Here is a 57,671-nt window from a genome sequence, read left to right on the forward strand (position 1 = left end):
ATTTAATTATTTTAGAACAAATACTTAAGCAGAGTTCTTTGTGGGCTGATAGTACGCCCAGTGTGCAGGCTATGGCTAGCAGCGCCCCTTTTGCCTGCGACACCATGGCATTTGAGCAGTGGTTACAGTTTATTTTTATACCAAAAATGAGTGAACTTATTGAGTTTCAACATCCGTTACCGGCCAATATGGCCATTGCGCCTATGGCTGAACATGTGTGGCAAGGTATGACTGATTATGCGGAGCTGATACGCCATTTACGCGACTTTGATACTTTACTCAGCCAACAATAACCCATTGAATTGTTTAATCCTCATAAGTTAAGTGATACCCATAATGAATGCTAAAGATAACGATGTGATATCTGTTACTGATAACGACGAATGCTATGACCCTGAGTTTATTGAGGATACAGCGCCTTTAATGAGCACTGATGTTGCAACAGAGGCAGATGAACAACCTCCATTAATTGAAATATTATATGAAGATGACCACATTGTGGCGATTCACAAACCTTCAGGATTGTTGGTTCATCGCAGTTATTTGGCGCGTAAAGAACGCTTTTTTGCAATGCAAATGACACGGGATCTTGTCGGTTGTCACGTCTTTCCTGTACACCGTTTAGACCGGCCTACATCGGGAGTGTTGTTGTTCGCTAAATCCAGTGATGTAGCACGCCAGTTGTGCGAACAGTTTGCCGATCACAGCATTAAGAAACAATATTTGGCTATTGTGCGCGGTAATATGCATGAGTCTGGCACCTTAGATTACCCTTTAAAGCAAGAGTTTGACGATATTGGCGACAAGCACGTTGATCCTAACAAAGCCGCACAAGATGCGGTCACAGATTATCAGCCACTATTAAACACTGACATCCCATTTAGTTCAGGTCGATACCCAAGTAGTCGATATGCATTAGTGCGTTTAAGTCCTCATACAGGGCGAAAGCATCAATTACGACGTCATATGGCGCACCTTCGTCATCCAATCGTAGGCGATACTACCCATGGTGATGGTAAACAAAATAAATTTTTTAGAGAGCACTTTAACATCAACCGCTTATGGTTAATTGCCAAAAGTTTGCAATTTGAGCATCCGGTGACGCAACAAGCGATGCATATTGAAACTGAATTAGAAGCAGAATGGTTGACTGTGTTTGACGCATTTGGCTGGGATGATGATCAATTATCATCAATGCCGAGTATGTTACTGAGTTAAGGCAAATCAATAACGGACAATATTAAGCTGTAATGGCAAGCCTGTATTATTCCATGTGATCATATAGGGCCTTTTTAAGCTTTTCGAACTCTGCAATGGGGGGTAAAAGCTCGTGGTCTTGCTGCTCGGCATGAAAATAATAATTACGGCGTATGTGCGCGAATTTATGTTGGAGTTTGAGTTTTCGCTTTCTGCTGACTTGTCGCATACTACTGCTTCCGTAATGTCTTTACTTAGAGCACATATCAATCATTGCTCTGTATATATTTTACATACGTTATAAAAGGCACTTGCGAGAAGCTAAACGAATAAAGTAAGTTATTCATACTCAACGCATTTTATATCGAATTTTATTTAAGGGAATAGTATACCATGAAAAAGGTCAATATTGTTTTTGGTACTGTTTATGGTAGTGCCCAATATACCGCTGAAACCATTGAAAAGGCCATTGCAAAATTAGGATTTACCACTAAACTTCTGCAACCTAATGCGTTATCGGGGTTTGTGCCGCCACAAGATGAATTGTTAATCGTAGTATGCTCTACCACAGGACAGGGTGACATTCCTGAAGATATTGCACCGTGGTTTAACGAACTCAAATCGAATGCGCCTTATTTACCTGCGTTACAGTACAGCTTGATTGGTTTGGGGGATTCTAGTTATGACACTTTCTGTGGCGCTATCAAACAGTTTGATGAACTGTTAGCTGAGCTTGGTGCCAAACCGCTGACCGAGACACTGGAAATAGATGCTTGCGAAACAATGGAACCTGAAGTTGAAGCTGAAACATGGATAAGCACTTGGCAACACGCCGCCACATTGGCCAGCGAAGCATAAGTTTTTTTTCGCAACAATGGTTTAAATTTGCCCAGCGCTTAAGCCAAGCGCTGCTAATTCCTATTGCGATATTACCCGCTGCAGGGGTTATGCTCGGCCTGACTGTCAATCCGTTACCTTTTATCCCTAATGAACTCAATATTGTACTGTCGGCCGTAGGCAATTTGGTTTTTACCATGATGCCTTTACTGTTTAGTGTGGCGGTGGCCATTGGTTTTTGTCGTGATCAAGGGATTGCTGCGTTTTCTGCCGTATTTGGTTTTGGTGTTTTTTTATCAACCATGGGGGCGCTGACTGACATTTACGGTTTAGTATCAAGACCACTGTGGGGAATGCAGACTATTGATACCGGTATTGCCGGTGGCATGCTCGTCGGTGCGATTACCTGCCTTGCAGTAAAGATTAGCTACCATGTCAAATTGCCCGCAATTTTTTCATTTTTTGAAGGTAGACGAAGCGCGCCTATTATCGTCATTCCATTGTCGATGATATTGGCCTATGTGCTCAGCCATGTCTGGCCCCCCTTATCATTAGTGATTGAGCACTTATCTGATTGGTCTGTATATCAAGACCCCGCAATTGCATTTGGTGTTTATGGTACCGTCGAGCGTCTCTTAATTCCATTAGGACTTCATCATATTTGGAATGCACCATTTTACCTTGAAGTCGGTCAATACATTAACCAAGGTACAGTCGTGAGAGGTGAGGTTGCCCGTTATCTGGCTGGTGACCCACTAGCGGGTAATTTAGCCGGTGGTTATTTGATTAAAATGTGGGGCTTACCCGCCGCGGCAATGGCTATTTGGCGCTGTGCAGACAAGTCAGAACGTAACCGAGTTGCGGGTATTATGTTGTCTGCTGCCACGGCAAGTTGGCTTACAGGGGTAACTGAGCCGATTGAATTTGCTTTTATGTTTATCGCGCCATTACTTTTTTTTGTGCACGCCTTATTAACTGGTGTGGCTTACAGTGTGTGTATTTTATTGGAGGTACACCACAGCATCGTGTTCTCCCACGGTTTAGTGGACTTTAGTTTGCTCTTTTCTCGCTCAGCTAATACTTATTGGATTTGGCTACTTGGACCGATTACCGCCATTATTTACTATGCTTTATTTCGCGTCAGCATTTTAGCCTTTAACTTGAAAACACCTGGAAGATTAGAGCAAACCGACCAAGAGTCAGCACCTAAAGAAAGCTTACTCGCGATGATTTCAGCGCTCGGTGGTCGCGACAACATTGTCGAAATTAACGCCTGTTTAACGCGTTTGCGCATTAGTGTGAATCAAGCAAATTTAATCGATAAAGCACGGTTAATGCGTCTCGGTGCCAAAGGGGTCGTCGTGATGGGCAAAGGTGTACAGGTGGTTTATGGCACTAAGGCTGAATCACTACGTAAATTATTGCAAAAATATTTAGATTCACGACGCTAAACCGAGTTACGTCTAATTAGGGCTTGTTGACCATTTTTACGGCGTTATCGACTTCTTATGGAGAATAACGACACTTCAAAGTCTCTTCCGCGCAGTTGTAAATGTGAGTAATGACCAACAATTTGCTGCCAAAACTACCTTGAAAGATCAACAGGCCCTAACAAATTGATCATTATTTTTTAGCAATCGATGCACAAAACAAATTAATTTGTGTTTATGAGCATTTATCATCAAAAAAACTCCCCTAAGAGCCGTTTTCAGTGGCAAACTGGCAAAACGATTGGTATTGGGCCATTTAACAGGAGTCGTAAGCGTGAGTCATCAGTCAAGTAACAGCAGTCCAACGGAATTACAGCGCAAAGTATTAATTACTGATTGTGCCGATGCGAAAGGATTAATCGCAAAAATTACCAGTGTGTGTTTTGCTAATCATCTTAATATTATTAAAAACACCGAATTTGTGGATCATGCTCAAGGCCGCTTCTTTATGCGAGCAGAACTTGAAGGGCAGTTTGATGATGAACGCCTGTTGAACGAGTTGCGTGAAGTGCTTCCTGCACAAAACCACATGAAACTTGTTGATATGTGCACCAAACGCATTGTGATTATGGTGACCAAAGAAGCTCATTGTTTGGGCGATATTTTAATGAAATCGTATTATGGTGGGTTAGATGTTGAGATTGCCGCAGTCGTCGGCAATTACGATGTATTGCAGCCATTAACTGAAAAGTTTGATATCCCATTTCATTATGTCAGTCATGAAGGGTTAAATCGTCAAGAGCATGAACAAGCTATGCTTAAAGTGATCCAGCCATATGATCCCGATTTTGTGGTATTGGCCAAATACATGCGGGTTCTCACACCAGAGTTTGTTTCAGCATTTGCGGATAAAATCATCAATATTCATCATTCATTCTTACCAGCATTTATTGGTGCATCGCCATATAAGCAAGCGTGGGATCGTGGCGTTAAAATTATTGGAGCTACAGCCCACTTTGTTAATAATCATCTCGACGAAGGACCGATTATTAAGCAAGATGTGATTTCAGTGGATCACAGTTATAGTGCTGAAGAACTCGCCCACAATGGCCGTGATGTCGAAAAAAGTGTACTGAGTAAGGCATTACAATTAGTGTTAAATGAACAAGTTGTCGTTTACGGTAACAAAACGGTGGTGTTTTAATCGTTATGTAGTGAGTAACGTAAACTCAGTTTATGGACATTTGAGTTTAAGTTATGCCGTATTATGGCCGATATAAATATTGTGTTATTGTTAATGACAGTTGTGAGACGTTAATTCGTGGTATTGGGGTAAGCTACTCACACTAGCTTACCTATGACTCGACAATAACGTGTTCGGTCAGAGAATCAAACATAAGCAATTTGATTAACCCCACCAGAGGGTATTGTTCAAGTATGGTTTTATGCCGCATAACGACAACGTGTATAACCTACTTGAATTGCTCAAAATGAATTAGATACTCAATTTAAATGGTGCACAACAAAATCTCAATGGATTGTCTTCACTAGGTTATTTATGTTTTAGCTCATTTACGGTGAGTAAATGTTAATTTTCTATAGGGTTGTTGATGCTACAAAAAGCTGATTTTTTCTTAAAACCATCTGAAGTGCCCAAAAGTGCAAAGCTAAGTTGGGGCATTGTAAACAACCGGCTTGAATTGATTAAGCTAAGCGAGCCCTTGTATACCCTAGTTAAAAAGCCAATTTCAGCTATTTTAAAACAACCATTATCAAATGCATTTCCCACATTAAAACTCGACGACATCGATTTTTCGCTTCGCGATAGCTCTCATGTGATTAACTTTGTTGATGACAAAGGCCATGCATTACAAGCACGGTTTACTCCATTAACTGAGAGTGTTGAACATTGGTGCCTTAGTGTTATCGAGATCGAACTCGATAAAGCTTGGTTAAATGAACTTCATCCTGATTATCATCAAGCTATCCAGTCCAGTGATGAGTGGTTAGATCAAATAGAACAGGTCATCAATGCCAGTGGCGACTTAGTGTTTGTCACCGCAATTAACCAAGGGTTATCGTTAACTCATTCGAAAGTCGGTTATGTTCATATTTTTAATGAAAAATCGAATCAAATTGTTCAAACCGCTTGGAACAAAGAAGTCGGCGATTACTTTTCTATTCCGAAAAAGCAAACTTATAAAGCCGATTCGGGAATTTGGGCGGAAACGATTAAAACCCGTAAAGCGGTTATTCATAATGATTTGACTACTGTGATTGAAGGTAAAAGTCAAAAAGATGGCTACTTTGCCTTTGAAAACCATTTATGTATTCCTATTCATTACCGTAAAAAATTAGTGGGTATTATTGGTGTCGGTAATCGGGATAAGCCTTATACGCAAGTAGATGCTAAATCGTTAAGTATTTTTGCCACCATTTTATGGCATAGCGTTGAGCTGCCAAGAACCATGAAAGCGGTGTCACATCAGTCTGGCATTATCAAGGCGCAGAAAGAGAAAATGACCTTAATATTGGTCCAATTGATTGGGGCAATATCTGAAGCGCTAGAGTTAAAAGATGCCTATACCGCAGGACATCAAAAGTCTGTGGCGCAGTTAAGCTATTTAATGGGTGAGAAAATGGGGTTGTCACCTGAACGCTTAGAAGGGCTTAAATTAGGCGCGTTAATCCACGATATTGGTAAACTGGCTTTGCCGAGTCAAATTTTGGCTAAACCTTCACGGTTAACCGATGCCGAATTTGAATTAGTGAAACAACACCCTGAACAAGGAGCAATGATTGTCGATGAGGTAGAGTTTCCTTGGCCAATTAAACAAATGATTTTACAGCATCATGAACGTCTAGATGGCTCGGGTTACCCTAAAGGGCTTAAAGGTAAAGACATCATATTAGAGGCTAGAATCATTGCGGTTGCAGATATTGCAGACTCTATTTTAAGTCATCGTCCATACCGTCCATCATTGGGGATGGATGTGTTAACCGATGAGTTAATGAAAGGCCGAGGGATACGTTTTGATGCCGATGTGGTTGATACCTGTTTAGAGATTTTGGCTGTTGAAGATTTTAAAGAAGAAGAATATGTTTCGAGCTTGCCATTGATTCCAGTGGTATTTTTAGAGGAGTACCATACCTTAGAGCACGCTGAAGCCATGATTAAAAAGGCTAAATTGGACGTTGCCGTGGTATTATCTGAGCAAGAACGTAAACCCATAGGGATTATTGATACCCAAACCTTAGCATTTTGGCACAGCCCATTTATTGATACCGCAGCAGAGCGAGCGGTCGATAGAAGTTTATTAAATAAACGTGCGCACCAAATAATGACCCATAAAATGAATTTAATTAACGGTCACACTATTTTAAATGATGCCAAAATCGCCCTAGAGAAAACCAACGCTAATTACTTACTGGTTCAAAATGACAAAGAACAAGTGTTGGGTATGTTAACTTGGAAATTATTGGCCAATGCAATTTTAAAGAAATAACCTCACTAACCATCACATCAGGTTAACTAAAAAAGGCGCTTATCAGCGCCTTTTTTAGTTAATGAATACATTGCTTACAACGATTAATCAACAATGCGCAGTAACTCATTAATACCCACTTTACCGCGAGTTTTAGCGTCTACTTTCTTAACGATAATGGCAGCATACAAGCTGTATTTACCACAAGCAGAAGGCAAGTTACCAGACACAACAACAGAGCCAGCAGGTACACGTCCGTAATGAACTTCACCGGTTTCACGGTCAAAAATACGTGTGCTTTGGCCAATGTAAACGCCCATTGAGATCACGCTGCCTTCTTCAACAACAACGCCTTCAACGATTTCGCTGCGCGCGCCAATGAAGCAGTTGTCTTCAATAATGGTAGGGCCGGCTTGTAATGGCTCTAATACGCCACCAATACCCACGCCTCCAGATAGATGAACGTTTTTGCCAATCTGCGCACATGAGCCAACAGTCGCCCATGTGTCAACCATGGTGCCTTCATCAACATAAGCACCTAAGTTTACGTAAGATGGCATTAATACAGTGTTTTTACCGATAAATGAGCCTTTACGAACTGTCGCTGGTGGCACGACACGAATGCCTTCCGCTTTAAAGCGTGCTTCGTCATAGTCGGCAAATTTTTGCGGTACTTTGTCGAAGTATTTAGTATCGCCACCGTCAATCACGCCATTGTCGAAAATACGGAATGACAGTAGCACTGCTTTTTTAAGCCATTGGTGAACATGCCATTCACCGTCAATTTTTTCAGCAACGCGTGCTTCGCCTTTGTCTAACATGTTGATGACAGTTTCAACATCAGCACGGACACTCGCATCGACACTTGTTGGTGAAATGTCTTGGCGTGTTTCGAATGCTGCTTCAATGCGTTGGCGTAAAGCCTCCATCGTTTTCTCCTGGTCGGTAATGATTAGCTCAAAATTAGCATAAACATTGTGTTTAAAAAATTAATTAGATGATTTCAGCGCCAATATTAAGGCTTCTGATAATTGTTGCTGTTGCGACTCATCTAGCGCGGCGCCACTATGGGTTTGCAAGATAAAGAAATCTTCTGCCCGTTCGCCAATAGTGGTGATTTTGGCCGCTAATAATGTCACTCCGCAACGATAAAATGTGTCACCGACTTTAGCCAGTAACCCGGGTGTATCTAAAGTGATTAATTCCATCATACTTGTACCATGACGGGCACTGGGTAAGAAACTCACGTGAGTGGCAACATTAAAAGGTTTCATGATCCGCGCCAGTTTTCTGAACTTAGGCAGCTTTGGATTTTCACTCGCTAAGGCTTTTTCGAGCGCTTTACGAACACTTTGAATGCGCGACAACTGAATAATCGGCTCACCATCTTGTTCTAATATGACAAAAGTATCGAGTGCATAGTTATCTTTTGAGGTCATGATGTTGGCATCATGAACATTGATGTTTTTATTGTCGAGTACGGTCATTACCGTGGCAAACAGTTTGGGTTTATCTTTGCTGTAAATAAACAGCTCGGTGCCGCCCCGGGTGGTGTGCTTAGACATTAACACTAATGGTTCGTCACGGTTGTGCTTTAAAATGGCTTCGGCATGCCAGGCGACTTGGTTTGGCTGATGACGTAAAAAGTAATCCGTTTTAAAGCGTGACCATAGGGCGTCCATGTCTTTTTCTTTTAAGCCACGACGGATCAGTTCTTTTTTGGCCTTAGCTTGGATCTCGCTTACGCGCGCTTTCACGTCGACCGGTTTTTCTTTACCTCGGGCCAATACGCGCTGTGTCGAGAAATACAAATCGCGCAGTAGTGAGGCTTTCCAGTTGTTCCAGGTTTTTTCATTGGTGGCGCAAATATCGGCAACGGTAAGGCAATACAAATAGCTTAAATGAATCGTATCGTGGACCTTATCGGCAAACTCAGCCACTACATCAGGATCTGAAATATCGCGACGTTGGGCGGTAACAGACATCACTAAATGATTTTCAACTAACCATGCAACAAGGCGTCCGTCATGATCGTTCATGCCATGCAATTTACAAAAGTCGATGGCATCTTTTGAACCAAGCTTACTGTGATCGCCGCCACGACCTTTTGCAATATCATGAAATATTGCGCCGAGTACCAATAAACCTTTTTTAGGTAGCTGGTTGATTAATATCGCCCCAAGAGGGAACTCGTCTTTTTGTTCCGCTTGAGAAAAACGTTCAATATTAAGTAGTAATCTGTGGGTGTGTTCATCAACGGTATAGGCATGGAATAGGTCAAACTGCATTTGGCCTTCGATTTTACGCCATGCGGGTAAATACGACGATAAAATACCGTGTTTATGCATAAATGATAACGCTTCAATGCCTCTGGGATGCTTTAAAATTTCCATCAGCACTTTGCGACAGGCCGGGTTATCTTGCAAGGGTGCGGTTAACCCACGGCGAGCGTTTCGCAGTAAACGTAAGGTTGGGGCGTAAATATCTTGAATGTTAGAGTTTTTCGCTATCATTAAAAATAAACGTAAAATCTCTTCATTAGCGCGAGTAAATAACTCATCGTCTAATACTTCAATGTAACGACCACGGCGTTGAAATTGCTCGTTGATTGGCTGAATTTCTAATGCTTGCGTGTGCCCAAGTGTGGCACGTTTAAATAATTGCAATAGCATTTGATTAAGCTCCATCACTCGGCGTACCGTGCGATAGTAGCGTTTCATCATTTGCTCAACCGCGAGCTGTGTCGCGTCTTCATAGCCAAGTAAACTGGCTATTTGACGTTGTAAATCGAACAGTAGCCGGTTTTCATTGCGATTAGCGGTGATGTGCAGCGCAAAACGGATTTCCCACAAAAAGTTTTGGCACTCTAGTAGCTCTTCAAGCTCTGCAGGCGCTAGAAAGTCATGCTCGACCAGTTCTTCTAAGGTGGCGGCATCAAAGTGGCGCATGGCGACCCAAGCAATGGTTTGAATGTCGCGCAGGCCACCAGGGCACGTTTTAATGTTAGGTTCTAAATCAAAGGCACTGGCTTTGCTGTGGCGAGATATTTGTTCATCTCTTTTGGCATTGTAAAACTCATAAGAAGGCCAAAAGCCTTGTTGACGAATGTTGTCATAGAGTAAATCGAACAACTTTTCGCTACCACTTAATAGCCTAGCTTCAATTAAGTTAGTGGCAATGGTGATGTCAGCTTTGCCTTGCTCAATGGTTTGGCTTAGCGTACGAACACTGTGGCCAATTTCAAGTCCGGTGTCCCAAAGATAAGTAATAAACTGACTTAATTGGCTTTCTAACTCGGCAGATAACGGTTCATCGTTGACTAAAAACAATAAATCGATATCTGAATGAGGATGCAATTCTCCGCGACCGTAACCGCCAACCGCAATCAAAGCAAGCTCACCACTATTTAAGGCGAATGCTTGCCATGCTTGGGTTAATAAAGAATCAACAAATTGACTGCGATGCTTAACAATATCAGCAATAGCATGTTTTGCTGTGTATTGCTCAACTAAGCGCTGGTTTAAGTCAATTAATGCGTTTTTGGCGGCCAGCGCAGTTTTCATTGATATCCTTACTTTTTCGATTAGTGATTAATGATACGAGGGAAGTCTTCTTCTTCGCGTAAAGTTAATACTTCTACACCGGTTTCGGTAACCAGTAATGTATGCTCCCACTGAGCAGAATTTTTACCATCAGATGTGGTGACGGTCCAATTATCGGTTTTATCTAAAACCGTAGTGTGGCGCCCAGCGTTAATCATTGGCTCAATAGTAAAACACATGCCAGGTTTAAGCACGGTTTTGTCATTGTTTTTGTAGTGTACAACTTGCGGCTCTTCATGAAAGCCTGCACCAATACCGTGACCACAATAATCTTGTACGATGGAATACTTATCAAGCCCTGTTTTGCTCGCTTTGATGAATTTTTCGATGGTCGTACCTATTTCGCCTAATTTTAAACCAGGACGAACCTTGCGAATGGCCAAATATAAACTTTCTTGGGCTATTCTACTTAAGCGTTTGTCTTTTGCAGATACTTCACCGATTAAAAACATTTTAGAAGTATCACCATGATAACCGTCTAAAATAACAGTAATATCAAGGTTGACCATATCGCCTTCTTTCAAAACGTATCCAGATGGAATGCCATGGCACACGACTTCATTGACAGAGGTGCAAATTGATTTTGGAAAGCCATGGTAATTGAGTGGTGCTGAAATTGCGCCTTGCTCTTCGGTGTATTTTGCACAAATGTCGTTTAGCTCGTCTGTGGTCGCGCCAGCTTTCACAAAAGGGGCAACCATTTCTAATACCTGCGCGGCTAATTTGCCCGCGGCACGCATTTTTGTTATTTCGTCTGCATTTTTAATCACAATACTCATGAAAACTCTCTATCATTTGACGGTCAAAATTGGCTGGTTTTACCCAAGGATTTTACGGCAAAAATTTGTAATTAGCTGCCGATTATGGTATAAAGCGCGCCGTTGTGTATAAGATCGTTGTTGTACGGTTCGAGTAAGCTCGATGTATTTGAAAGTAATTAAACGCTTATTTATAGGCATTTTAAACAAATCATCACAAAGAGTTCGGCAAACCGTAAAATATGGCGGCTATTATACATGGCAATTAACTTAAATACTAAATCACACACGTATCGACACATTTTTCGGGGTGCTTTTTTATTATCAAGGTAATAAAAGGGTCGAAAACATGGGATGCGTGGAGGTCTAACCCCTTACATTAAGGTATATACAATGACTACTGTTTCAATGCGCGACATGCTACAAGCTGGTGTTCACTTCGGTCACCAAACACGTTACTGGAACCCAAAGATGAAGCCTTTCATCTTCGGCGCTCGTAACGGTGTACACATCATCAACCTTGAGCACACTGTACCAATGTTCAACGAAGCGTTAGCTTTCATTAGCAACGTTGCTTCTAAGAAAGGTAAAGTATTATTCGTAGGTACTAAGCGCGCTGCTGGCGAAGCGATCAAAGAAGCTGCAATTTCTTGTGACCAGTACTATGTTGATCACCGCTGGTTAGGCGGTATGTTAACAAACTGGAAAACTGTTCGTCAGTCAATCAAGCGTCTTAAAGAGCTAGAAAGCCAGTCTGTAGACGGTACTTTCGACAAGCTGACTAAGAAAGAAGCGCTAATGCGTTCACGCGAATTAGACAAGTTAGAAAAGTCTTTAGGCGGAATTAAAAACATGGGCGGTTTACCTGACGTATTATTCGTTATTGGTGCTGACCATGAGCATATCGCTATTAAAGAAGCAAACAACCTAGGTATCCCAGTTGTTGCAGTTGTTGATACTAACTCTGCGCCAGACGGTGTTAACTACATCGTTCCTGGTAACGACGACGCGATGCGTGCTATTCGTTTGTACACTTCATCTGTTGCTGCTGCTGCCAACTCTGGCCGTGGTCAAGATTTAGCTGTTCAAGCTGAGCAAGACGGTTTCGTAGAAGCTGTTTAATAAGGCGTGGTGGTTTCCATCTCCCTTATTTGCCAATAAATAATTGGTGAACAGGGGCCTTTTGGCCCCTGTTTTATAAATGCATAATTAGACGAATTAAATTAGAGGATTTAACAATGGCAATTACTGCTGCCCAAGTTAAAGAACTTCGTGACCGCACTGGCGCTGGCATGATGGACTGTAAGAATGCACTGACTGAAACTAACGGTGACATCGAATTAGCAATTGATAACATGCGTAAAAGTGGCGCTGCAAAAGCTGCTAAAAAAGCAGGTAACATCGCTGCTGACGGTACAATTCTTATCAAGAATGGCGACGGTTTCGCTGCGCTTTTAGAAGTTAACTGCCAAACTGACTTCGTGGCTAAAGATTCAAACTTCCTAGGTTTCGCAAACGCAGTGTTAGATGTTGCTGCTGCATCTAAAGTGACCATCGAAGAACTTAAAGCACAGTTTGAAGAAACACGTGTTGCCTTAGTTGCTAAAATCGGTGAAAACATCAACGTTCGTCGCGTTGAATACATCGATGGTGCAAACCTATCTTCTTACCGTCACGGCGACCGTATTGGTGTTGTTGTTACTGGTGAAGCTGATGAAGAAACGTTGAAGCATATCGCGATGCACGTTGCTGCTTCTAAGCCTGAATTCGTTAATCCTGAAGATGTACCTGCAGAACTTGTTGAAAGAGAACAAGCTCTACAAGTAGAGATCGCAATGAACGAAGGTAAGCCACAAGAAATCGCTGAGAAGATGGTTATTGGCCGTATGAAGAAGTTCACTGGTGAGATCTCTCTTACTGGTCAAGCTTACATCATGGAACCTAAGAAAACTGTTGGCGAAGTACTTAAAGAGAAAAAAGCAACAGTGACTAACTTCATTCGTTTAGAAGTTGGTGAAGGTATCGAGAAGAAAGAAGAAGATTTTGCTGCTGAAGTAGCTGCTCAAATCGCTGCAACTAAAAAAGCGTAATCGCTTTTTCTCTAAGTACCCTAAGACCGCAGCTACCGCTGCGGTCTTGTTATAATCAGGACGAAAACTATGAGCACCAATCCAAAACCAGCATTTAGACGTATTCTGCTTAAATTAAGCGGTGAAGCATTAATGGGTGAAGAAGGCTTCGGCATTGACCCAAAAGTACTTGATCGTATGGCACAAGAAGTAAAAGAACTTGTTGAACTCGGCATTCAAGTTGGTGTGGTCATTGGTGGTGGTAATCTGTTTCGTGGTGAAGGCTTAGCAAAAGCTGGCATGAATCGCGTGGTGGGTGATCACATGGGTATGTTGGCAACGGTAATGAATGGCTTAGCCATGCGTGATGCCTTGCACCGTGCATATGTTAATGCCCGTCTAATGTCAGCCATTCCGTTAAAAGGCGTGTGTGATGACTACAACTGGGCTGAAGCGATTAGCTTATTAAAATCAGGCCGTGTAGTGATTTTTGCTGCTGGCACTGGTAATCCTTTTTGCACGACCGATTCTGCAGCGTGTTTACGCGGAATTGAAATTGAAGCTGAAGTGGTACTCAAAGGAACAAAAGTAGATGGTGTATACTCTGCAGATCCGATGAAAAACCCTGAAGCGGTTAAATATGATACGTTAAGCTATGCCGAAGTCCTTGAATCAGAATTAAAAGTAATGGACCTTGCAGCATTTACCATGGCGCGTGATCATGATATGCCAATTTTAGTGTTCAATATGAACAAGCCTGGCGCACTTCGCCGCGTGATTATGGGTGAAGACGAAGGTACTGTAATTAGCAGTAAACAACCTGCCTAATCACAGAAGTAAAAAATAGTTATACCAAATAATATTTATTCTTATCAAAGTGTAAATTAACTGTTTGAGCTGTTTTATTGCTTGTGTCATTCTTAGACCAAAGCTCAAGCACACATGAATTTGTGACAAAAAGGAAATTATTGTGATTGATACTATTATGTTAGATGCGCAAGAGCGTATGGGTAAATGCGTTGATGCGACTAAAAATCAAATGGCTAAAGTGCGCACAGGTCGCGCGCACCCAAGTTTACTCGATTCTATTCAGGTTTCTTACTACGGCTCTATGGCGCCTCTTAAGCAAGTCGCTAACGTGGGTGTTGAAGACTCTCGTACATTAACCGTTACTGTGTTTGACCGCACTATGGTTCAAGCGGTAGAAAAAGCCATCATGAGTTCAGATTTAGGCTTAAACCCTATGTCTGCCGGTGCAACGCTACGTATTCCATTACCAGCATTGACTGAAGAACGTCGTAAAGATTTTATCAAAGTGGTTAAGAACGAAGCTGAAAACGGTCGAGTTGCTATCCGTAACGTACGCCGCGACGCGATCAGTGAAGTGAAGAAGCTTGAAAAAGCCAAAGAGTGTACTGAAGACGACGTACGTCGTAGCGAAGAAGAAGTGCAAAAACACACTGATTCTTACATCAAAAATATCGATACAATTTTAGCGGCGAAAGAAAAAGAGTTGATGGAAGTATAATCTCTCGACATAGACGCTAGAGTTAACACGCCGTGTAAGGGTATACTACACGGCGTTTGTTTTTATAAAGGATTGCCGTAGATGTCATCTACAGTTGAGTTTGATTCAGATCCAAATGCGGATTCGGAGTTAGTCGCTTCGCAATTGCTGCCGGGACAATTATCTGATGTTGTAAAACAATCTCTACCTAAGCATGTTGCGATTATTATGGATGGTAATGGCCGCTGGGCCCAACAGCAGGGCAAAGCCCGAGTGTTTGGTCATAAAGCCGGTGTTAAAGCGGTGCGTCGTGCCGTGAGCACCGCTAGCCAGTTAGGGATTAAATCATTAACGCTATTTGCGTTTTCGAGTGAAAACTGGCGCCGACCAGATAAAGAAGTCAGCTTATTAATGGAGCTGTTTTTTACGGTATTACAGCGCGAATTGAAATTACTTGATAAGAACCAAGTAAAACTCAATATTATTGGCGATATCAGCCGTTTTTCCCCGCGTTTGCAAAAGCAAATTGCCACGGCTCAAGAGAAAACGGCGGCTAATACCGGATTGATATTAAATGTTGCCGCTAACTACGGTGGACGTTGGGACATTCTACAAGCGGCACAAAAATTAGCCGAAAAAGTCGTAACTGGTGAAATCAGCAGCAGTCAGATGACTGAAGATGCACTAAATGAACATTTATGCATGCAAAATCAGAGTGAAGTTGATTTAATGATCCGTACCGGCGGTGATTACCGCATTAGTAACTTTGTTTTGTGGCAGGCCGCCTATGCCGAATTGGTGTTTACTGACACCCTGTGGCCTGACTTTGATGAACAAGCATTTCGCGATGCTCTTGTCATTTTTGCTAGTCGGCAGCGCCGTTTTGGTTTGACTGGAAGTCAAATTGAAGAAATACGCGCAATATAAAATTTAAGAGGATTAGTTTTTGCTAAAACAACGAATAATAACAGCATTGTGGTTAATCCCAATTGTACTCGGGGCGATATTTTTATTACCAGCAAATTACTTTGCATGGATTTTAGTGCCAGTGTTTTTAATTGCAGCGAAAGAGTGGGGCAGTTTTATTGACCCTCAATGCAATGCGACTCAATGGTCTTTTACGGCAACATTAGGTTTTTTGCTTATAGCGCTAAATCTAACCGTGCCAGTAGATGTGTTGTGGTTTAAAGGCCAATTACATCCAATGTACCTCGCCATTATCACCATTGGTGTGTTTTGGTGGTTAGTCAGTTCGGTACTGGTGTTTAGCTTTCCTAAAAGTGCCAAGTTTTGGCAAGCCAGCCCCATGCTTAAATCAATGTTTGGCCAACTCACTTTAGTACCATGTTTCGCCTCATTAATTGCACTTAAATCGTTAAGCAGCAATGTTGATCCATACTATGGTGGCGCCCTAGTCTTTTTAGTGATGTTAGTGGTATGGGCTACCGATACAGGAGCCTACTTTGCTGGGCGAACGTTAGGTAAACACAAATTGATGCCTAGCGTTAGTCCTGCTAAAACTTTAGAAGGTTTAGCGGGGGGGTTGATGACTACTATGGTTGTGGTTGCGGGCGTTATGTATGTTGCGCCTGAACAGGAACTTGGTTTGCTGGTTGCAGTGACGTTGATAACCGCATTAGCTTCTGCATTTGGTGACTTATCTGAAAGTATGTTTAAACGTGCTGCCAACATCAAAGATTCTGGCACAATTTTACCCGGCCATGGTGGTATTTTAGATCGCATCGATAGCTTAACCGCAGCCTTTCCGGTGTTTACCTTTATCTACATTGCAATGTGGATGTAATGCCAATGCAAAATATGGTGATTTTAGGAGCAACAGGCTCCATAGGGGCAAGTACGCTCAATGTGATAGAGAGTAACCCTAGTGAATTTAACGTCTACGGGTTAGTGGCCAATGCCAGTGTCGATAAGATGCTGGCACTGTGTTTACAACATCAACCACAATATGCGCATATGGTGGATGAACACGCCGCTGTGCAGCTTAAAGCACAACTCCCCGTCGATTGCGTTACCGAGGTCACAACAGGTGCACAGGCGCTAAATGCGCTTGTTACAGATAGTTGCACAGATACTGTCATGGCCGCCATTGTTGGCGCTGCTGGGTTAGTCCCTACGTTTGATGCTGTAAAAGCAGGTAAACGTGTGCTGCTAGCTAACAAAGAAGCGTTAGTGATGTCTGGCGAATTGTTTATGAATACCGCTAAAGCCTCAGGTGCAACCGTATTACCTGTAGACAGTGAACATAATGCGATTTTTCAATGTTTACCCACGCAAGTTCAGGGGCAACTCGGTTATTGTAACCTTGGCCAACATGGTATTTCACATATCTTGTTAACCGGTTCTGGTGGCCCGTTTTTACACAGTGACCTAAGCGCGTTAAGTGCCATGACACCGGCTCAAGCTTGTAATCATCCTAATTGGTCTATGGGGCCCAAAATTTCGATCGATTCAGCCACCATGATGAATAAAGGTTTAGAGTTTATTGAGGCTCGTTGGCTGTTTAATACTCAAAAAGAGCAGTTAAAAGTGGTTATTCATCCGCAAAGTGTGATTCATTCCATGGTGCAATATCGAGATGGGTCGGTTATCGCGCAAATGGGTAACCCAGATATGCGCACACCAATTGCTCATTGTATGAGCTATCCGCAAAGAATTCACGCTGGTGTTGAACCTTTAGACTTTTTCAAAGTCGGACAATTAAGCTTTTGTGAACCTGATTTTAGTCGGTTTCCATGTTTGCAATTAGCGATGCAAGCTTGCGAACAAGGTCAAGAAGCCACGACAGTGTTGAACGCAGCCAATGAAATCGCTGTTGATGCATTTTTAAAAGGTCAGGTCCGCTTTACTGACATTGCTGATGTAAACCGTCGCTGTTTAGATTCAGTACAACAAACTCGTTTAGCCAGTATTGAAGATATTTTACAGCTCGATGAGCAAGCACGCGTTACCGCGAAGTCAGTAATTAAAACACTTAATTAATTTAGGGAAATAATGATAGATTTTTTTTGGAGCCTTGGTTCATTTATCGTTGCATTGGGTATTTTGATTACTGCCCATGAATACGGCCATTTTTGGGTGGCTCGCCGTTGTGGCGTTAAAGTGGAGCGTTTCTCTATTGGTTTTGGTAAAGCCATTTGGCGTAAAGTAGGCCAAGACGGCACCGAATATGTGGTGGCGATGATCCCGTTGGGCGGTTACGTCAAAATGCTCGATGAGCGGGTTGAAGATGTTCCAGCTGAACTTGTCGACCAAGCCTTTAACCGTAAAACGGTGTGGCAACGTATTGCGATTGTCTCAGCGGGCCCCATTGCTAACTTTATTTTTGCCATTGTTGCTTTGTACATTATGTACATGATTGGCACTCCGTCACTCAAACCGGTTATTGATAGTACTAAGTTAGACAGTCCTGCAGGCATCATCAATGTGGTTGAACCGCAACAGATTATTGCGGTGTCAGGACAAAACGTTCGCACTTGGGAAGAGGTTAACCTAGCGTTAGTCAGCCACATTGGTGACACGAGTCTGGAGTTAACCATTGCCCCGTTGCCAACGTTGTCGGGTATGGATATGCCCACAAAGACGGTCACTTTAGATATTAGTAATTGGGTGTTTGACCCAGAAAAGACTTCACCGATTACGTCCTTAGGACTAGGCATTTTTCGCCCGGGTATCGATCCGACCATTGCTGTTGTTAGTGCTGACAGTGCTGCAGAGCAAGCGGGTTTACAGGTAGGCGACACCTTAACCAGTATTAACGGTAATCCTTACAGTGATTGGAATGCTTTTGTTGATGTGGTACAAACATCAGCCAATAAAATAATCAATATGACATTGATACGTGATGGTCAAGTTATCCATGTCGATGTGACGCCTAAAGCACAACAAAACGCAGATGGGAAAACCATCGGTATTGTTGGCATAAGCCCGACTCAAGCACCCTGGCCAGATAATATGCGCTTTGAACTTGAGTATGGCATAGTAGATTCGCTCATCGCAGCAGCAGACAAAACGTGGCAACTTGTTGTCGTCAGCTTCAAGATGATTGGAAAGTTATTTACCGGCGATGTGTCGGTGAAAAACCTAAGTGGTCCTATCTCGATTGCACAAGGCGCAGGCGCCAGTGCAAGTTATGGGTTAGTGTACTTTCTTGGGTTTATCGCGCTCATCAGCGTTAACTTAGGCATCATTAATTTAATGCCTTTGCCAGTGCTCGATGGTGGACACTTGCTGTATTACTTTGTAGAAGTGATTACTGGTAAGCCTGTACCGGAAAAGGTGCAGGAAATAGGTTTCAGGTTTGGCGCAGCGATGCTGCTAATGTTGATGGGCGTAGCCTTATTCAACGATTTTGCCCGACTCTGAGCAAGGACAGACAAATAATTAGAAGTGCTCTATGAGATTGAATAAAATTTTTGCCTCGATGTTATTCGTCGGCGCGTCTTTTTCAGGGAATGGTTGGGCAGAGTCTTTCCAACCTTTTGAAGTGACCGACATTCAAGTAGAAGGTTTGCAACGAGTTGCTCTCGGTGCAGCGCTATTAAGTTTGCCTGTGAAAGTAGGTGACACGATAGATGAAGTTAAATTACAGCAAGCCATTAAGAGCCTGTATGGTTCGACCAACTTTGAAAACATCAGCATTAGCCATGAAGATGGCATTCTGTATGTCAGTGTCAAAGAACGTCCGACCATCAGCATTATTTCATTTGAAGGCAACAAAGACATCAAAGACGAACAGTTACAAGAAAGTCTTGATGGTTCTGGTGTTAAATCAGGTGAGTCATTAGACAGAACCATGTTGTCAGGCATTGAAAAAGGCCTGCAAGATTTCTATTACGGCGTGGGCAAGTATGGCGCTAAAGTTGAAGCGCAAATCATTAACTTACCGCGTAACAGAGTTGAACTTAAATTTAAGTTTACTGAAGGTCTAGCAGCCGAAATTCGTCAAATTAACGTTGTCGGTAACACCGTGTTTTCTGACTCAGAGCTGATTAGCATGCTCGAGCTTAAAGACTTTGTTGCCTGGTGGGATTTATTCGGTGAGCGCCGCTATCAAAAGCAAAAGCTTCAAGCCGATTTAGAAACCATTAAGACCTATTATCATAATCAAGGCTATATTCGTTTTGAAGTCACCTCTACGCAGGTTGCGATGACCCCAGACCGTAAAGGTTTGTACATCACAATTAACGTTAATGAAGGCGATAAGTATAAGGTTAAAGACGTTAACTTAGTAGGCGACCTCATGGGGCGTGAAGAGTTAATGAGATCGATTTTACCAATCAAACCCGGCAATATGTACAACGGTGCAGATGTGACATTCACCGAAGAAATGTACAGTAAATATCTCGGTCGTTTTGGTTATGCTTACCCAGAAGTCAAAACCTATCCAGAAATTGATGATGAAAACAAAGAAGTTGTCCTCAACATCAATGTGAATCCTGGTAAACGTGTTTATGTTCGCTCGATTAACTTTACCGGTAATGCCGTGACCAAAGATGAAGTCATGCGTCGTGAACTTCGTCAAATGGAAGGCGCTTGGTTAAACTCAGCACAAATTGAACAGTCTAAAACGCGTCTTAACCGTTTAGGTTACTTTGAAACCGTTGAAACTGAAACAATTCAAGTGCCAGGTAGTGATGATCTTGTCGACGTCGCCGTAACCGTAAAAGAGCAACCGTCGGGTTCGTTCAATGCCGGTGTGGGTTACGGTACTGAGTCAGGTGTTAGCTTACAATTTGGTATCGAACAGAATAACTTCCTGGGTACCGGTAACCAAGCAGGTGTGAGCATTAACACCAACAAGTATTCAAAAAGTGCGACCTTGTCTTATACCGATCCCTATTTTACGAAAGACGGTGTCAGTTTAGGCGGAAGCGTTTATTGGAACGAGTTTGATGCTAACGAAGCAAACCTTGAGCGTTATAAGAATAAATCTTATGGTGTTGCGCTTTCTTCAGGCTTCCCCGTAAACGAATCTAACCGTTTAAACGGTGGTATTGGTTATCGTCATAACACGATTTCTGAAATCTCATCTTATGAACAGGCAACCCGTTTTTACAATATTTACCGTGAGAATGATTCGGTTGATTCTGATTTAAGCTTTGATAACTTCGAGCTAAGTGGTGGTTGGTATCGTAGTACGCTTAACCGCGGTACATTCCCAACAGATGGTTCGTCTCAACGTTTTAGCGGTAAAGTGACAGTACCGGGCTCAGACTTACAGTATTTCAAAACTGACTTTGAAACTAACTTCTATTTCCCGATGACTCGTCAACACGGATTTGTTTTGTTAGCGCGAGCGCATTTAGGTTACGCTAATGGCTATGGTAGTTTTAACGACAATGACCAGATTTTACCGTTTTGGGAGAACTACTACTCAGGCGGATCAAGTTCATTGCGTGGCTTCTCATCTAACTCAGTTGGTCCACGTTCATTTTATCTCTACCGTGGCAGTGAACCTTGTTCGCCAGATCCGTCAGCGGATGGCTGTAGCTTAGCTGGTGACCCAGACTCTGTTTATGTGAGTGAGGGTAACTCTATTGGTGGTAACGCAATTGCGACGGCCAGCATAGAGATGATTGTTCCAACACCATTCTTAGATGAGGCTTATACCAATTCGGTACGTACCAGTTTCTTCGTTGACGCCGGTAACGTGTGGGATACAGAATTTGATTATGATGGTTATCGTTATCTACCTGCTGATCAATTCTCTCAGCTTAGTGATTATAGCGACCCTGAACGTATTCGGGCATCATGGGGTATGAGCGTACAGTGGTTGTCGCCTATGGGCCCAATGGTATTCAGTTTAGCTTGGCCGATTAAAGAGTACGAAGACGATGAAACAGAGATTTTCTCGTTCAATATTGGCAAAACGTTCTAAAACAAATACACTCGGCAAGTTTTGCTGATAACAACAAGTTTAAAAGGAGTCTACTTTGAAAAAGATGGTAAATCGCGCATTAGTAACGTTGGCATTTCTTGCGACACCAATGCTAGCACACGCTGAAAAAATCGCCGTGGTTGACATGGGTGAAGTATTTGAGCAGTTGCCACAGCGCGAGCAAATTTCTAAATCATTAAAAGCCGAATTTGGTGATCGTGTTGCTGAAGTCCAAAAAATGCAGGAAGAAATGCGTACATTGGTTGAAAAACAACAGCGTGACGGCGCATTAATGAGCGAAACACAAAAAACTGAATTAGTACGTAAAATGGAATCATTAAAGTCTGATTTCCAATTAAAAGGCAAAGCACTTGATGAAGACATGCGTCGCCGTCAAGGTGAAGAGCAAAACAAACTATTAGTTCAGGTTCAAAAAGCGATTAATACCATTGCTGGTAAAGAAGATTACGACCTAGTGTTACAACGTGGTGCGGTTATTTTTGTTAAGCCAGAAGCTGACATTAGCGGCAAAGTGGTTGAAGCCTTAAGCAAAGGCAAATAAGTAATATGCAAAAAGTGACTTTAAAAGAGCTTGGCCAGCTATTAAACGCAACGATTAAAGGTGATGCAACACTAGAAATTTCCAGTGTTGCAACACTTGAAGATGCGGTACAAGGTCAACTCTCTTTTTTAGCCAATGGTAAATACCGTGCACAGCTTGAGGCGTCTCAAGCTAGCGCGGTATTGCTGAGCGAAAAAGAAGCTGAGTTTTACCAAGGCAATGCATTAATTGTTGCCGACCCTTATGTGGGGTTTGCCCGTGTGGCACAACTGCTCGATACCACACCTAAACAAGCGTTAGGTATTCATCCGTCTGCACATATAGATCCTTCAGCCATTATTGGTGAAGGTGTTGCTATTGGCGCGAACGCGGTGATTGAAGCGGGTGTCATTTTAGGCGAAAACGTTCAAGTTGGTCCCGGTTGTGTTATTGGCCAAGACACTATTATTGGTTCTGGCTCGCGACTTTGGGCTAACGTAACGATTTATCATGATGTTCATTTGGGGCAAGACTGTCTTGTTCAGTCTGGTACCGTAATTGGTTCTGATGGCTTTGGTTATGCCAATGATCGCGGTAATTGGATTAAAATCCCCCAAACCGGCGGTGTTAGGATTGGTAATCATGTCGAAATTGGTGCGTGCACAAGTATCGACAGAGGGGCGTTGTCACATACTGAAATTCATGACGGTGTCATTATCGATAATCAGATTCAAATTGCCCATAATGTGATCATTGGTCAAAACAGTGCGATTGCTGGCGGTACAGTTATTGCGGGCAGTTCGACCATTGGTAAGTATTGTATTATTGGTGGTGACTGTGCAATCTCTGGGCATTTATCCATTGCTGATGGTGTTCATGTCTCTGGTGGGACCAATGTAACGAGTGTTATTCGTGACAAAGGCGTGTATTCTTCTGCTACTATTGCAATGGAAAACAAACTTTGGCGTCGTAACACTGTGCGTTTCCGTCAATTAGATGAATTATTTAGCCGAGTTAAACAGCTCGAAATAAGTGCCAAGGGCGACGAATAACCTATTATTCTGCCTTGATTAAGGAATGTAGTGTGTCAAACCAACTAAACACCATGGATATTAAAGAGATCCTTAAATATCTACCTCATAGATATCCATTTTTGTTAATCGATCGTGTGCTTGATTTCACCAAAGGTGTGCAATTACATGCGATAAAAAACGTCACAATTAATGAGCCATTTTTTCAAGGCCATTTTCCTGTACAGCCGGTCATGCCGGGAGTATTGATTTTAGAAGCAATGGCACAAGCTACAGGTTTACTTGCGTTTAAAACCATGAGCTCAGAGCCTTCTCCTGACGTATTGTATTATTTTGCGGGTATCGATAAAGCGCGTTTTAAACGGGTTGTTGAACCAGGCGATCAAATACATTTCCACGTCAAAATGATTAAAGAGCGCCGTGGCATTGGTGTATTTATTGGTGAAGCCTTAGTTGACGGAGAACTGGTTTGTTCTGCTGAAATTATGTGCGCACGTAGAGAGATTACAAAGTGATAGATAAATTAGCATTTGTTCACCCAACAGCCAAAATCGGACAAAATGTAACGATAGGCCCTTGGACCTACATTGGCGAAAACGTTGAAATTGGCGACGACACATGGATAAGCTCTCATGTCGTTGTTAAAGGCCCAACTGTCATTGGTAAAGGCAACCGTATATTTCAATTTGCCTCAGTCGGTGAAGAGTGCCAAGACAAAAAGTATGCTGGCGAACAAACACGCTTAATTATCGGTGATAACAATATCATTCGTGAGTCTGTGACTATCCACCGCGGTACCACACAAGACAACAATGAAACCCGTATAGGGTCAAACTGTTTATTTATGGCTTATGTTCATATCGCACATGATTGCGTTGTGGGAAATAATGTCATAATGGCTAACAATGCCTCAATTGCTGGCCATGTACATGTAGGTGATTGGGTTATTCTTGGCGGTATGACGGGCGTGCATCAGTTTGTGCGTATCGGTAATCACGCTTTCACAGCGGGGGCGTCTCTTATATTACAAGATGTGCCACCATTTGTGATGGCAGCCGGCTCACCTGCCGCTCCACGTGGATTAAACCTTGAGGGCTTAAAACGTCGTGGCTTTAGTAAAGAAAGCCAACGCGCCATTTTAAATGCCTATAAGGCAGTGTTCCGTAAGAGCTTAACCATTGAAGAAGCTAACGCCGAAGTCAGTGACATGGCCGAAAAAGATGAAAATGTAAAAGCCTTTATGGCATTTATTAATCATCCAGGTCGCGGCATTATTCGATAGAAGACACGATGACTCAACGTTCTCAAAAAGTCTTTGCCATTGTCGCCGGAGAAATCTCCGGCGATATTTTAGGTGCAGGCTTAGTTAAATCACTTAAAAAACGCCATCCTGATGCTCGTTTCATCGGCATAGGTGGTCCGCGCATGCAAGCGCTTGGATTTGAAAGTTTATTTTCAATGGAAGAGTTAGCAGTAATGGGCTTAGTGGAAGTGTTATCGCGCTTACCACGATTGCTTCATATCCGCTCAAGTTTAATTAACCAAATTACCGCACTATCACCAGATTGTTTTATTGGTATTGATGCGCCTGATTTTAATATCGGCCTTGAACTTAAGTTAAAAGCTAAAGGCATTAAAACGGTGCATTATGTTAGCCCTTCAGTGTGGGCATGGCGCCCGAAACGCATCTTTAAAATAGCTAAAGCCACCAACATGGTGTTGTCTTTATTGCCGTTCGAAAAAGCGTTTTACGATAAACATCAAGTCCCTTGCACATTTGTTGGCCATACCTTGGCAGATGACATTCCGATGCACAGTGATAAATTAGCCGCTCGTGCAGAGTTAGGTCTCGACCCAACTGCAGAATACCTTGCTGTATTGCCTGGTTCTCGTGGTGGTGAACTAGCCCAGCTTGCCGAACCTTTTATTAAAGCTGCTGTGTTGGTGAAACAAGCCTATCCAGATATTAAGTTAGTGACGCCTCTGGTGAATGAGGCGCGTAAACAGCAATTTACTGAAGCTTTAAAACAATATGCTCCAGATTTAGAAATTCATCTCATTGATGGTCACTCCCGTGAAGTGATGGCTGCAGCAGACTGTATTTTATTAGCGTCTGGTACCGCGACTTTAGAAGCAATGTTGGTTAAGCGTCCTATGGTGGTTTCTTACCGTGTAAGCCCGATCACTTATGCCATTGCCATTCGGATGATGAATATCAGCAATTATTCTTTACCTAATCTATTGGCAAACGAAACAATTGTACCTGAGTTGATGCAAGCGAATTGCCAACCACAATTAATTGCAGATGCGGTAATTGATCAGCTTAATAAAGATTTTGCACCGTTAAATGCCCGTTTTGAACAATTGCATCAATTGCTTAAATGTAATGCCAGCGAACGTGCAGCTGATGCCGTAGATGCTTTATTGACAACAGGCCCTTCAACATGACCAACCATGATTCAGTCCCTGTTGTGATAAAAAACATCACTCCAGAGCAAGTTGCCCTGATATCACAAGGTGTGGTTGCGGGGGTTGATGAGGTTGGCCGAGGTCCACTAGTGGGCGACGTGGTGACCGCAGCTGTGATTTTAGATCCTAATAAACCTATTGCGGGTTTAAATGACTCTAAAAAGCTCAGTGAAAAACGCCGTAATGCCTTATACCAAGATATTATGGTCAATGCTCTGAGTGTGAGTGTTGGCCGCGCTAGCCCTACAGAAATTGATGAGCTTAATATTTTGCATGCCACCATGTTAGCCATGCAACGTGCGGTTGCCGGGTTAAGTATTCAGCCACAACGCGTGCTAGTCGACGGTAATCGTGTACCTGACTTTGGTATTGCTAGCCATGCGGTTATCAAAGGTGATGGATTAGTGGCTGCCATCAGCGCTGCCTCAATTATTGCCAAAGTGACTCGAGATGCAGAAATGGATACGCTCGATCAGCAGTATCCTCAATATGGCTTTGCCCAACACAAAGGTTATCCGACTAAAGCCCATTTTGAAGCCTTAGCATTGCACGGCGTATTGCCACAACATCGTAAAAGCTTTAAACCTGTGGCTGAGTGTATTTTACTGCAGAATAAATCCTGATATTAAAGACAATAACCTAGTTTTCATTGGCGAAACTAGGTTAGTTTGATAGTCTAAACTCCGCTTTTTCATGTTATTACATTCATCTTTTTTCGAAGAATAATTAATCTATGTCCGATCCTCGTTTTGTTCATTTGCGCGTTCACAGTGATTTTTCGATGTCCGACGGCGTCGCAAAAGTTAAGCCCATTATTGCAGCGGCTGAAAGCCTTGATATGGCAGCGATAGCGTTAACTGATCAAAACAACTTTTGCGGCCTTGTAAAGTTTTATGGTGGATGCCATGGCGCAGGCATCAAGCCCATAGTCGGTGCTGACTTTTGGGTGCAAACCCCAGGGTTTGACAAAGAATTTTGCGCGTTAACCATTATTGCGATGGACAATGAAGGTTATCAAAATCTCACCCAATTAATCAGTGAAGCCTATTTGCGTGGGCAAATCGATGGCAGGGTGGTGATTGATCAAGATTGGCTGGTTAAATTTAACCGTGGGCTGATTATTTTATCGGGTGCCAAAGAAGGCGATGTGGGTAAAGCGTTATTAAAAGGCAACCAAAACCAGGTTGACGCTTTAGTGAGTTTTTACCAGCAACACTTTAACGACCGCTACTATTTAGAATTAATCCGAACCGGGCGGGCCGATGAAGAACGTTACCTGCACATGGCGGTTGAGCTTGCATCAAGCCGAGGTTTGCCGGTTGTTGCCACTAACCAAGTGGTGTTTTTAAAACAAGATGACTTTGAAGCCCATGAAATCCGCGTGGCGATCCATGATGGTTTTACCCTTGTAGATCCTCGTCGGCCTAAAACCTACAGCGACCAACAATATCTTCGCAGTCAGGAAGAAATGTGCGAGTTGTTTAGTGATATCCCTTCGGCGATACAAAATACCGTTGAAATCGCTAAACGTTGTAACGTCACCATTCGATTACATGAGTACTTTTTACCAAACTTCCCCACCGGTGACTTATCGATTGAAGACTTTCTTGTTGAAGTGTCGCGTAAAGGTTTAGAAGAACGTCTTGAGTTTTTGTTTCCTGATGAACAAGTTCGCGCTGATAAACGTGGCGAGTATGATGAGCGTCTTGAAATTGAACTCAAAGTGATTAACCAGATGGGGTTTCCTGGTTACTTCCTCATCGTAATGGAATTTATTCAGTGGGGTAAAGATAACGGTATTCCGGTTGGGCCAGGTCGTGGTTCTGGCGCTGGGTCATTGGTTGCTTATGCGCTTAAAATTACTGATTTAGATCCTCTCGAATACGATTTACTCTTCGAACGATTCTTAAACCCTGAACGTGTCTCGATGCCCGACTTTGACGTCGATTTTTGTATGGACCGTCGTGACGAGGTGATTGATCACGTTGCTGATCTCTATGGCCGTGAAGCGGTATCACAGATTATTACCTTCGGCACCATGGCGGCAAAAGCGGTAGTGCGTGATGTTGGTCGAGTATTAGGCCATCCATACGGTTTTGTTGAACGCTTAACAAAAATGATCCCGGCAGAACCAGGAATGACTTTAGCCAAGGCTTTTGAGGTTGAGCCATCGTTACCTGAAGCCTATGCTGCCGACGAAGACGTAAAAGAACTTATTGATATGTGTCGCCGCTTAGAAGGGGTGACACGTAACGCGGGTAAACATGCCGGCGGTGTGGTGATTGCCCCCACACGTATCACTGACTTTGCGCCATTATATTGTGATGCAGAAGGCTTAAACCCCGTTACCCAGTTCGACAAAAACGATGTTGAAACCGCGGGTTTAGTTAAGTTCGACTTTTTAGGTTTACGGACGTTGACCATTATTGACTGGGCGCTGCAGATGATAAATCCGCGCTTAGCCAAAGAGGGTAAAGAGCCGGTGCGAATTGAGGCGATTCGTCTTGATGATCCTGCCTGTTTTAGATTGTTGCAACGTTACGAAACTACCGCGGTTTTCCAGCTCGAATCTCGCGGTATGAAAGACCTCATTAAACGCCTGCAACCCGATTGTTTTGAAGACATGATTGCACTGGTTGCACTGTTTCGCCCAGGCCCTTTGCAATCAGGCATGGTTGATAACTTTATTGAACGTAAACATGGCCGTGAAGAGGTGTCGTACCCAGACTCTGAATATCAACACGAATCATTGAAAGAGTTATTGTCTCCAACCTACGGCATCATTTTATACCAAGAACAGGTTATGCAGATTGCTCAGGTGTTGTCAGGTTATACCCTTGGTGGTGCTGACATGTTGCGCCGTGCAATGGGTAAGAAAAAGCCAGAAGAAATGGCCAAGCAGCGCAGTATCTTTAAAGAAGGGGCTGTTAATAACGGCATCGACGGCGAATTGTCGATGAAAATCTTCGACTTGGTAGAAAAGTTCGCCGGTTACGGTTTTAACAAATCGCATTCGGCCGCTTATGCTTTAGTGTCGTACCAAACATTGTGGCTTAAAACTCACTATCCGGCGCAATTTATGGCGGCAGTTATGTCTGCCGACATGGATAACACCGACAAAATCGTTACCTTGGTTGACGAGTGCGAACGTATGGGGTTACCGCTTATTCCGCCCGATGTGAATAAAGGCTTATTTAAGTTTACCGTTGATGACGACCTTAATATTGTTTACGGCATTGGCGCCATTAAAGGTGTGGGTGAAGGCCCTGTCGATTCGATTTTAGAAGCTCGCAAAGATGGACCGTTTATCGATTTATTTGATTTCTGTGCCCGCGTTGATTTAAAAAAGCTCAATAAACGCGTCATCGAAAAACTCATTTTAGCAGGGGCATTAGACACGCTAGGTCCACATCGCGCCTCAATGATGGCAACATTACCCGAAGCCATCAGCGCCGCAGCACAGCATGCCAAGGCAGAAGCCATTGGCCAGCATGATATGTTTGGTTTACTCAATAGCGAACCAGAAGACAGTAAACAAAATTTTGTACAGTGTACGCCATGGCCAGACAAAATTTGGTTAGAAGGCGAGCGTGAAACCCTAGGGCTGTATTTGACTGGGCATCCCATAAATCAGTATTTAAAAGAACTCAAGCAATACACCAACGGCCGTTTAAAAGACATTCACCCAACCGAGCGTGGCAAAACCGTTAAGGCGGCAGGGCTGGTTGTCGCAACCCGAGTAATGATCACTAAACGCGGCTCAAAAATGGGGTTAGTTACCCTTGACGACAAAAGCGCCCGATTAGAGATCATGCTATTTACCGAGCCGTTTGAAAAGTTTGGTCATTTGCTTGAAAAAGACCGCATTTTAATTTGCGAAGGTGATGTCAGCTTTGATGACTTTTCTGGCGGCAACCGCATGAATGCCCGTAATGTGATTGATATAGGTGAGGCCCGAAGCCACTTTGCCAAAGCAGTTGAAATTAATGTACAAGGCAACGATATTAACCCTGAGTGGTTAGATACATTTGAGCAAACCCTCACGCCATGGCGTAATGGCGCGGTGCCAGTGGTGATTAATTATATCAAGCCAGAGGCGAGCGGGAAGATTACTTTAGGTGATGAATGGCGGGTAAACCCAAGTGATGAATTAATGCTATCGCTTGAACGATTACTCGGTTCACATAACGTCAAAATTACCTTTAATTAGGCAAATATCATGACTCATGCCACGCTGCCGTCTGACAATATCACAATCGCACAACTGTTAACCTTAATAGAGAACAGTGTCCTGCCTTTGTACCAACAAGGCGTGCAACTCAATGCCCATGCACCTAAGTTAGTGCTGGCTTACAGTGGCGGTGTCGACTCAGAAGTCTTAGCGTTTGGGTTAAGTGCCTTTGCCCAAAAACATCCACACATTGCATGTTTGCTTATTCACGTGCATCACGGTTTAAGCCCTAATGCCAATGTGTGGGTTGAGCACTGTATTAGCCGTGCTACTCATTACCAACTGCCGGTACAAATAGAGCGGGTTAAGGTAGAAAAAGGCCCAAGGGAAAGCTTAGAAGCTAAAGCCCGTGATGCGCGCTATGAGGCGTTTGATCGTTACCTTAATCCAGCTGATATTTTACTTACCGCTCATCATCAAGATGATCAACTCGAAACCCTATTGCTGGCCTTAAAGCGTGGCCAGGGGCCAAAAGGGTTAGGGGCAATGGCACCACTGCAAGTGTATAAGCAGTCATGGCTGCTAAGGCCACTATTAACGATTAGTCGGCAGCAAATTGAGCAATTTGCAGCTCAATATCGGTTAAATCACATCGAAGATGAAAGCAACCAAGACGACAGTTACGACCGCAATTTTCTGCGATTAGAGATTATTCCACGGTTAAAGCAACGTTGGCCAAGTATTGCCAGCACAGCGGCAAGAAGCGCCGCTTTATGCGCCGAGCAGCAACAAGTGATTGATGATGAAGTCAGTATTCGCTTACCCCATTGGTTAGCTTTACCAGGCAATACAGCGGGATTAATCACAGAGCCAACTGGGTTTAAACTGGCGCAGTTGAGTCAAATAAGCCCAGCTTGGCAAGCATTGCTGTTTCGAGGTTATTTACAACATTGCGGTGTGAGTTTGCCATCGCAATCGCAATTGCAGCAAATATTGACACAACTGCTTGAGGCAAAAGAGGATGCCAAGGTGGCAATACAATGGGGCGATTATCAAGTTAAACGTTTTGCCAATGTCGCTTATGCCTTGACCAATCTAGCATTAGCCCCAGTAGAGGCAGGGCGTTTGCAAAGTGATATTCGGGCGGTATTAGCAGGCGAGCTTAATCAAGCCTCGGGCAACATAGGGCAACAGAGTTTTAGTGTACAAATACAGACGCAAGAGCTCACGCAGCAAGATGGCTCTGCAGTCATACCGCGACTGGCCTTGCCTTTAGAGCAACTGGTGACGGTAAAATTTGGTGCAGCAGGCTCAATTAAATGTCAGCCACAGTTTGCAACATCGCAGCGCAGCAAACCACGTGAGCTTAAAAAGCTCTGGCAGGAGTGTCAGGTCCCGCCTTGGCGTCGCCAGCAAATACCATTAATTTTTTACGGTGATGTGTTAGTTGCCGCCATTGGATTATGGATAGACAAACGTTACCTGGCAGCGCCAGGCCAACCCGGCCTTAGTGTGCCACTTTTAACTTTCGGTGAAGCGCACTAAAGGTGCAAGGTAATAACAAGTTATAAAACGCTTAGGTGCTACGCCACTTTGCGACTAGAGACGATAAAAGCGGTAGCACTGTTTATTACTTCAGACTATATTGGTGAGTCTAGCCTTTATTGCTCAAAGCGTTCTAGCAGGATGAAGTCCGCGCTAATGCCGGGCCATTGCTACAATCATTTTCTTAATATTTAACAAAGGATGTTGTCTGTGAATACCTTTCGTTTATTAGCTGTATTGGGTGCGTTTTTAGTACCAAGCGTTAACGCCACGCCATTTCAATTTGATGAAAAAACCTACCGTCACGATGTAGAAACCCTCGCCAGTGATGAATTTGAAGGTCGTGGGCCTTTGTCTAAGGGCGAGACACTGACCGTTGAATATTTAGAAAAAGCATACAAAGCAATAGGGCTAAAACCGGGCTTTGGTGACAGCTATCGTCAAGCCGTGCCTATGGCTAAAATTACGGCCGATCAAACCATGCAGCTAACCATTGCTGATGTGGTGCTTAAAAATGGTCCAGATTTTACTGCCCGCACCGAACAAATTCAGCCTCAAGTGTCATTAGACAACAGCGACGTTGTGTTTGTGGGTTACGGTATTAATGCCCCAGAATATCAATGGAACGATTACGCCAATGTTGATGTCACAGGCAAAACTGTTATTGTGTTAGTTAACGACCCAGGCTTTGCCACACAAGACCCAAACGTGTTTAAGGGTAATGCCATGACCTATTATGGCCGCTGGACCTACAAATACGAAGAAGCTGCAAGGCAGGGCGCCAAAGCCGTGTTTATTGTGCACGAAACCGCGCCAGCGGCTTATGGCTGGAACGTGGTTGAAAACAGCAATACCAATACCAAATACACCTTAGTGGATAACCACAAAAACCAATCGCACATCGGGGTTATGGGCTGGGTTTCGCACCCTAGTGCACAAAAAATCTTTAGCGCAGCAGGCCTTGATTACGACACGTTGAAACTCAGCGCCGCAAAGCCTGGTTTTAAAGCGATACCTCTTAAACTTAACGCCAATTTAACCCTCAAAAATCAAATCGAATTGGCGACCTCTTATAACGTTGCCGGCATTTTACCCGGCAGTTCACAAGCCGATGAATGGCTCGTCATGCACGCTCATTGGGATCATTTAGGCAAAACCATAGAAGACGGTAAAACGGTTATTTTAAACGGTGCAGTGGATAATGCTTCTGGCGTGGCTGGTGTATTACAGCTTGCACGTCATTTTACCGACCAAGCCAGCGCGCCCAAACGCTCAATTTTATTTTCAACGTTCACAGCAGAAGAAACCGGATTGATTGGCGCGCAATACTTTGCTGAAAATCCACCGGTACCAACTAAACAGTTGGTGTCATTTCTTAATATCGATGGTATGAACGTTGGCAATGGCGTGGATTACATTTTGCGATATGGTCAAGGCGTGTCTGAACTTGAAAATTATTTAGATGCCGCCGCCAAAGCACAAGGCCGTGTGGTTAAAGCAGACCCTCGTCCACAAAACGGCCTAATGTTCCGCTCAGACCATTTTGCGCTTGCGCAGCAAGGGGTCCCTGGATTGTTGTTTATGAGCTTAGGCGACACAGACCCTGATTATATTGCTCATAAATATCATCAGGGCGCAGACGATTATGACGCCAGTTGGCATTTAGGCGGCGTAAAGCAGGATCTTACTTTAATCAGTGACATTATTGAAAAGCTTGCCAACAACAACGACTGGCCAAAATGGCTTGAAGAATCAGACTTTAAAAAGCGTCGAGCGCAAGATGGTAAGTAGTGTTAGCTAGTTGGATAAAGAGAGGAGGCGACAGCCTCCTTTTTTATTAAAAGCGGCGTACGGTTTGCGGCCACCACGACGTTAGTGGCTATTTTTCAAATCATGGGGGGCATTGTTTTCTCTTATTCAAGTGAGTCATAAGCAGCTTAACTTCTTGTGGCGTCATAACTACAGGTAGTTTTGTTTGTTTTTTACTGCGGGCAAAATTTAAGTTTAACGAAAGCTCTTTTTTATTATGTGCTTGTATAGAAATGACAAGGAATTGAGTGCCGTGGCTTGCGTTCGTGGTGCAACGTCTTGTTTTAACACTAAGTACTCTAGATAGCGTTCGACTTCATTGTCTCCCATTGAGGCGGGGTGGCGCTTATCATGAAAATGGATATAAGATGCAATCCATTTTAGGTACGTATCCACGGTACGTAATGAGTACTGACGTACCAACATATAATCAGCGATATAATTTAAAAATGGAGAGCGCGTTTTCATGTCATCACCAACACAAGTAACTGTATAAGTATGGCGCTGTTCCATTTCTGTGTTGTTATTGGATATAGCACCTCCCAATTTGGGTAACGTTAAAAACGAAAATATCGTTCGATTTGATTGATTTGGTCGGTTGTGTTAATGTGTGTGTAATCAAGATGAGGGTCTTTAGATGTTTACACTAAATGCAAACGAAGCAAAAACTAATTTCGGTAAGATGCTTTTGAAAGTTCAATCGGAACCTATTGAAATTAAAAAGAACGGCAACCCTGTCGCAGTGATTGTCTCCAGTGAAGAATACAACCGTTTTGAAGAATTGAAAATGGAGCTTGTTCGATCACGCTTTGAAAATATTGATGAAGATGACCTTATGGACGGGAATGACTTTTTGGATGAGTTAGATTCTGGAAAGTATGATTAATGAAGAATACTCCATTCTTACTTAGAGGTCATGCAAGAAAAGATTTAGAGTCTATTCGCAAGTACACAATCAAAAAGTGGGGAAATCCACAATGGTTAAAATATAAAGAGATCTTGCGAAAAAGAATGCAAGCTTTAGCCAATAATCCAAATCTGGGATTGTCCATTGATGAGGTTTCTAGAGATGGTTATAGATTTCCAGATGGTAAGCATGTTTTCTATTATTTAAAGAGAGAAAATGATGTTGTTTTTGTTGGATTTTTATCTAATAAAATGGCTCCTGAAAAACACCTTGAAAGAATTAAAAATATAGATTCAGAGTTAAATTTATGAAGTTGACTAATGAAGATCGTCATTTTTTGATAACGAGGATTTTAAATGGAGCTGCAATATCATCTATTGCAGCAGAATTAAAATGCCCCAAAAGTACAGCATCAAAGGTCTTTGAAACTGCGGTTACTCGTATCTTCAGACATGTTAGGCATTCAAAAAATTACTCGATTGAACAAGCAAGACAAGATAAAGAGCTTATAGAGCAACACCTTGAAGATTATCTAAATGGCTCATGGTTTACTGAATATAAGGGACTAGAGTCATCGGCTAGCATTTATAATCTTAATATTAAATCTAATATAGCCAACCCTCTTGTCTCTAAAAACATATCAACGATAGAGCAGTTGATAAATTATCCTAAATGTAAGCTTTTGAATATAGACGGCATAGGTAAAAGAGCTATTGAGAAAATAGAAATGGCATTGAAAGAACAGGGTTTTTCACTCAATATGTGACCATTACAGTCGATGTAATATCAATATCGATCAAAATGCTTTACAACGCCAAAATCACCCAGCTTTCATCATCTTTTGATTGTATTCATTAATGCGCGCCAATAAGGTGTGATTCTTTATAAAATCAAGAAAAACTAACTATTCCACCCATACTTCTAATCCTAAGTGATTTTTGCCCAAAATCCGCTGCTGTTTAGCTTATAAATGATCAGATAGCCCTGAACTTGAGGCCGTTGAAGAAAATGACGTGAGCTAGCCAAGGATGGCGAGCTAGCTTTAGAGGGGAAGGGACGCCCCATCTGAAGCGTTAGCATTTTCATTCTTTACCATAAAGAGGTGGCCGAAGCAGACTTCAAATGCGGTCAAAAGCTGGATCTGACCACGTCGCGAAATTATCGCAGCTATCGTTTAATAACAAGAATGATAATTTTGATATGGCGGCTGGGCCAATTCTTTTATAAAGAGTAAAGAGGGAACAGCCGTTGGTTTCCTTTTGGTCTGGTGTGGGCGAAGCGCCACGACGTTAGTGGCCGCTGGCCATAAAAAGCTTAACCATCTTAAGCCAAAGATGATTTTACCACTAAACAAGAAACTTGTTTCTGTTTACCATACTGCATGACCTGTGCAAGTTCTGCCTGGCTGATGGGTACGTAAGCGGCGTTTATCGCATCTTTTTGCGCCTCAACAAACGGGTCGTGGATAAACATAAATTGCTCGTTGTAACCGCTTAAAACCACCCAATGTGGGCCTTTTTCTCCATTAAAACGATAGGTGCTGATCATCAACAGCACCACACATCCTTGGTCTATCCATTGTTTTAACTGAATGATTGTGGGCGAAGCGTTATGCACCACAATGTGTTGTGAAGCCAACTGCTGGCAAAAATCATTGTGTACTAGGGTGATAACGGCTTTTTTGTTTTTATCGCGCACGCTATCAATAAATGGTACCGACGAAGATTGACTGTAAATGGCAATCTGTAAGCCTCGCTTGATAGCCGCCAAGGCTAAGCCATGCACGCTGCAACCGCCATGGCCGCTGGTCATAAATATGGTAGTGGCTTCGCGCCAAATACTTAACTCATCCACTCGACTGGGGTTATATTGTGGTTTTACCGCACTCATCGCCATCATTAAACATGCTGCGCCGCAGGTAAACGGCGTGGTTTGTACATACAAGGGCATTTTTATCACTTTGCTTGGCCCCGGCGGGTCTAGGCGTTTATGCATTCGCACGCCATCGGCCAGGTCATCGTAATAATGCACTAAGGTTTTAAGCACCTTATAACCCATTTTTAAATAAAGATTTTTTGCGGCGATATTGTCGTTTCTCACTTCGAGGCGTAATGTAATAAAGCCACGTTCGACAACTGTTTGCTCGCAGCGCTTAACAAGCTCAAAAGCGATATTGCGGCCTCTAAACTCAGTCGCAACGGCAATTGAGTACAGCCTAGCGAGGCGAGTGCCACGATGAAACAGCACCAATGCATAAGCGGCAATGATGCCATCGACCTCGGCGACTAATAAATAATCTAATGGCGAGTTGATAAAACGTTTCATTTGTCGAGGGCTAATTTTATCGCCGTTAAAGGCATTATTTTCAATGCTATTGAGTAGGGGTAAGTCGGTGAGGTTAGCTTGGCGCAGCAGCATGAGTCGGCTCGAAATGGCAAACAACTAGTGGGTTAATTTACGCGCTAAACCGCATAAGAGGCAATAGATATTTATGGCTCAGTTTTTAATTGTCACCGACGATGTCAATGATTGGCGTCCTTATTTGCCTAGTGATCATATGGTCACGGTTCATGATTATTTAGAGATGGGGGCATTTGCAGATCAAAGCGCGATGCAAGTGATTAACCTATGTCGTAGTTACGATTATTTGAGCACAGGGTATTATTGCTCGCTCATGGCGGAGGCGCGTGGCCATCGTGTTATTCCGAGAGTCATGACCATTAATGATTTATCTCAAGACCGTTTTTTTAGCCTGCCACAAGCGGGGTTAGATAAATTGCCCGACAGCGTTACCGATATTTCGATGAAGGTGTTTTTTGGTTATTGTGATAACCCGTCACTTGATAAAATTGCCCGCAAAATTTTTGAACGTTTTACCGTGCCGGTATTGCAAGTGAATTTGTTAAAAATATCTGGTCGTTGGCAAGTCGACGTTATCGAGCCTGCTGCATTTCAAGATTTAACTGACCCTGAGCAAGACTTATTTGCTCAATACCTTGAGGTATTTTCGCAAAAAGTGTGGCGATTACCTAAACCATCAAAACGCTACCGTTATGAAATCGCAATGCTGGTGGACGAGCATGAAAAAATGCCGCCGTCAGATAAGTCTGCACTTAAATTATTCACTAAAGCAGCCAATCGTATTGGTATGGATTTAGTGCAAATAGGCAAACACGATCTAGCGCGCTTGAGTGAGTTTGACGGCTTGTTTATTCGCTCAACCACTAACATTAGTAACTTTACTTATCGATTTGCCAAAGCGGCTGAGCAGCTTGGTTTAATTGTGATGGACGACCCCGAATCCATTATGAAATGCACCAACAAAGTGTTTTTAACTGAGCTGCTAAATAAGCATAAAGTGCCAGTACCTAAAAGTGTGATTTTTAAAGCGTCGGATAAAAACTGGGCTGACGATGTGATTAATGCTATAGGTTTACCCATAGTGCTAAAAGTACCCGACGGGGCGTTTTCACTGGGGGTGGTGAAAGTTAAAGACCGCCAAACCTTGCTTGAGCAAGCTGAAAAAATCTTTGCTCACAGCGCGCTCATTTTAGCGCAGGCCTTTATGCCAACCGATTATGATTGGCGCATTGGCGTGTTAAATCGCCAACCAATCTATGCTTGTCGTTATTTTATGAGCCGTGGTCATTGGCAGATTTATCAACACCATCAAAGTGGTCGAGTGAGTAGTGGCGACTTTGATTGTATCGATTTAAAAATGGTACCGCATAATATTGTCGATGCAGCGGTTAAGGCGTCAAACTTGATTGGCACTGGGCTTTATGGCGTTGATTTAAAAGAAATCGATGGCAAAGCTTATGTGATAGAGGTAAATGATAACCCAAGTATTGACCATGGGGTAGAAGACCTCTTTTTAGGTGACTTGGTGTATGACCGTGTGATGACCGAGTTTTTAAGGCGAATTCAGCTTCGCGGTATGTAATAAACTAATGACTAATATGCCCTTATCTATGCAGATTAAGGGCGACATAATCAATTAGTTGCTTGCTCAAACGCAATACAGTACAGCGGATCGTTTAGCTATCTCCACTAATGCGATAGCAATTACGTCCATCGGCTTTGGCGGTATACATGGCTTTGTCTGCTCGGTCATACAAATTATCAGCATCTTGCGGAGGAATTGACTCAGCAACCCCTAAGCTACATTGAATGTCATACTCAATGAGCTCAGCATGTTTTGGCATCATATCTATAATCCGCTGACAGACAATTTTTGCCGCTTCAGCATCACCTTGAGTAATAATGACAAACTCGTCGCCGCCCAGTCTAAAAGCCTGGTCGGTATTACGAATCGCTTCGTTAATTAACTCAGCAAAGCCGACTAAAACAAAATCACCCGCTTTATGACCGTAGCAATCGTTAAGTTGTTTAAACTTATCTAAATCAATCACTATTAACGATACCTGACCTTGAAAACGATTGGCACGAGCTAAGGCTGTTTCAATTGCTTGGCGATAGTAATAACGGTTGCCTAGCCCTGTTAATGCATCAAACATAGCTTGGTTAGACATGCTTTGGTATTTAAGTGCATTATTAAGTGGCTGAATAAGCATGCTTTCTAGTCGTGCTAATATACTAGCTTGAGCCGGTCTAAGCGGCGCCGCTAACTGATAGGTCACGACAAATAGGTCTTGTTTGTCTACAATAGTGCGTTGCAGTTCAATACCGTAATGACGTCCCCAGACAAACTTTTGTTTGTCCAAAGTCAACTGCATTCCTTTAATCGGCAAATGTTGTCCTAGAATTTTGCCGAAACAGGCAAAAACTGTCCTAGGATCTAAACTTCCATGTAGTTGTTGAATTACGTGAATAAGGTCAAGTTCTAAGTCCATATTCAAGTAAGCGTCTGAACGGTACCAGTAGTCTTCAGGATACAGCTCTGATGTAGATGCGAAATCCATAGTATTTACCCCAGTACGTTACAACTAATTACTTTGTTTTAGCAATAATCGTGCCCATGAAAAAAATTCTATAATTATTAGTTGTTTGATGATTTACTGTAGAGATTAAATATGCGTAAATTCCCTTTCGACATTTTTTTGACAAGGAGCCCATACCGTAATGGAACACAGCATTTTTATTCATATTCTCTCAATGCTTGTGATTGCAATTGTGGCGATTGCATTATTACGACGTATGGGGTTGCCTGCCATATTGGCCTACTTGTTAACAGGCGTCGTTAGCGGCCCGAGTGGTTTTCATTGGTTTACCCAGTTGCAAATGCAGTCAGTTGCCGAGCTTGGGGTGGTGCTATTGATGTTTACTCTAGGCCTTGAGTTTTCGGTCCCGAGGCTATGGGCCATGCGCCGCACCGTGTTTGGCTTAGGGAGTGCGCAAATGATTGTGACCGCACTGGTGGCGGGTGGCATTGCCATGTTAGTTGGGCAAAACTTAGTGGCCGCTGTCGTTATTGGTTCGGCGATAGCATTGTCGTCAACCGCCATTGTGCTCAAACTGCTTAATGAACAAAACTGGTTACGCAGACGCCACGGTGAGTTATCTGTCAGTGTGTTGTTATTTCAAGATTTAGCCGTAGTGCCTTTACTCATATTAATGCCGTTACTTGCCAATGATGGCACCCAAATGAGCTTTAATGCCATTGCTTGGGGGTTGCTCACCGGCATTTTAGCGTTTTTAGGGTTAATGTCGTTTGGTAAATGGATTTTGCCGCGTATTTTCGATGAAGTCGCGCGATCGCGTTCAAACGAGTTATTCGTATTGTCTACTTTGGTGGTGGCGTTAGTCACTGGTGCATTTACCCAGTGGCTAGGGTTATCTATGGCATTGGGAGCATTTATTGCCGGTATGTTGTTAGGTGAGAGCCAATATCGTAGACAGTTAGAGGCCGATATTAGGCCGTTTCGTGATTTACTCATGGGGTTGTTTTTTATCTCGATAGGCATGTTGCTCGACTTTAACTTAGTGATGCAATATTGGTGGCAAGTGATACTGATCCTAGTGAGTGTGGTGTTGGCTAAAGCGATGATTATATACGGCTTACTGAAATTGGTGGGTGAGAATGGCAAAATCGCATTAAGTACCGCTATCAGCTTAGCTCAAGTGGGTGAGTTCAGTTTTGTATTATTAGCACTGGCGGTGAACTATCAATTACTCGAAACAGAAGTCAGCACGGTACTCGTGGCCGTTGCGGTGATTTCAATGTCGATAGCGCCGTGGCTTATTCGTCATAGTATTGATATTGCTAAAAAGCTCACGGGAGGCCATAAAAAGCCACAAAATGAACCATTAGAGGTTAATTTACCCATCAATGATGAGAGCGATTTCGTGCTGATTTTAGGCTACGGCCGGGTGGGGCAAACGATAGCCCGCTTTTTAAAAACTGAAGCCGTACCCTACATTGTGATGGACCTAGACCCAACGCGTGTGACAGAGGCTAGAGCGGCGGGAGAAAATATTTACTTTGGCGACGCTTGTCGTATGGCGTTATTAAAGAAAATGGGGATTCGACAGGCTAGCCTTGTGGTGGTGACTTTTTGCGAGCCAAGGCAGTCTGAAGAGTGTTTAGCCGTGGCTCGAAAACTGGCCCCAGAGGTTAAAATTTTAGTGCGCACTCGCGATGATGCTAATTTACATGAGCTTAAAGAGGCAGGAGCAACGCAAGTGATCCCTGAGTCACTTGAAGGGAGCTTGATGTTAGTGTCGCAAGTGCTGTTTAAATGCGGTGTGCCGTTAACTCGGATTATTAAGCGCTTAGAGTCTGAGCGCCGTAACCATTACCAATATTTGCACGGCTTTTTTTCTGGTACTGAAACCGATTTTACCCTCGATTTATTACATGCGGTGTCGTTAGCCAATGGCGCCAGTGCGGTAGGTAAAACGGTTGCCGATATACCGTGGCAAACCTTAGATGTTGAGTTAAGAGCCGTGCGCCGACGTGGTGAAGAAATGGACCCACCGCCTGCAGACTGGATTTTAAGGCGTAATGATATTTTGATGTTAGTGGGTAAACCGCGCAGCATTGAAAAAGCCGAAGAGTATTTATTGCAAGGCTAAATCCATTGAACCAAAACACCATCAATAACGTACGGTGTTTTAAATCCATTTATTGTTGGTTGGCGTTATTGAGTCTCATTCGTTTATGGATATGACTAAACGTCACGTAGATGTTTCACGCTCATACAACCATATATTGATTACTAAGCCGTGGATCTACTCATTGATACCCTATATTGAACTTGGTTTTACTTTTTTTGTCCTACTGTGGAGATTTCTCTATTTATCCAGAGTTCAAGTTATTTACTCAGAGTTGTCTTTTTAGCCATCTGATATCGTTAGTTTTTATTTTTTGAGTATGTTATGTACCGCGAGAGGGTCAAGAATGGTGTTGCTGAGTTGGTTGCTATTAACTGCGATTTCGTTGGGATTTTTTGTTTATCGATTAAATAGGGTGACTCAATATATTTGCCATTATATTAAGGACAATTATCCAAAGGTGTATGATGAGTGTCAGCGCGTTGGCAGTAAAATGGGACAAGCACAAAAAGGCACCGAAGTGATGTTGATGGAATCGTTTAATACCGGTGATATTTCTCATCTTAACGATGCGACTTTACACAATTATCGGCAACAGCTAAGCCGTTTAAAAGCAGGGCTGGTGTGTTCGCCTTGGTTACTCATGTTATTAATCAATCTGTTGTGTGAATATTGGTAACTCACAAGGACGCATGAATACCCATTGGCTTTTTACCAAACAATGTATCAACATCATCTGCTTTTATCGAAATAGGCCGCGCTTTTTGTTTTCACGCCCAGAGTAAACTTTTCATTAACCCCCTACGTACTAAGTGAATAATCAACCTCAACTCTGGATAGTAAATGCATTTCAAACAGCTCTTTGCACCGATAACGACTCGCTATTGACGCGCAGATTTGCCTAAGGCCTGTTGATCTTTGCTGGTTGAATTGGGTTCGAGTTAAAAACGTGTTAATCGAGGCGAATGGATTGATGCCTAGTTATCTAAGCAACTCTTTATTCGCAAAGCATCATTCAACAAAGAGTAAAATGTTTTAAGCCGAACCTTTCAGGCAGCGTTTGTTGCAAAAACAACCTTGAAAGTTCAACAGACCCTAGATATTGTCTGCTTTCTTCCATAGAATGGTAAGTTAACTTTTTATCAGCAGTGATAATTTATCTGCTGGTTTTTTATTAGGTATATTGATGTCGGCGAAACTGTTTAATCTTCCCATTAAGCTTTCATTAGAGATGATTGCGAAACTGTTTTCGGCCACGCAAATTCAAAAAGCACAAAACTACTTGATCCAGGGTCGAGTACTTGAAGTGACTGCCAGCAGTAATAATCATGATATCGAAGCTTATGTCGAAGGCTCTGCAGATGAGCCTTACCGTCAAGAAATCACCCTCGTTAATGTCAACCACAAAATTGTTATGCGCTCGCATTGCACTTGCCCTGTTCGCAGTAATTGTAAACATGTTGCCGCGGCCATGCTGGCGCTGGTAGACAAAAAGCCAGTAGAAGAACAGCGTATATATCAGTGGTTACGCCAGCTTGACGAACAAAAAACGGTCAGTGAATATGACGATGATCAAGAAGAGAAAGATCGCGTTATCTATGTATTATCTAATGACCCCAATGGTATTTTTGTCGAATTCAAACGCAGTAAACTCAATAAAAAAGGTCAATATAATAAAGGCAGCAAGCTAGCGTTAACTGATATTCGTTACAGTATGCCCTGGTGGATTGACCCTGAAGATAAACAAATCATTAGCTTGTTATTGTCGTCAAATAACCACGGCTCAAAAATTTATATCGACGGTGAAATATCCTATTTAGCGTTAACCAAAATGCTCGCTGAGCAAGTGTGCTTTTGGGAAGAAAATCGCACCCCGCTCACCTGGGCTAAATCAATCGCGCCAGAGTTTATTTGGTGTGAACTCGATAAAAAACACACGCAAATGCAAATGCGCATGCCCGGCCTTGAAAACTGGGAATTTATTGCCACAGAGCCACCATTGTATGCTGAGCTCGATTATTTACGCCTAGGCAAAATCGACACCGATTTATCGGCCAAAAAGCTAGGTTTATTGCAACATATGCCGCCTGTACCTCTGGCGCAGGTTGACCAAATTAGCCACAAAATGCTGCAACACTTTTCACCCAAAACGGTACCAGTGCCAAGTGAAATTGATTTTTGCGAAATCAACGACCCACTCAAAACCAAATTGGTTTTTACTCGCGAAATTTATGCCAATAATCCCGTATTACAGCCGGTTATCCGAGTAGAGCAACATTATGGCGATGTCAGTTTTAATGCCTCACTTAAACCTGAACGCATCAGTTTGGTCAAAAAAGGCAGTGTTCAATATCAAGTGCATCGTCAAGTAGAACAAGAATTAGCCAATTTACAAGCCTTGACGGAAGCTGGCTTAGTGAGTTTTATTCCCAGTGAATATGCCAATCAGCCTGAGTATTATTTAAGCGTGGGCTTGTTGCCAGAATCTATTTTTGAATGGTCTGATTTAACTGAAAATGGCCTAGAGGCATTAACTGCATTAGGTGTAGACATTGAGTTTGAAGATGACTTTGACTTAAAAATTGTCGATGCGCAGCTAGATGTAGATTTGGTTGACGATGATGAATCAGGCTGGTTTTCGCTGTCGTTGAGCGCCGATATTGAAGGTCAAAATGTCCCCTTATTAGCACTGGTAGCCCGTTGGTTACAACAAAATGGTGAACCCGCCGACGAAGACGAATTGATTTTACCCGGGCCAAATGGCGGCTTTATTAAAATTAAAGCCAAAACCATTAAGCCATTGATTTCTATTATTCAAGAATTGTTTAACCGTCATTCGGGCGAGCAGCTGACAATACCGCGTAACCGTGCTCACATTCTTAATGACTTGTCTGCCAGCGATGTGCGTTTACTTAATGGCGAACGGGTGCGCAATCTGGCAGCAAAATTAGCTGAATTTAAAGGTGTCACGGCAGTTGATTTACCCACCGGCTTACATGCCACATTGCGTGATTATCAAAAACAAGGTTTTGATTGGCTGTGCTTTTTAAAAGAGTATCAACTGGGCGGTATTTTGGCCGATGATATGGGCCTTGGTAAAACCATTCAAACTTTGGCTTTTTTACTAAAAGCCAAGCAAGAGGCCACACAGCATCGCACCAGCTTAATTGTATGCCCAACCAGTTTGGTAGGTAATTGGCTTAAAGAAGCCAACAAGTTTGCCCCGTCACTGAATGTGGTGGTGATTCATGGTAATAAACGTCAGCCATTGTTAGAGCAAATCGATGATTTTGATGTGGTGGTGACAACCTACCCGTTAATGCTGCGCGATGAAGCGATTTACAGTGATTATGTATTTGATCATATCATCTTGGATGAAGCTCAGCAGATCAAAAATGCCCAAGCTAAAGTGACCCAAGTGATTAAAACCTTAAAGGGTAAATTCCGCTTATGTTTGTCAGGCACGCCGCTGGAAAACCATTTAGGCGAGCTTAAATCATTGATGGACTTTTGCTTGCCGGGCTTATTAGGTCAGCACACTTACTTTAATAAAGAGTTTCGTGGGCCGATTGAAAAGCAAGCGGATGTAGAAAAGTCAGTATTGCTCAGTAAGCGAATTTCGCCGTTTATGCTGCGGCGCACCAAAAAAGAAGTGGTGTCTGAGCTGCCTGAAAAAACTGAGATTATCCAAACACTTGAGCTTGAGAAAGATCAGCGTAATTTGTATGAGTCTATCCGCTTAGTGATGGAGAAAAAACTTCGTGAATTATTTGCCAAAAAAGGGGTGTCGAGCAGCCATATTGAGTTTTTAGATGCATTGCTAAAATTACGTCAGGCCTGTTGCGATCCACGCCTTGTTAAACTTGAGCAAGCTCAACATGTGAAAGACAACGCCAAGCTCACCTGGTTAATTCAAAACCTGCCAGAAATGATTGAAGAGGGCCGTAAAATCCTTATTTTCAGTCAGTTCACCGGTATGCTGGCGTTGATTGAAGATGAACTTAAAACCCTGGGTATTCGCTACAGTAAATTAACCGGCCAAACACTCGACCGCCAACCCCAGATAGATGCTTTTCAAGAAGGCGATAACTCGGTGTTTTTAATCAGCTTAAAAGCCGGTGGTACAGGGCTTAATTTAACTGCGGCTGATACGGTTATTCACTTTGACCCCTGGTGGAATCCTGCCGCTGAACGTCAGGCAACCGATCGGGCTCACCGTATTGGTCAGCTTAATCCGGTATTTGTGTATAAGTTAATTGCCCAGGGCACGGTTGAAGAGAAAATTCAAGAAATGCAGCAGCATAAACAAGGTTTGGCCGACAGCATTTTATCCGATGGCACTCAAGGGCCGTGGCAAGGTAACGCCGAAGATTTACTGGCGCTGTTGAGTTAAGACTGAGTCGTTAAGTGTTGATCATTTTGAGTAAACGCGAGCTAATTTGAGGTTACAGCATTGCCATCAATGTACTATAAACGTGGTTCTGGTGCACCAAGGTCAAGACGTGGCAATCGTGCAACGCCTGCATTGCATATGGACTATTTTGAGCAAGTGTTTGCTGAGCTGCACCGTCACCCAGAAAAAATCGCTATTGTGAGACACAACATCGCAGAATTTCAAGCGCAGCCTTTTTTGAAAAAGGGCTAATACCATTGTGCATTAATAAGTGACCACTCAGAATGCGTCCAGCGGTTTTTGATTAAGGCGTCGCTATGCAGTAATGGCTGTTCCCTTTCAAATAGCGAGAACGCAGAACAAAAGCCGCTGGGGCATTCCTTTCAGGCGAGTTTTAAAAGGGCTTACACTGCGTTGCATTACTTCGAAAGAGAATCACTATTCATTCAGTCATGCGCCTTGTCTAAGCCCTTTTAAACTCTCGCTGAGTGCATCATTTATTAACGCACAATGGTATGGCATACCGCCATTGATAGATTGCTACTGGTGTTTGAAGACAATGATGACATTGAATTGCTCTATAGGCAGGTCATGAGCGACGATATCGGTCAGCGGGTAAGACGCTACCCGCTGATTTTTAAAGGCATTATTTCACCCGCTAGCAAAACAGCAGATGAGCTATAACGAGCTTTGCATTACTCTGTGAGCAAATTCCGCTGGGCCGGCTAAAATCGCCCGGCCTACCGCCACTAAATCCACTTGCTTGGTGGCTAAAATGGTTTCGATGTAATCTACGCTTTCAATACCGCCAACACCTATAACCGCCGCAGTGGTTTTGCCGGTTAACGGCGCGGCATCTTCAACTAAAAAGCCTTCGCCGCGTTTATCTTTAGGGCGATTCCAGCCGCCAATACCGGACGATACATTGAGTATTTCAACGCCCGCAGCCACTAACCATTGGCTTATTTGTGCCATGTCTGCATGAGATAACCCGCCCGGGTAGCCATCTTGCCCCGGAATACGGGTCATTACCGCTAATCTCGGTGCCAGTTGTTTAATGTGAGTCACAATTTCAATTAATATTCTGGCGCGGTTTTCAAGCTTACCGCCGTAAATGTCTTCACGTTGGTTGGTTAATGGCGATAACCACTGATTAATGCCGTAACCGTGAGCACAATGGATTTCAACTAAATCAAAACCAGCTTTGTCTGCACGTATAGCCGCTGCCACAAAATCTTGTTGCCACTGTTTAATATCGTCCATTGTCATGGCCCGTGGGGTGGGTAATACACGGTCGTATGCGGGCACCGTAATGCCAGAGGGCCCCATGATATCACTGCTAATGCCTGCGCTGTCTTTGCCACCGCAATGGGTAATTTGTAATCCTGTTTTAACGCCAGCATTATGCAGTGTTGTGGCTATCTGGGTTAATCCTGGTAAACATGCGTCATCGTGGGCACCGAGCTGGTTAGCTTCACTGCGCCCTGCCAAATTAACATGGCTGTATTCAACCATCACAAGGCCCGCACCTGATTGAGCAAGATGATGATAATGCGCAATGGTGGTGGGCGTAGCTAAGCCATTTTCGTCCGCGGTTTGTGATGCCATGGGCGGTACCACTAAACGGTTTTTAAGGGTTAATCCGCTGGTTAAGGTTAATGGAGTAAAGCGCAGTGCAGTCATTGAAAATCCTATAGGGTAATGGCAACCAAGATACCTGCTAGCAGCATGATACAGCCAGCAGTACGATTAATCATAATGGCAGCTTTAGTTGAGCTAAACACTCTCTTGGCACTCGATGCCAAGTATGCATAAACAAGGTTTGCTGAACCAAAAGCACCAGTGGCGATGGTTAAAATAATGATGACATCCAAGAAGCTGACTTGAGTCATAGGTACAAATGCCGGGAAAAAGCTCACATAAAAAATCAGCGCTTTAGGGTTTCCTAACGTGATTACGATGCCAGTGAAAACATTTTTAGTAAAACTGGCTTTGGCCGTATCCACAAGTTGGATGCCATGTGCTGTTGCGCGCAACATACTTAAACCAAGCCAACACAAATACAACGCGCTGGCGTATTTAATCAGTTCAAATGCTGGTCCCATTGCCTGAGCGATGGCAGCTAAACCAAACAAGGCTAATAAAATATACAAAAAGTCGCCAAGCAATACGCCAAGTGTTAACGCTGCGCCATGCATAAAGCCATTTGAGAATGATCGTGACACCACCGCAAATACCGCAGGCCCAGGGACAATAGCCAAAATAACCATGGTAAAAAATAACGCGATAATCTGTTGGTAAGCCATGAATTGTCGTTAAATACGGTGTAGGAACATTCGGGCGATTATATCGTAAGTTGATACAGAAAATGGCGCGATAAACTATCAATTGTGTAATCCATTATGTCTAAAAATAAGAGTGTCTAAAAATAAAAGCGTCTGAAAATAAGAGTGTCAGAAAATAACAGGGGAGATGTGCTACATTGTGTGTTAATTCAAGCCGATAGCCATTTTTGCAAGGAATGTTGTGCAGTTTATTTTATTAACCCATCCAAGAGAGCGGCTTCGTGCCACCAATACCGGCCAATTAGTGTTACAAGCATTAGGTGAACGCGCTCAAGTGATTGAATGGCATCGCAAACAGCCAGATGCGGCATTACTTGCAGCAATTGAGGCTGGACGTGTGGGGGTGGTGTTCCCAACCGATGAACCGCTAAATCTGACTGTCGACTCTGCTGGAGATTTACAAGCGTCCACACAAGAGTGTGCGCCGCCTTTTGACTATTTACTGTTGATTGACGCCACCTGGCAAGAAGCCCGTAAAATGTATAATCAAAGCCCATATCTTAAAAGCTTAGTGAAAGTGGGATTACAGCCAACACATGCCTCTATTTATCCCTTAAGGCGAAATCAACTTGAGGGCGGGTTATGCACCGCAGAGTGCGTGGCGTTATTGCTTGAAAAAGCCGGAGAGCTTGAATTAGCGCAGCAATTAATTGAAAGCTTAATGGTGTTTATCAAGCGCTAGTTTACCCTTTATGAACTGCCTTCTCAGCGCGGCGTGATTTACTGAAAATCGATAAATATATTGGCGGTAAGGCGACCGGTTTGTGGGTTGGCATCGATGTCGGTTTTTGAATCCACTAGGGTTGAGTGCAGCAAGTTGCCGGGGTAAATCACTACACGATTTGGCCGATATTCTACTTGGTGAAACAGAGTGTAATGTTTATTGCTGGCAACACAATAGCGCGGACTTGTTTGGGTTATGTGATCCACAAAAGGTTGGGCCTGGGTAAAATATGAGTCAATGTTGTCGTTATTAATCCGCTCAAAACCGCTGCTATTGTGCCTAAAAAAACCTGTGTTGCCATGGGGGCCGTCATTAAGGTAATGCAATATGGCAAAATAATACGGGTTAGGTGTGTCAAAGTGTGGCAAACATTGCAGAGGTACTAGGTCTTTTTCCTGAGTATCAATGAGCGAAAATACCCCTTGTTGCGGTTTTAAACGCCGAGTTGTTGGTATGCGATACACGTCGTAAATAAGCTGAAATACTGCGTTAAGCACATCGATAATATACTGCCTTGGCAAAGCGGTGCGCTGACCGGGATAAAATGAGCTTTTATCCCTTATAAATTGGCTGTCATTAATGCCGATATCAATTAGCTCAGAAACATCACCGGCAAAGTTATCAATGATGATAACCGGTGTTTGTTGTTGGCCAATCAACTGCACCTTGGGCACAATTTGATTGACCTGTATTAGCGGTTGAGTTGCTTGTAACGACATGGTCAGCTTAGCCTTGCATCGCCGTTGACTTGCAATAGTGTTGCACAAAGTCATGATGCGCTGGCAGGGTGTCAACTTTGCGTTTTACCGTGGCTTTAATGTTATTCAAAAAGCTTTGCAACTCAGCAGGCTCCATTAAATCGACAATCGGGTGATACTCTTTGGGCATTAAGCCTTGGCCCATCATGACCTGGATCCACGAGCTTTCGCCAAACAGTTCATTACCATACTTGTACACTTTGCCAGATTGACTGAACATATCAATACGATGCTGTAATGAGGCAGGGATTGGCATGTTTTTGCAGTAGCGCCAAAAACGACTGTCCTCACGGTCGGTAACCTTATAATGCAAAATAATAAAGTCGCGTATGTTGTCCATTTCTATTTTGGTTTGTTGGTTAAATTCATCCACGTCAGCCTGAATGACGCCATTAGCCGGAAACAGTTGCAGTAAACGCACAATACTGCGCTGGATCATGTGAATGCTGGTGGACTCTAGTGGCTCTAAAAAACCTGCTGATAAGCCAACCGCAACACAGTTTTTGTTCCAATGTTGGCGACGTGTACCGGTTTTAAATTTAATTACCCGTGGCTGATTAATGGGGGCGCCTTCAATGTTGTTAAGCAGTAACTCGGTCGCATCAGCATCCGAAATATATTTGCTGCAAAACACCAGGCCATTACCTGTGCGGGTTTGCAGCGGAATACGCCATTGCCAGCCCGATTGATGCGCAATTGAGCGAGTATAAGGAGTAGGTTGTTGTACCGCTTCGGTTTGTACCGCAATGGCACTGTCGCACGGTAACCAATGACTCCAATCTTCAAAGCCTGTATTTAAGGTTTGTTCAATTAATAGGGCTCTAAATCCGGTACAGTCAATGAATAAATCGCCCTCAACGAGCTCGCCACTTTCAAGTTTTAGCGCTTTAATATTGCCAGAGTCATCATGCTGTAATACATCGGCAATTTTACCTTCTATGCGTGTCATACCGTGGTGTTCGGCAAATTTGCGTAAGAATTTGGCGTATAAACTGGCATCCATATGGTAGGCATGGTTGTAATCTTGGTTGGGTAATACCGCAAAACGGCCCTGGCGTGCGGCTAAATGCTCAGTGCAGTAATCGCCTATCTCACTGACCATGTTTTGCTGCTTGCCTTTAAGCCAAAAATGCTGAAAGCCACACGCCCAGCAGTCTTTGCCTAAAAATCCAAAGGAATGCAAATAGTCTTTGTTGACGTCATGCCAGTTTTCAAACTGGATCCCCAGCTTAAACGTGGCATTGGTGGCGGCCATCACATCTTGTTCTTTTAAGCCTAATAATCGATGAAAAATATGCAGAGTAGGGATGGTCGCTTCACCTACGCCGACAGTGCCAATATCGTCAGACTCAACTAATACAATATCAAGGTTTTTGCCCATCAGTTTGCTAAACGCAGCTGCAGCCATCCAACCTGCAGTACCGCCGCCAGCGATAACAACTTTTTTGATTGATTTATTCATCTTGGGCTTCCTGTTTAATATTTGCTGTGTTCAGCATTATCGTTTTAATTTATTGATTAAATCTGCGCGTAACTTACGTGCATTTAACTCATCTAATGGTTTAGTTAACATGCCTTTCGCATTCTGTGGAATATAGCTATCGTCTACGTCATCATGTTCAAAAATATAATGATCAAAAATGGCCTTCCACGCTTGTCGTTGCGCCTTTGGCAATGAGCGTAGGCTTAACATGCTATGCAATAATGCGTTATTAGGGCGACCTAAATACCCTGGAGTGTCACGCCACCAGTGGGTAATAAGCACATTAATATCGTCAATGCCGCGTACGTGGTGCCACCACATACTGGGAATAAATAGCACATCACCGGGGGTTAACTCAGCGGTTAATGACGCATCTAACGCCTGCTGGAACTTAGGAAAACGCTCAAAATCTGGTTTTTCAAAATCAACCATGCTGATATCTTGCCCACCTGGAGCAAACTCCATTGGACCAACATACAGGTTGCTGATTTGTTCAGGTGGAAACAGGGTAAAAGTGCGTTGACCCACCACGTTACAGGCTAGGTTTAGCGGAAAATCAAAATGAGCAGCAACCTTTGTTTTATTGCCTAACCAAATGCTGGTCAGTGGATTGATAGGGTGTAAGTTCAGGCTGTTTTGCTCACCAAGGCCGGGCAGGCATTGATGAATGTCGGTGGAGCCCATGTATATGCCGGCAGGATTAGTACTGGCGTTTTCTTGCTGTAAGCGCGCTAATAGCTGGTTGAAATCAAGGCGGCCGGCCTGGTAATTAAAACCATCGAGCTGCTGATTGTAAAACACTCGTCCTTGTTGCTCTGGCGGCAGGTAATAGGCGGTAACGGCAGAACCTTGATAAAACTGGCTTAAATAGTCTAATGCTTTGTCGGGTGAGTCGAGTCCTGCTTGCACTAAAGGCCAATGACGGCACAAACCTTTAAATACCATGGGTTTGTCGGCTTGTTCTATGTGCGTCATGACTTGCGATAACGTCCAATCGTAGACGCAGTCGACGGCTGTTAATGTGTCATCGGACATCAGCAGGGCTCCTTTAGCCTTGAGCATTTTTAAGGTTAAGTAAATCGCGCACTTTGCTTTGTGATGCCAGTGCCATGTATATGGCCTGTAAGTAACCCTGTTGATGTAGTTTTGCTAATGCGTCTGCAGATAATTCGGCTAATGTATTTTCGTTAATGGTGTAAAAACCAATCATTTGATGCTTTTTACCGTTGTCGAGTTCGATATCTAAAGTGAAAGACTCAAGCAACTCATGCTCAATGAGCGCATCAATAAAACGTTGGCTGTCGATAAGCCCATGGTGAATAATTTCTAGCATTTCACCGACTTCATCTAATAATGGGGTGTTACCGCCGTAAGGCAAAAACAGCGATTCGCCTTCAGTTTGGCTGACTCTTGGGTGGTCTAAATCGATATGAATAACCCGTTGTAGGCGCTCAACCCCATCTTCACGCACGGTTTGTTGGCCAATTAAAAAGGGTTGGCGACGTACACTGAGCGGCACATAAGAGGCGCTCCAGCCGGCATCTGATAAAAACAGGTTTTCATTTTGCGCAAAGCCAAACAGTGCCATTGAATAAAACTGTCCGGTAGCTGAGTCTTTGTGAAAGAAAATAGGATAGTGAGCCTGAATGCTGCGAAATTCTTGCGGGAAAGTCACGCTGAACCACACATTGTCGCCCAAAGCGGCTGAGCGGTTGGAGTTTACCTTTAAGTCTTTATGGTCGATGCTGTTCAATAATACGTGTTGGCTCATGTTGATGTCCTATCTTATTCGTTCAAATACAGTATGTTGTTATGGTTTTTGTAGATGATTTTGCTGGTTTAATCTGCTTGTTTAAAAAGTCTCTAAAGCTTAGGAAACCCATATTGGGCCACTTTATCTAATAAAGCACGGTTAGTCGGTAAGCTTTTACTCAATGCCTGAGTACGCTGTTGGTTATCGTTAAATAATCGTTGTGCCAGTTGCAACTGAGACGGTTTAACATGGCTTGGTAACTGAGTTTGAAAGCCCATCCCATAAAGCACATATTGAAAACTGGCGGCAGGGAAGAGCGCCTCTTTATAGCTAATGTCATGCTGGCTTGGCGCCTGGTAACGCCATAATTCAAGCTGTGCCTGTAAGCGTTCGGGTATTGAACTGCTGTCACGATGGTCGCGCCAATAAGCATCGGCCTCACGCTGGCTAATAACATAATGCAGCTTTAAAAAGTCGATAATTTGTTGCCAATGCTGCTGATAACGTAAGTTGACTCGTTCAGCTATGGTGCCCATTACCTGGCGATTAGGCGGTAATTGCTGCGCTAATGTAGACGCTGTCCACTCAATTAACGCTAGGGCTGAAGCTTCTAATGGTTCGATAAATCCTGCGGCCATACCAATGGCAATACAATTGTTTTGCCAGCATTTTGCATGATATCCCGGATTGATATTGAGTTTGCGTGGCTCAAGTTGTGAGACGAGTTGATTACTGTTGCCGTTGGCCGTTAAGTAATCTCGTAGTACTTGTTCTGCTTGGTTGTCATTACTGTGGCTTGATGAATACACATAACCAACCCCTTTGCGGGTAGGTAAGCCTATATCCCAGATCCAACCATTTGGCTGCGCGGTTGAGTGAGTACAAGAGGCAATCGCGGTTGCAGGGTCTTCATAAGGCACTTGTACAGCTAAAGCGCTGTCGTTAAACAGCACTGACTTTTGGCATAAAAACGGTACTTGTAAATGCTCGCCTAGTAGTAATGACTTAACGCCAGTACAGTCAATAAATAGTTGCCCGTTTATTTCGCCGTGTTGTTGGGTGATAAGTTTTTCAATGTCACCTTGCTCGTTACTTACAATATGTTCGACATGATCGCGAATATGAGTCACACCTAGCTTTTGCGTACAATGCTCGAAGAGTAACTGACTGAATTTGCCCGCATTGAGATGATAACCATAATTGTTTTGAAAATGATATTGTGCCGAAGAAATGGTTTTGGGCGCTAAACCGAGTTGTGATAATACTTCTTGGCTACTTACGGCCTGGGCAAAGCTGACTTGCTGTGCGTGAGGTAACCAAAATGGGCATAAATCGAGTTCTTGATGGCCATGAGGCAAGCTAAAAGGATGTAAATAACTGTTTGATTGAGTTGTGTTTGTATCAAAACGCCAATGAATAAATCGAGAGCCTTGTTTAAAGCTGGCATCACAACGGCGAATAAAGTCATTTTCATCGATGCCTATTTTGCTCAAGGTTGAGCGCATTGAAGGCCAAGTACCTTCACCTACACCAATGGTGGCTACATCGGGCGATTCAATTAAGGTAATGTTGAGTTTTGGCGCGTTAGCCAATACGCCCTTGTCGACATTATGCTCAGCCGCCAGTAACCCTGCGGTGATCCAACCGGCGGTGCCGCCACCTACAATGACGATTTGGGTGATTGGTTTTTGCATAATATCTACCTACGCTTTGGGCGTTATTGTTATTTTAAGTGTTCTATGATGTTTTATTCGCATCAGAAACATCATAAGTAGAATTTTGTAAAATGTAATCTGTTTCAGTGATTTGTTTTGCAGGCTAAGCGATTTATCCGCAAACAAAAATAGTAACGTCCTTGTTACTCAATATAAAGAGGTGGTAAAGTTTGCTCACCTCAACGACCTAAATAGAGCTTGATGCTTCCCGTTAACACAAGGGGAAACGGGATAACATCAAGTTAAATACAACTTAGAAGGTGTAACGCGCACCAATACTGTAACGTGCACCCGTTTCGGTGAGGTTTAACACTTGATCATCAGTGTATCCACGAACTCGAGTGTACTCTTCGGTGATGTTTAGTCCTTCAAAGAACACGGTTAAGCCTTCAACTTGCTCAATGTCATAACTGACTGACAAATCAATTTGCGAGTAAGCTTCAGTGTACTGTGGGAATAAACCCGTGCCTTGGCTTGTGGCGCTTAAGAACTCATCACGCCAATTGTAAGCAACACGAGCCTGGAAGCCATAGTTTTCGTACACTAACACCGCGTTGGCGGTATCACTAATACCCACTAGAGCCAGATCGCTGTCAACCAACGTGTAGTTAGCAATCACACCCACTCCGCTTTCGCCGAAGAAATGCTGTACTGCAAATTCCCAACCATCAATCACAGCGCTTTCTGAGCTATTTGAAGGTGTAGAAATATTGAAGTTCAATAATTCATCGTTGTTATCTGCACTGCCGCTAATAATTTGATTATCAACATCTACTGCAGCGTTATCTGCGAAGTTTGCGAAAATATAGTCACGCACAGCACCGGCTTCAGTGGTGCCTGTTGCCGCGACCGCAGCTTTATATAAATCACCCGATGCCGGGTTATAAATGCCGTTAGTGGTTTGTACTATTTCAGAGCTAATAAAGTTGTTTGTGTCTTTACGGAAGTAGCCAACTGACACATAGCTTGATGGCGCGTAATACCACTCCGCCGAGAAGTCGATGTTTTCAGATTCTAGCGGTAATAACGTTGGGTTACCCGCTGAACCACCACCATTAGTTCGGTTAGCCAATGTGCTTAAAACTGTACCACCTTGAATCGCGGTATAATCTGGGCGACCAATGGTTTCGCTGTATGCCGCACGTAAAATGACATCTTCTACCACTTCAATATTGAAGTTAAAGCTTGGTAATAAGTAGTCATAATCACCTTTTTTGGTTTCAAACACTTGCTCACCCGTTGCCGATAACGCGATCTCTGTTTCGGCAATCCAATCGGCACCATCATAACCGGCAACCGCAGCGGTTGAGGTCACATCGGTTTGCTCATAACGAAGCCCGAAATGTACATCATATGGCATACCTGCGATTTCATTATCGTAGTTGTACTGTACATAAACCGCTTGCGATTCTTCTTCTGTGTAACGGTCGGTTTCAGAAGCATAATTAGTTGATGGGCAGAAACCATTGCCACAATCCCCACTCACTGAAGAGGCGTAATTAGCCGCTGCGTAATCACGAACTGAGTCAAAGTCCCACATGAAAATGGTGTTTAAGATATCAAAGTCACCATCAGCAAGTGAAAAATCACCACCGTTGGAATCAAATTTGTCATGAATGGTATCGGCAGGGAACCAGGCATCTTCTAAGTCACCTGCTGAACCCACTCCGCCCCAGTCGTTACGTTGTACGTTAACGGTTTGAGAGTGGTTATTGACGTTAGTTATCGCAATACCAAAATCAATGCTACCTGCATCTTCTAGGTAGTATTCGCCGTTAAATTGATACTGATCAATTTCAGACTTGTTACGTGAATTGGTAAATACTGAACCGGTTACCATCATATCTGCCGCGGTCACAGCGTTACCGCCACCCACTGCCAGTACGGGTAAGTCTCCGCTAAAGTCGGTTGCCGCACTGGTACGAATAAATGCTGCTGTACTTAAGTTGTTGCTTGAGCCGTAAAGGTTGTTTGGTTTGTTTTCAGCCACAGAGTTGTGAGCATCAAAGGTCAGTTTCAAGTCATCGGTGGCTTGCCACTCGATATTAAAACCTAATGACCCACTTTCGTTACGCACGCCATAATCGCCCGCTGCCATTGATAAGTCAGCTGGTGAGTCGTAGGTTTCAGAATAGATAAGCGGTGTTGCATACGGGCCGTCAGACCATACGTTTTCAGATGGGACAAAGTTAAACCATGCTGATACGTCATTTGATTGAGTGTCGATATCGTTGCGCATGTAAGTGTAGTCTAAGCTTGCCACTACACTGTCTACAGGACTGTATTGCAGTACTAACTGGCCGTTAGTACGAGTACGTTGCTGTTCTTCAAAACGATAAACAGTAGTTTGCGGTACTGAATAGAAATCATCATCGCCAGGACGGTTAACCTGGGTGTCATCATTTGCAACCCCACCCCATTCGCTGGCATTGGTTGTTGTGCCAGGGAATGTGCGCCAACCGGTACCGACTTGAGCTTGTTGGTTACCACTTTCACGCTCTTGGTAGCTTGCAGACAATGAAATACCAAAGGTGTCATCGGCAAAAGTGTTTGAGTACAAACCCGATAACTCAGGGGTAACTGAACCGTTATCGGTAGATTTGTCATCAACCGCTTTAACGCCCACTGTTGCTTTAAGGCCTGGAGAGTTTAATGGCTTGTGAGTCAAAATATTGATTGTTGAACCAATACCACCGGTAGAATCAGAAGCTTTGCTGGTTTTATTGACTTCAACGCCGCTGATACTTTCAGAAGCAATGTTAGCAAAGTCAAATGAGCGAGTGCCGGTTGTGACTGGCATTTGACGGCCATTGAGGGTGATCAAGTTATAATCTGGGCCAAAACCACGCACAGACACTTTACTGCCTTCGCCGTTAGAGCGATCAATCGAAACACCGGTTATACGTTGTAGCGATTCCGCTAGGTTTGTGTCTGGAAATTTTCCAATATCTTCAGCAGAAATAGAGTCAACGACTCCACTTGATGAACGCTTAACATCCATTGATTTAATCAAACTGCCACGAATACCGGTCACCGAAATCACTTCAATGTTTTCTTCGCTGGCCTCATCTGCAGCATAGGCAGGTAACATACTGCCAACACCAAGCACTAGCGATAAACTGGTCGCAAGCTTAGTTTTTGTAAATTTTGTTGTTTTCATCTAGGAAATCCCCATTGACTAGATTTTATTTCTTTCAATATTGCGAGTAGGGCGCAAATCGTTTTTGTAA

Annotated in this window: 48 protein-coding genes; 34 read left to right on the plus strand and 14 right to left on the minus strand. The window is 43.2% G+C overall.

Translation table 11 applies throughout. The annotated features are described in order from the left end of the window. Positions 1–5 precede the first annotated feature (5 nt). The 6 genes from PQR79_RS00005 (at position 6) to PQR79_RS00030 (ending at position 6,970) form a co-directional block, all read left to right on the plus strand. Positions 6–293 (plus strand): YqcC family protein, encoded by a 288-nt coding sequence (locus PQR79_RS00005; protein ID WP_274408373.1) that lies wholly within the window; start codon positions 6–8, stop codon positions 291–293. Positions 294–423: 130 nt separating this feature from the next. After that, positions 424–1,218, plus strand: a complete 795-nt coding sequence (gene truC, locus PQR79_RS00010; protein WP_238106168.1) for a tRNA pseudouridine(65) synthase TruC — start codon at positions 424–426, stop codon at positions 1,216–1,218. 372 nt (positions 1,219–1,590) lie between these two features. After that, complete coding sequence (locus PQR79_RS00015) at positions 1,591–2,055, plus strand: flavodoxin (RefSeq protein ID WP_238106131.1); 465 nt, start codon at positions 1,591–1,593, stop codon at positions 2,053–2,055. After that, positions 2,007–3,485 carry a PTS transporter subunit EIIC gene (locus tag PQR79_RS00020; protein WP_238106130.1) on the plus strand — a complete coding sequence of 493 codons (1,479 nt, stop codon included), beginning with the start codon at positions 2,007–2,009 and terminating at the stop codon, positions 3,483–3,485. Before PQR79_RS00015 ends, PQR79_RS00020 begins: the two co-directional genes overlap by 49 nt. A 313-nt stretch (positions 3,486–3,798) precedes the next feature. Next, entirely contained in the window at positions 3,799–4,668 is an 870-nt protein-coding gene (gene purU, locus PQR79_RS00025; protein ID WP_238106129.1) for a formyltetrahydrofolate deformylase, read from the plus strand. A 406-nt stretch (positions 4,669–5,074) separates the two neighbouring features. Next, the gene (locus PQR79_RS00030) at positions 5,075–6,970 is read left to right on the plus strand and encodes an HD domain-containing phosphohydrolase (RefSeq protein ID WP_238106128.1); all 1,896 of its coding nucleotides are present in this window, start codon (positions 5,075–5,077) and stop codon (positions 6,968–6,970) included. An 83-nt stretch (positions 6,971–7,053) separates the two neighbouring features. Here the strand turns inward: PQR79_RS00030 and dapD are convergent, their stop codons facing one another. Genes dapD through map form a run of 3 tightly spaced genes read right to left on the minus strand, consistent with a single transcriptional unit; the run spans position 7,054 to position 11,330 of the window. Next, the gene (gene dapD / locus PQR79_RS00035) at positions 7,054–7,878 is read right to left on the minus strand and encodes a 2,3,4,5-tetrahydropyridine-2,6-dicarboxylate N-succinyltransferase (RefSeq protein WP_238106127.1); all 825 of its coding nucleotides are present in this window, start codon (positions 7,876–7,878) and stop codon (positions 7,054–7,056) included. A gap of 60 nt (positions 7,879–7,938) precedes the next feature. After that, a complete protein-coding gene (gene glnD / locus PQR79_RS00040; RefSeq protein WP_238106126.1) occupies positions 7,939–10,512 on the minus strand; it encodes a bifunctional uridylyltransferase/uridylyl-removing protein GlnD in 2,574 nt (857 codons plus the stop codon). Positions 10,513–10,532: 20 nt separating this feature from the next. Next, complete coding sequence (map, locus tag PQR79_RS00045) at positions 10,533–11,330, minus strand: type I methionyl aminopeptidase (protein ID WP_238106125.1); 798 nt, start codon at positions 11,328–11,330, stop codon at positions 10,533–10,535. Between the two features lie 372 nt (positions 11,331–11,702). Between map and rpsB the strand changes: the two genes are divergently transcribed. From rpsB to PQR79_RS00135, 18 genes are all read left to right on the plus strand, one after another. Beyond that, positions 11,703–12,431 (plus strand): 30S ribosomal protein S2, encoded by a 729-nt coding sequence (rpsB, locus tag PQR79_RS00050; protein WP_188839377.1) that lies wholly within the window; start codon positions 11,703–11,705, stop codon positions 12,429–12,431. A gap of 116 nt (positions 12,432–12,547) precedes the next feature. After that, the gene (gene tsf, locus PQR79_RS00055; protein ID WP_238106124.1) at positions 12,548–13,399 is read left to right on the plus strand and encodes a translation elongation factor Ts; all 852 of its coding nucleotides are present in this window, start codon (positions 12,548–12,550) and stop codon (positions 13,397–13,399) included. Between the two features lie 69 nt (positions 13,400–13,468). Further along, on the plus strand, positions 13,469–14,206 hold the full coding sequence (pyrH, locus tag PQR79_RS00060) for a UMP kinase (RefSeq protein WP_238106123.1): 738 nt from the start codon (positions 13,469–13,471) through the stop codon (positions 14,204–14,206). Positions 14,207–14,363: 157 nt separating this feature from the next. Then, entirely contained in the window at positions 14,364–14,906 is a 543-nt protein-coding gene (gene frr / locus PQR79_RS00065; RefSeq protein WP_303648153.1) for a ribosome recycling factor, read from the plus strand. Positions 14,907–14,987: 81 nt separating this feature from the next. Next, entirely contained in the window at positions 14,988–15,812 is an 825-nt protein-coding gene (uppS, locus tag PQR79_RS00070) for a polyprenyl diphosphate synthase (protein ID WP_238106121.1), read from the plus strand. Between the two features lie 19 nt (positions 15,813–15,831). Further along, positions 15,832–16,689, plus strand: a complete 858-nt coding sequence (locus tag PQR79_RS00075; RefSeq protein WP_238106120.1) for a phosphatidate cytidylyltransferase — start codon at positions 15,832–15,834, stop codon at positions 16,687–16,689. Positions 16,690–16,694: 5 nt separating this feature from the next. Continuing rightward, positions 16,695–17,885 (plus strand): 1-deoxy-D-xylulose-5-phosphate reductoisomerase, encoded by a 1,191-nt coding sequence (gene ispC / locus PQR79_RS00080; protein ID WP_238106167.1) that lies wholly within the window; start codon positions 16,695–16,697, stop codon positions 17,883–17,885. 12 nt (positions 17,886–17,897) lie between these two features. Next, a complete protein-coding gene (gene rseP / locus PQR79_RS00085) occupies positions 17,898–19,268 on the plus strand; it encodes a sigma E protease regulator RseP (protein ID WP_238106119.1) in 1,371 nt (456 codons plus the stop codon). 31 nt (positions 19,269–19,299) lie between these two features. Next, positions 19,300–21,783: an outer membrane protein assembly factor BamA gene (gene bamA, locus PQR79_RS00090; RefSeq protein ID WP_238106118.1), complete on the plus strand. Its 2,484-nt coding sequence runs from the start codon at positions 19,300–19,302 to the stop codon at positions 21,781–21,783. 64 nt (positions 21,784–21,847) lie between these two features. Then, the gene (locus PQR79_RS00095) at positions 21,848–22,345 is read left to right on the plus strand and encodes an OmpH/Skp family outer membrane protein (RefSeq protein ID WP_238106166.1); all 498 of its coding nucleotides are present in this window, start codon (positions 21,848–21,850) and stop codon (positions 22,343–22,345) included. 5 nt (positions 22,346–22,350) lie between these two features. Further along, positions 22,351–23,376, plus strand: coding sequence for a UDP-3-O-(3-hydroxymyristoyl)glucosamine N-acyltransferase (lpxD, locus tag PQR79_RS00100; protein ID WP_238106117.1), 1,026 nt, complete (start codon positions 22,351–22,353; stop codon positions 23,374–23,376). A 32-nt stretch (positions 23,377–23,408) separates the two neighbouring features. After that, the gene (fabZ, locus tag PQR79_RS00105) at positions 23,409–23,870 is read left to right on the plus strand and encodes a 3-hydroxyacyl-ACP dehydratase FabZ (protein WP_238106116.1); all 462 of its coding nucleotides are present in this window, start codon (positions 23,409–23,411) and stop codon (positions 23,868–23,870) included. Continuing rightward, positions 23,867–24,637, plus strand: a complete 771-nt coding sequence (gene lpxA / locus PQR79_RS00110) for an acyl-ACP--UDP-N-acetylglucosamine O-acyltransferase (RefSeq protein ID WP_238106115.1) — start codon at positions 23,867–23,869, stop codon at positions 24,635–24,637. Before fabZ ends, lpxA begins: the two co-directional genes overlap by 4 nt. 8 nt (positions 24,638–24,645) lie before the next feature. After that, entirely contained in the window at positions 24,646–25,803 is a 1,158-nt protein-coding gene (gene lpxB / locus PQR79_RS00115; protein WP_238106114.1) for a lipid-A-disaccharide synthase, read from the plus strand. Beyond that, positions 25,800–26,447, plus strand: a complete 648-nt coding sequence (gene rnhB / locus PQR79_RS00120; protein ID WP_238106113.1) for a ribonuclease HII — start codon at positions 25,800–25,802, stop codon at positions 26,445–26,447. The genes lpxB and rnhB overlap by 4 nt, the downstream gene beginning before the upstream one ends. Positions 26,448–26,557: 110 nt before the next feature. After that, a complete protein-coding gene (gene dnaE, locus PQR79_RS00125) occupies positions 26,558–30,034 on the plus strand; it encodes a DNA polymerase III subunit alpha (RefSeq protein ID WP_238106112.1) in 3,477 nt (1,158 codons plus the stop codon). Between the two features lie 9 nt (positions 30,035–30,043). After that, the gene (gene tilS / locus PQR79_RS00130; protein ID WP_238106111.1) at positions 30,044–31,540 is read left to right on the plus strand and encodes a tRNA lysidine(34) synthetase TilS; all 1,497 of its coding nucleotides are present in this window, start codon (positions 30,044–30,046) and stop codon (positions 31,538–31,540) included. A 201-nt stretch (positions 31,541–31,741) separates the two neighbouring features. Beyond that, on the plus strand, positions 31,742–33,331 hold the full coding sequence (locus PQR79_RS00135; protein ID WP_238106110.1) for a M28 family metallopeptidase: 1,590 nt from the start codon (positions 31,742–31,744) through the stop codon (positions 33,329–33,331). A 213-nt stretch (positions 33,332–33,544) separates the two neighbouring features. On the opposite strand, the gene PQR79_RS00140 is transcribed toward PQR79_RS00135, so the two are convergent. Next, positions 33,545–33,817 (minus strand): phage integrase N-terminal SAM-like domain-containing protein, encoded by a 273-nt coding sequence (locus PQR79_RS00140; protein WP_238106109.1) that lies wholly within the window; start codon positions 33,815–33,817, stop codon positions 33,545–33,547. A gap of 169 nt (positions 33,818–33,986) precedes the next feature. Here PQR79_RS00140 and PQR79_RS00145 point away from each other — a divergent pair, with 169 nt between their 5' ends. From PQR79_RS00145 to PQR79_RS00155, 3 genes are read left to right on the plus strand one after another with little or no spacing between them, the layout of a single operon-like run. After that, on the plus strand, positions 33,987–34,235 hold the full coding sequence (locus tag PQR79_RS00145) for a type II toxin-antitoxin system Phd/YefM family antitoxin (RefSeq protein WP_238106108.1): 249 nt from the start codon (positions 33,987–33,989) through the stop codon (positions 34,233–34,235). Next, positions 34,235–34,567 (plus strand): type II toxin-antitoxin system RelE/ParE family toxin, encoded by a 333-nt coding sequence (locus tag PQR79_RS00150; protein ID WP_238106107.1) that lies wholly within the window; start codon positions 34,235–34,237, stop codon positions 34,565–34,567. Before PQR79_RS00145 ends, PQR79_RS00150 begins: the two co-directional genes overlap by 1 nt. Next, entirely contained in the window at positions 34,564–35,022 is a 459-nt protein-coding gene (locus PQR79_RS00155; protein WP_238106106.1) for a DNA-directed RNA polymerase subunit alpha C-terminal domain-containing protein, read from the plus strand. The genes PQR79_RS00150 and PQR79_RS00155 overlap by 4 nt, the downstream gene beginning before the upstream one ends. Before the next feature lie 557 nt (positions 35,023–35,579). Here PQR79_RS00155 and PQR79_RS00160 read toward each other — a convergent pair. After that, entirely contained in the window at positions 35,580–36,674 is a 1,095-nt protein-coding gene (locus tag PQR79_RS00160; RefSeq protein ID WP_238106105.1) for a GNAT family N-acetyltransferase/peptidase C39 family protein, read from the minus strand. Between the two features lie 73 nt (positions 36,675–36,747). Between PQR79_RS00160 and PQR79_RS00165 the strand changes: the two genes are divergently transcribed. Beyond that, on the plus strand, positions 36,748–38,199 hold the full coding sequence (locus tag PQR79_RS00165) for a RimK family ATP-grasp domain-containing protein (protein ID WP_238106104.1): 1,452 nt from the start codon (positions 36,748–36,750) through the stop codon (positions 38,197–38,199). 94 nt (positions 38,200–38,293) lie between these two features. Here the strand turns inward: PQR79_RS00165 and dgcS are convergent, their stop codons facing one another. Beyond that, positions 38,294–39,178 (minus strand): diguanylate cyclase DgcS, encoded by an 885-nt coding sequence (dgcS, locus tag PQR79_RS00170; protein WP_238106103.1) that lies wholly within the window; start codon positions 39,176–39,178, stop codon positions 38,294–38,296. Positions 39,179–39,338: 160 nt separating this feature from the next. Between dgcS and PQR79_RS00175 the strand changes: the two genes are divergently transcribed. The 5 genes from PQR79_RS00175 to PQR79_RS00195 all read left to right on the plus strand — a co-directional run bounded on the left by PQR79_RS00175 (position 39,339) and on the right by PQR79_RS00195 (position 46,347). Next, a complete protein-coding gene (locus PQR79_RS00175; RefSeq protein WP_238106102.1) occupies positions 39,339–41,291 on the plus strand; it encodes a monovalent cation:proton antiporter family protein in 1,953 nt (650 codons plus the stop codon). A 325-nt stretch (positions 41,292–41,616) separates the two neighbouring features. Then, positions 41,617–41,949 (plus strand): hypothetical protein, encoded by a 333-nt coding sequence (locus tag PQR79_RS00180; protein WP_238106101.1) that lies wholly within the window; start codon positions 41,617–41,619, stop codon positions 41,947–41,949. A 507-nt stretch (positions 41,950–42,456) separates the two neighbouring features. Next, a complete protein-coding gene (locus tag PQR79_RS00185; protein WP_238106100.1) occupies positions 42,457–45,663 on the plus strand; it encodes a DEAD/DEAH box helicase in 3,207 nt (1,068 codons plus the stop codon). 60 nt (positions 45,664–45,723) lie between these two features. Then, positions 45,724–45,915: a hypothetical protein gene (locus tag PQR79_RS00190; protein WP_274408343.1), complete on the plus strand. Its 192-nt coding sequence runs from the start codon at positions 45,724–45,726 to the stop codon at positions 45,913–45,915. A gap of 258 nt (positions 45,916–46,173) precedes the next feature. Further along, positions 46,174–46,347, plus strand: coding sequence for a hypothetical protein (locus PQR79_RS00195; protein ID WP_274408344.1), 174 nt, complete (start codon positions 46,174–46,176; stop codon positions 46,345–46,347). Here PQR79_RS00195 and PQR79_RS00200 read toward each other — a convergent pair. Both PQR79_RS00200 and PQR79_RS00205 read right to left on the minus strand, forming a co-directional pair. After that, positions 46,342–47,346, minus strand: a complete 1,005-nt coding sequence (locus PQR79_RS00200) for an oxidoreductase (protein WP_238106098.1) — start codon at positions 47,344–47,346, stop codon at positions 46,342–46,344. The genes PQR79_RS00195 and PQR79_RS00200 overlap by 6 nt on opposite strands. A gap of 8 nt (positions 47,347–47,354) precedes the next feature. Next, a complete protein-coding gene (locus PQR79_RS00205) occupies positions 47,355–47,969 on the minus strand; it encodes a LysE family translocator (protein WP_238106097.1) in 615 nt (204 codons plus the stop codon). 220 nt (positions 47,970–48,189) lie between these two features. Here PQR79_RS00205 and PQR79_RS00210 point away from each other — a divergent pair, with 220 nt between their 5' ends. Next, on the plus strand, positions 48,190–48,690 hold the full coding sequence (locus PQR79_RS00210) for a DTW domain-containing protein (protein WP_238106096.1): 501 nt from the start codon (positions 48,190–48,192) through the stop codon (positions 48,688–48,690). A 38-nt stretch (positions 48,691–48,728) separates the two neighbouring features. Here the strand turns inward: PQR79_RS00210 and PQR79_RS00215 are convergent, their stop codons facing one another. The 6 genes from PQR79_RS00215 to PQR79_RS00240 form a co-directional block, all read right to left on the minus strand. Next, positions 48,729–49,451 carry a DUF6445 family protein gene (locus tag PQR79_RS00215; RefSeq protein ID WP_274408345.1) on the minus strand — a complete coding sequence of 241 codons (723 nt, stop codon included), beginning with the start codon at positions 49,449–49,451 and terminating at the stop codon, positions 48,729–48,731. A gap of 7 nt (positions 49,452–49,458) precedes the next feature. Then, positions 49,459–50,952: a tryptophan halogenase family protein gene (locus PQR79_RS00220; protein WP_238106095.1), complete on the minus strand. Its 1,494-nt coding sequence runs from the start codon at positions 50,950–50,952 to the stop codon at positions 49,459–49,461. 36 nt (positions 50,953–50,988) lie between these two features. Continuing rightward, positions 50,989–51,948 (minus strand): cupin-like domain-containing protein, encoded by a 960-nt coding sequence (locus PQR79_RS00225; protein ID WP_438270801.1) that lies wholly within the window; start codon positions 51,946–51,948, stop codon positions 50,989–50,991. Between the two features lie 73 nt (positions 51,949–52,021). Continuing rightward, positions 52,022–52,744, minus strand: a complete 723-nt coding sequence (locus tag PQR79_RS00230) for a SapC family protein (protein ID WP_238106093.1) — start codon at positions 52,742–52,744, stop codon at positions 52,022–52,024. A 92-nt stretch (positions 52,745–52,836) separates the two neighbouring features. After that, on the minus strand, positions 52,837–54,420 hold the full coding sequence (locus PQR79_RS00235) for a tryptophan halogenase family protein (protein ID WP_238106092.1): 1,584 nt from the start codon (positions 54,418–54,420) through the stop codon (positions 52,837–52,839). Positions 54,421–54,694: 274 nt separating this feature from the next. Beyond that, complete coding sequence (locus tag PQR79_RS00240) at positions 54,695–57,601, minus strand: TonB-dependent receptor (protein ID WP_238106091.1); 2,907 nt, start codon at positions 57,599–57,601, stop codon at positions 54,695–54,697. Between the last annotated feature and the right edge of the window lie 70 nt (positions 57,602–57,671).

The sequence above is a fragment of the Shewanella metallivivens genome (assembly GCF_028750675.1).
Taxonomy (GTDB): domain Bacteria; phylum Pseudomonadota; class Gammaproteobacteria; order Enterobacterales; family Shewanellaceae; genus Shewanella; species Shewanella metallivivens.

What these genes read in the sequence shown, in the direction of transcription:
- PQR79_RS00155 (WP_238106106.1), top strand. Translation starts at nt 34,564, where the DNA reads ATGAAGTTGACTAATGAAGATCGTCATTTTTTGATAACGAGGATTTTA.
- PQR79_RS00015 (WP_238106131.1), top strand. Translation starts at nt 1,591, where the DNA reads ATGAAAAAGGTCAATATTGTTTTTGGTACTGTTTATGGTAGTGCCCAA.
- uppS (WP_238106121.1), top strand. Translation starts at nt 14,988, where the DNA reads ATGTCATCTACAGTTGAGTTTGATTCAGATCCAAATGCGGATTCGGAG.
- PQR79_RS00205 (WP_238106097.1), bottom strand. Translation starts at nt 47,969, where the DNA reads ATGGCTTACCAACAGATTATCGCGTTATTTTTTACCATGGTTATTTTG.
- dapD (WP_238106127.1), bottom strand. Translation starts at nt 7,878, where the DNA reads ATGGAGGCTTTACGCCAACGCATTGAAGCAGCATTCGAAACACGCCAA.
- PQR79_RS00195 (WP_274408344.1), top strand. Translation starts at nt 46,174, where the DNA reads ATGGTATGGCATACCGCCATTGATAGATTGCTACTGGTGTTTGAAGAC.
- PQR79_RS00235 (WP_238106092.1), bottom strand. Translation starts at nt 54,420, where the DNA reads ATGCAAAAACCAATCACCCAAATCGTCATTGTAGGTGGCGGCACCGCC.
- PQR79_RS00140 (WP_238106109.1), bottom strand. Translation starts at nt 33,817, where the DNA reads ATGAAAACGCGCTCTCCATTTTTAAATTATATCGCTGATTATATGTTG.
- PQR79_RS00175 (WP_238106102.1), top strand. Translation starts at nt 39,339, where the DNA reads ATGGAACACAGCATTTTTATTCATATTCTCTCAATGCTTGTGATTGCA.
- PQR79_RS00160 (WP_238106105.1), bottom strand. Translation starts at nt 36,674, where the DNA reads ATGCTGCTGCGCCAAGCTAACCTCACCGACTTACCCCTACTCAATAGC.
- glnD (WP_238106126.1), bottom strand. Translation starts at nt 10,512, where the DNA reads ATGAAAACTGCGCTGGCCGCCAAAAACGCATTAATTGACTTAAACCAG.
- PQR79_RS00180 (WP_238106101.1), top strand. Translation starts at nt 41,617, where the DNA reads ATGGTGTTGCTGAGTTGGTTGCTATTAACTGCGATTTCGTTGGGATTT.
- tilS (WP_238106111.1), top strand. Translation starts at nt 30,044, where the DNA reads ATGACTCATGCCACGCTGCCGTCTGACAATATCACAATCGCACAACTG.
- lpxB (WP_238106114.1), top strand. Translation starts at nt 24,646, where the DNA reads ATGACTCAACGTTCTCAAAAAGTCTTTGCCATTGTCGCCGGAGAAATC.
- rseP (WP_238106119.1), top strand. Translation starts at nt 17,898, where the DNA reads ATGATAGATTTTTTTTGGAGCCTTGGTTCATTTATCGTTGCATTGGGT.
- frr (WP_303648153.1), top strand. Translation starts at nt 14,364, where the DNA reads ATGTTAGATGCGCAAGAGCGTATGGGTAAATGCGTTGATGCGACTAAA.
- PQR79_RS00185 (WP_238106100.1), top strand. Translation starts at nt 42,457, where the DNA reads ATGTCGGCGAAACTGTTTAATCTTCCCATTAAGCTTTCATTAGAGATG.
- PQR79_RS00030 (WP_238106128.1), top strand. Translation starts at nt 5,075, where the DNA reads ATGCTACAAAAAGCTGATTTTTTCTTAAAACCATCTGAAGTGCCCAAA.
- PQR79_RS00145 (WP_238106108.1), top strand. Translation starts at nt 33,987, where the DNA reads ATGTTTACACTAAATGCAAACGAAGCAAAAACTAATTTCGGTAAGATG.
- PQR79_RS00095 (WP_238106166.1), top strand. Translation starts at nt 21,848, where the DNA reads ATGGTAAATCGCGCATTAGTAACGTTGGCATTTCTTGCGACACCAATG.
- dnaE (WP_238106112.1), top strand. Translation starts at nt 26,558, where the DNA reads ATGTCCGATCCTCGTTTTGTTCATTTGCGCGTTCACAGTGATTTTTCG.
- PQR79_RS00165 (WP_238106104.1), top strand. Translation starts at nt 36,748, where the DNA reads ATGGCTCAGTTTTTAATTGTCACCGACGATGTCAATGATTGGCGTCCT.
- ispC (WP_238106167.1), top strand. Translation starts at nt 16,695, where the DNA reads ATGCAAAATATGGTGATTTTAGGAGCAACAGGCTCCATAGGGGCAAGT.
- PQR79_RS00220 (WP_238106095.1), bottom strand. Translation starts at nt 50,952, where the DNA reads ATGAATAAATCAATCAAAAAAGTTGTTATCGCTGGCGGCGGTACTGCA.
- PQR79_RS00200 (WP_238106098.1), bottom strand. Translation starts at nt 47,346, where the DNA reads ATGACTGCACTGCGCTTTACTCCATTAACCTTAACCAGCGGATTAACC.
- truC (WP_238106168.1), top strand. Translation starts at nt 424, where the DNA reads ATGAGCACTGATGTTGCAACAGAGGCAGATGAACAACCTCCATTAATT.
- dgcS (WP_238106103.1), bottom strand. Translation starts at nt 39,178, where the DNA reads ATGGATTTCGCATCTACATCAGAGCTGTATCCTGAAGACTACTGGTAC.
- PQR79_RS00225 (WP_438270801.1), bottom strand. Translation starts at nt 51,948, where the DNA reads ATGACGCACATAGAACAAGCCGACAAACCCATGGTATTTAAAGGTTTG.
- bamA (WP_238106118.1), top strand. Translation starts at nt 19,300, where the DNA reads ATGAGATTGAATAAAATTTTTGCCTCGATGTTATTCGTCGGCGCGTCT.
- pyrH (WP_238106123.1), top strand. Translation starts at nt 13,469, where the DNA reads ATGAGCACCAATCCAAAACCAGCATTTAGACGTATTCTGCTTAAATTA.
- PQR79_RS00240 (WP_238106091.1), bottom strand. Translation starts at nt 57,601, where the DNA reads ATGAAAACAACAAAATTTACAAAAACTAAGCTTGCGACCAGTTTATCG.
- PQR79_RS00215 (WP_274408345.1), bottom strand. Translation starts at nt 49,451, where the DNA reads ATGTCGTTACAAGCAACTCAACCGCTAATACAGGTCAATCAAATTGTG.
- rnhB (WP_238106113.1), top strand. Translation starts at nt 25,800, where the DNA reads ATGACCAACCATGATTCAGTCCCTGTTGTGATAAAAAACATCACTCCA.
- tsf (WP_238106124.1), top strand. Translation starts at nt 12,548, where the DNA reads ATGGCAATTACTGCTGCCCAAGTTAAAGAACTTCGTGACCGCACTGGC.
- PQR79_RS00020 (WP_238106130.1), top strand. Translation starts at nt 2,007, where the DNA reads ATGGATAAGCACTTGGCAACACGCCGCCACATTGGCCAGCGAAGCATA.
- PQR79_RS00135 (WP_238106110.1), top strand. Translation starts at nt 31,742, where the DNA reads ATGTTGTCTGTGAATACCTTTCGTTTATTAGCTGTATTGGGTGCGTTT.
- PQR79_RS00150 (WP_238106107.1), top strand. Translation starts at nt 34,235, where the DNA reads ATGAAGAATACTCCATTCTTACTTAGAGGTCATGCAAGAAAAGATTTA.
- map (WP_238106125.1), bottom strand. Translation starts at nt 11,330, where the DNA reads ATGAGTATTGTGATTAAAAATGCAGACGAAATAACAAAAATGCGTGCC.
- rpsB (WP_188839377.1), top strand. Translation starts at nt 11,703, where the DNA reads ATGACTACTGTTTCAATGCGCGACATGCTACAAGCTGGTGTTCACTTC.
- PQR79_RS00230 (WP_238106093.1), bottom strand. Translation starts at nt 52,744, where the DNA reads ATGAGCCAACACGTATTATTGAACAGCATCGACCATAAAGACTTAAAG.
- lpxD (WP_238106117.1), top strand. Translation starts at nt 22,351, where the DNA reads ATGCAAAAAGTGACTTTAAAAGAGCTTGGCCAGCTATTAAACGCAACG.